Source organism: Weeksella sp. HMSC059D05 (assembly GCF_001809725.1).
GTDB classification, from domain to species: Bacteria; Bacteroidota; Bacteroidia; order Flavobacteriales; family Weeksellaceae; genus Weeksella; species Weeksella virosa.
The window spans coordinates 57,672-115,342 of record NZ_KV798514.1 but is presented as its reverse complement, the minus strand read 5'-3'; the positions used below and the strand labels follow the sequence as shown (position 1 = coordinate 115,342).

Genomic DNA, 57,671 nt, shown 5'->3' with positions numbered 1-57,671 from the left:
TCTTTTTGTGTAAGAAAACTAAAAATTTGATTTTGGTTTTTCCCTTTCACATCACTTTTACTCATCATTGGGAAAGTTACACCATAGTTGAGTTGACAGAATTCGGCAATTTTTTTATTATCATCGTATTCTTGATTCAAGAAATTATCCGAAGGAAAACCAACGATTACAAAGTTTTGATCTTTGTATTGTTTATAAATTTTTTCGAGCGTTTCGAATTGCGATGTAAATCCACATTTGGACGCGGTATTGATTATTAATATTTTTTTTCCTTTGAGGTCGGCAAAATTGAAAGTTTCTCCGTTGATATCCTCGAAACTGTATTGATAAATTGTTGGCCGTGTCATTTGATTTTCTATTTTTTTTGGTGATGAAATTTCTTTGTTTTGTGCGTTACAAGCTAAAAAAGAGAAACTCAATAAACCGATTATTCCGTACTTTAACATTGGTGTATTTTATTTTTTTTAATTTTAGTAAGGTACAAAAAAAGCACCAAAGTGGTGCTTTTTATGATGATAGTTTTATTTCTTTTTTTTGTGGTATTTATTATAGGTTATTTTAGAGACAATACTCAAAATCAACATTCCGATAGCAGCTAAATACACCCATAATGGAACCGGAATTGGGTCACCTGCTGCATATGAATGCAATCCTGATAAGTAATAATTTACTCCAAAATAGGTCATAATAACCGACCAAATAGACCACATTGCAGCAATATTATACGCCCATAAACCTCGTAAGCCTGGCACTAAACGCATATGCAGAACTATTGCATAGACAATTACTGTAATAAATGCCCATGTTTCTTTCGGGTCCCAAGACCAATACCTACCCCAAGATTCGTTGGCCCACATCCCTCCAAGGAATGTCCCAACGGTGAGAAGAAATAAACCAATAGTCAGCGATATTTCGTTGACATATGCCATTTCTTTTAAGGATATTTTTATTTTCTTATTCGGTCTGAACAACATGATGATCAAAGAGAATAAAGATAAAACAGCACTTAGACCAAAAAAACCATAACTAGACACGATGATAGCAACATGAATTATTAACCAGTATGATTTTAACACGGGAACTAGGGGGGTAATTTGTGGATCTAGCATCGATCCTCCGTGTGCAAACCCCATCATAATTACCGCTACCATTGCTCCGGTTGCAGGGATAAAAGCGTTTCTATTTTTATGTAGTAATAAGCCAGACAGCACTCCAACCCAAGATATAAATACAATAGCTTCATACCCATTCGACCAAGGAGCGTGTCCTGTGAGATACCAACGTACCCCAAGACCTATAGCTTGCAGAATAAAAACAATAACGGTAAGCCCAATAAAGAAGTTTGTAATATACCGTAATAGTTTCGATTCTCTAAAGAGCTGAATAAATGCTAAAATAACCAAGGCGGAACCAACAATTGTATAAGCAATCATTATCCAAAAGAAAATATTGGCTTTGTTATATAGAACCTCTATTTCTACTTTTTTTGAGGGTGGGACTACATTTTTACCCCATTTGTGTTGGTACTCATCAATGTAATGTATTGCATTATCTGCTGCTCGCCAATCGCCCGTTTCGATCCCTTTCGAAACCATGTTGAAGTAAACACTTATCATTCCTAAAGCCATGGTATCGATTTCGACAGGGTTCTCTTTTCCTTGATAAACCCAAGACGTCCAGCGCTCTGAAGGATCATTTTGTACCGGAATAATTTTCAATTGGTATCCTTTTGCTGTATTATCCAAAATATTAAAACGTTCGGTAACATTAATTACCTCGTCATCAAACTTTGAGCGTTCGGCTGGTTTTTTAGAGAAGGATTTGTTATAGTGCTCATCCAACACAAAACGAGTTGTTTTCGGGTCGATAAGATTCATTAATGAGGTATAACCATCATCGTTGGCTTTTGTTAAATTTTTTAGTTTAACACCTCCTTTTTTGTCTACCTTAATCAATGGTGCATTGGCCCAAAAAGCAGGATCGAGTTGTACGGCGATAAACCACTGGTTAGCCGATAGCCCATAATATTTATCTTTTTTATAGATTTTCCGAAGAATATCCAATGCTTGTGTATCGATTGGTTTGATTCGTCCTTCGATATCTTGAATGAGTAAATGTCCAAACTTTTCACTATGCTCTTTTGGAATTTTTACCTTGCTTACCAAATCATTAGGATTATCCATTTCTTTCTGGAAAGCTTTCATGTGTTCGGCCGTATGCACTTCTTGTTGTGCTTTTGGTTCTTGTGCACTTCTACCATCGGTTGTGCTTGGTAGTTGTCCGAGACCATAAAAACTTAATAAGAAAAATGGTAGGAGAATCATTTTCTTCTGATGCAATGCTTTCAGTAGCGAATTCAATTGCCAAAAACGCGTTCCTTTCCAAAATAAAGTAACAAACATACTGGTAAACAATAGAAAATATCCTACATAAGTAACATTCGTCCCCCACCAATCTTGGTTAACAGAAAGGATGGTTCCTTGTTCGTCTGGGAAATAGCTAGCCTGGAAAAAACGATAGCCTTTATAATCCATCACGTTATTCATATAAATATGCTGTGGAGTTTCTTTACCTTCATCGATTACGGTTATCATACTTTCGAAAGATGATGGATTAATAGATCCTGGATAACGATCGAGTATAAAGTCGTCTAATCGTATGCTAAAAGGTGTTTTTACAATTTTAGATCCATAACCAATCGATATGTTCAATCCTGCTAAATTGGCATCTGCGGTATAGTTTGTTTGTCCTCTTCCACCTACAATAACCACAGTGTCGCGCTCATTTCCTACCGAAACTTCTGCATAGATAGCCCCAGGTAATTCGGCTTCATTCGGATTGAGTTTCGAACCATGTCGGTACTGAACTTCTCCCGTAAAAGGTGGAACAGGTACCACAAATTGTGCATTCATGATCGAATATAACGAACGGTATTTTAACGGCTCTTCTACATTGAAGGCTAATTTACCTGCGCCCTCTCTTAGTTTTTCTTCATCGGTAATTTGCCCGATTGCCTGTCCTTGCATCTGAACATATTCTCCCTCGAAAGGTGACTTTATAAGAATCTGCCCATCAACTTCTCTCAATTGAATGGTACCATCCATTGGTCGATTAAAAGTTACTAAAGCACCATTTATGCTTTTAATTTCTCCACTTCTGATGAAAACCGAACGGCGTCCGCCCTCACCTACTGTAACCAATTCTAGAATACGTTCTCCTTTATCGGTTCGCACAATCGTATCAAGTGCATGAGGGATATAATCAAACGTTTTTAGTTTAATGACTTTATCTTTGAACTGATATTTTCCTTCGAAGTGTCGACGAAACAAAAACGAAGTGCTGTCTTTTCTATCGAAATAAGTCATCGCATATTCGTGATTATCGTAAGCCATTCGCTGTTCACCGTCGTCAATTATCATCTTGAAATATGATTTATCTGATATGATTTCGTTGGTTGTTTCACCTTCTGCAATTGGCATTTGCCCTTCAAAAGAAATATAGCGTGTAATTGCACCACCTAAGAAAATAAACAAAAATGCTAAATGAAACACCAAAACCGGAAGTTTCTTAAACGACCACAAACTATAACGTTTGATATTAGCAATAAAAAGAGCCATTAACCAAACCATTAGAATCTCGAACCAGGTAGCATCGTAAATCAATTTTTTTGCGGTAAGAGTATCATAATCGTTTTCCACAAAAGTGGCAATCGCCATAGCAGCAGCGTAAATAAATAAAAGAACTGCCATGGTCCTGGTAGAAAATAGAATTTTTTGCAGCTTATCCATTTTATTGTTTTGTCGTACAAAAATAAGCGAGTTCAGCCGATTAAACACTACATAGTCAATGATTTTTGTTATCTAACCTGGTTTTAAATAGTTAAACTTTTATTAAAAAAGAGAATAAAAAATATTTACTGTTGTTTTTTATTTTTCTCATTGTCCGAAAAAGCAATATATTAGTACAAATTTCGAAGTAATAGGGTGATAAACCCAAAGTAAAAAACCCCAAACAATGAACAAACGAATAGCAATCTTAACCGAAGAAGGATTTGAGGAGGTGGAATTGAGTTCGCCAAAAAAAGTTTTGGAAGACGCTGGTTTTGAAGTAGATATTATTTCTACTACTTTAGAACCGATCAAATCTTGGGATCACACCGATTGGGGAAAAACCTACGAGGTAAATCGCAATGTCGATCAAGAAAAAATAAATATTTCTTGTTATGATGCTTTGATTCTCCCGGGTGGAGTTCTGAATCCCGACAAATTACGCCTCAATGAGAATGCTCTACAACTTATCCGTGACTTTAACGATGCAGGGAAGCCAGTTGCAGCTATTTGCCATGCACCACAAGTCTTGATTGATGCTGGAGTTGTAAAAGGTAAGAAATTAACCTCTTATCTTTCTGTGAGAAAAGATTTAGAAAACGCAGGTGCATTATGGCTAGATCAGTCTGTGGTAATTGATGGCAATTTAATCACCTCAAGGACTCCCAATGATTTATCGAATTTTAATCGAGCTATTTTAGAAGCTCTAAAAAAATAATCCTGAAAATATCCTTTATTTATTATTAACTTTTTGGATATAAAAAATTCCGCTCGATAGCGGAATTTTTTATATCTATATTTCTACTGGTTTTTCTATTCGTTATCAGCCGTTGGCTCGAACTTTTGTATAACCTCTGCAGAAACTCCTGTATTGCTATATCCACCGTCATGGAAAAGATTTTGCATCGTAACCATTTTAGTAAGGTCAGAGAACATTGCTACACAGTAATTTGCACAGTCTTGTGCAGTTGCGTTTCCAAGAGGAGAAACTTTCTCAGCATATGTTATGAAACCATCAAAGCCTTGCACTCCTTGTCCGGCTGTTGTTGGGGTTGGCGATTGAGATATCGTATTCACACGTACACCTTTTTCTTTACCCCAGAAATATCCAAAGCTACGAGCAATAGATTCTAAGTAAGCTTTGTTATCAGCCATATCGTTGTAGTTGGGGAATGTGCGCTGGGCGGCTATATAGGTTAAAGCTAAAATACTTCCGCCGCGGTTCATGATGTCCCTATCCCATGCAGTTTTCATGATTCGGTGAAAAGATACAGCAGAAATATCCCAACCTTTTGTTAACCAATCATAGTTAAGGTCGATGTATTCTTTTCCTTTGCGTACATTAACACTCATCCCAATAGAATGTAAGATGAAATCGATTTTCCCGAATTTCTCCGCTGCAGCATCAAACAATTTCCCTAAATCTTCCATAGAAGTGGCATCGGCCGGAATAACGTCTGAATTTGTTTTTTCTGCCAAAGCATTCAATTGTCCCATTCGTAGAGCAACCGGCGCATTGGTTAAAATAAATTCTGCTCCTTCAGCATGGCATTGCTCTGCAACCTTCCAGGCGATAGAATTGCTATCCAAAGCTCCAAATATGATCCCTTTTTTTCCTTTTAATAATCCGTATGACATGGTTTTATGTTTTCTTGATTCAAATGTACTTAAAAAAATTTAACAAATATTAAAAGTCCTATCGTAATTCACTGTTTTCAGTAAAAGCATGCGAAACAACTTCTAATTTATCGTGCTCGAAAAGATTATAACTTTCTACATTAATTGGCGTAATAAATCCCTGACGTAAATCGACCAATTCGGCTTGTTGCGTTTCTTCATTTATTTGTACCAAACCTCTTCTTTCTACAAAAGACTCACTCAAATAGTATAGTACAATATCCCCTTCGTATATTCGTCGATGTTTTTTGTCTTTCAATCCAATATCTCTATCCACTGTATCAAAATCCATTTGCTTCTCCGACCACTGGAAATCGTTATAAGCTTTGTAATAGACTACAGAAGAAATGCTCTCTTTTGCATAGCCCATCACCCGATTTTTTTTTCTTAGTCTATAATACTTCATTACACAAAAATACTTAAAACGAAACAATTCTTTACGATATTTTTCTTTACGCCAGGAGTTTTGGTAGGACAATATCCTTGTCCAATCAACCCAAATATTAAGCAACAAAAGGATAGAGTTTTACCTATAGCAACATAGGATCTTACCTTCTAAAAAAAATCTATCGATAAAAGGAAAAATCATTATAAAATATTTTCGACAAAAATGCCCAAATCTATTCGAGCGTAGTATCTTTACGTTCTATTCACCGCTTATCTAAAACTTGATTGATGTACAAAATATATCCAGAAAAAAGATACAACGAAACCTTGAAATTATTAACCAAATTTGCCCCAAAAGGCACAAAAATTCTTGATATAGGGGTAGAAAATCCTTTTTCTTTTGTGATGAAAGAAAATGGTTTTCTGGTAGAAAACACCCAAGGTGAAGATCTCGATTACCATCCTGAGGTGTTAGAAAATTACGACGTAGAATTTGTTACGGCTCTAGAAATCCTAGAGCATTTGGTCAACCCGATGGGTGTTCTCACGCATTTACCTGCCAACAAGCTTTTGGCTTCTGTTCCTCTGAAATTATGGTTCTCGCCTGCTTACCGTAATAAAAACGACGAACGAGATGTGCATTATCATGAGTTCGAATCATGGCAATTTGACTTCCTTTTAGAAAAATCTGGGTGGGAAATCAAACATCGCCATCAATGGACACATCCCACAAAAAAAATTGGTATTCGCCCGATTCTTCGGTATTTCTATCCACGGTATTATGCAGTTTATGCAGAACGTAAAAACCCAATCTAAGTGAATTATTCGGTTATTATTCCTGCACATAACGAAGAAGCTTTTATCGGGATTACTTTACAATCGCTGATCAAGCAAAGTGTTTTACCATCAGAAATTATTGTGGTCAACGATCATTCGAGTGATAAAACACCAACCATTGTCGAGCAATTTTCACATAACCACCCTTGGATTCGGTTGATTAATCGAACCTCGAAAGCCGAGCATCAACCTGGCAGTAAAGTGGTTTTGGCTTTTTTGGCTGGTTTGCCTCATCTCACCAAACCGTACGATATTTTGGTAAAACTGGATGCTGATCTAGATTTGCCTCTCAATTATTTCGAACAGATTATAAACGAGTTTTCGCACAACCCGAAAGTAGGTATTTTGGGCGGACATGCCTATATCGAAAAAAATAATCAGTGGCGATTAGAGCAATTAACCGATCCGGATCATGTGCGTGGCGCTTTTAAATCCTACCGAAAAGAAGTATATGAAGCTATTGGAGGTTTGCGTCCACAAATGGGTTGGGATACTGTTGACGAATTATTGGCCAAATACCACAATTGGGAAGTCTATACACTAACCAACCTGAAAGTAAAACATCTGAAACCAACGGGCGCAAATTATCAACCCGAAGCTCTCCTGAAACAAGGTGGCGCTTATTACACACTGGGCTATGGTTTTTGGATTACAACCATTGCCGCATTGAAATTGGCTATCAACAAACGAAAACCCTTTTATTTTGTTGGATATTTACAAGGTTATTTCGACGCGAAAAACGCTCAACTTCCTAAAATGGTCAATCGTGAAGAGGAACGGTTTATCCGCCAATATCGTTGGCATAAAATCTTAGAAAAACTTGGAATCCGAAAATCACAATAACATTAACAAATCGATTTTAATCGAAGATTGTTCTTACTTTCGAGTAAACACATGCGAATGAAAACATTTTACTTTTTTCTTTCTTTATTATTTACTGGTTTGTTTGTCGGGAAAGCACAATTTGCGCAAATGAAAACAATCAACGGTAAAATTGTCATCGATGACGAAGAAGACCACTCGGTAGAAGGCATCAATATCTTCAATCTTCGTTCTAAAACCTCGAGCAAAACCGACGAAAAAGGTCAATTTTCTATTTATACTAAAATTGGCGACACGATACAATTCGATAGACTTGGTTTGGTGAGTCGTCAGATTATTGTGCACCCTGATTTGTATGCGAGAGCGTATGCAGAAGTGCATATGAATATCGAAGTTATCGAACTCAACACAGCCATGGTAAATCCTCTTCGGATGGATCGTTTTTCCGATGAATCGGATATGACCTATCTGTATCGAAGTTTAGGAATCCGAAAAAAATCGTACAAAGAAGCTCTACCAAAAGTGGTCAGAGATAAAAAAGATTTGTATAAATTTCAGGTAGGACAGATTCTGAAACCAGTTGAACTCATCGGGCACTTGAATGGTTATTATCGAAAAAAAAGGAACTTAGATTTTTATGAAAATGAAGCTTATTTTGCAACCAAAATAAAAGATTATTTCCCGAATGATTATTTTACCGATGAACTGAAAATTCCGGCAGAGAAAATAGAAAACTTCATTAATTACACCATTCAGAGAACGAACATCAAAGATATGGTGAACCCAGAACGGTATTTTGATATTGGTTTGATTCTTGAAGAATACGCTCCGAAATATCTCAACGAATTGCAGCAAACAAATGAATAGAATCCTAATATTTTCATAATTTTAAGAATCATAGCTTGCATTGCAAAAAATCTGAATATTTTAGTTGTTTCATTCTTACATTTACCTATGTTGTATAGATACCTTTGGTTAATTTTTTTCATGCTTTTCGGGAGTGGTTTATTTGGTCAGCAAGCCGAGAAATGGGTACATGGCAATATTATCCTCGATCCGGATGGTGAAATGGCAGAAGGCGTATATGTAACTAATCTGCGGACAAAAGAAATTGCGATCAGTAATTTTGCAGGAAACTTTTCTATCCGTGCAAAAGAAGGGGATGTTTTGGATTTAAAATCAGATTATTACGAAAACAGAAAAATAAAACTCTCACACGAGTTATTTGCCAAAAATCTAGTTGTTATCCACCTAAATATCAACGTAATAGAATTACAAACCGCTTTGATTACTGCCCATCTTACGGGAATTCTTACCAAAGATGTGAAAGCCGGAAAACGTACAGATAAAGTTACCAAGCTCTACAAGCAATTGGGCGTGAATCCAGACATCAATCCTATTCGGGATACTTCGGCACTGAAGGCAGGGTTCTTCAACGGAGATATTTCGCTTACTCGATTAGATATTGGTCGGATTTACGATGTGCTTTCGGGCGATATGCGCAAAAGAAAAGCAACCTTGGAATTCGAAGCCAAAGCTGATAGACGCTTAAGTATCCGAAAATATTTCGGTGATGATTATTTTATCAACGACCTGAAAATACCGTCGTACAAAATCAATGATTTTATCGAGTATACGTATGCTAATTCGGGCATGAGTCGAGATGTCGAGAATGGGAATTATTTAAGCATCATGGAAAAATTGATTCGCTTCTCGACGATTTACAGACGATTGGTGTTGGAGAAAATTCCCGAATCGACGACAGAGAATCATCCTACCGAAACCCCTCCTACCGAAAAAGAAAATTAAACGCGATTAACGGAAATCTGGGTTCAGTGGATTGCTTAGATCCAAACCTAAACTGAATAAAAATCCATTTTTACGACCGTCAACTTGAAAGTCAGACAAGCCAATATCATACGACATTCCGGCTTTTAGCGAACCTACTTTCACCTTTACGATGGGCGAAACAAATAAAGGATCTTTGTAATCTTTAGAAATGCCTTGCTTGTACGATATCCCAACATCGAGGCCTTGCTCACGATCCCCAAAACCGAAATGTGCAATGAGATTCGCATCTAGACCACTATATCGATTCGCATTGGTGTTGTATACAATAGAAGGTTGTAGGTTGATGCCTTCTGTAAGGTACCATTCGTATCCTAAATTGAGATAATAGGTTGTCGGGAGCGGCTCGAAATTATTCACATAATAAAGATTGTTATCAATCGGAATATCAAGTACAGATACTCCTCCAAAGAAATTGGCATATCGAAAAGAAATTCCTAAGTTCATCATAAACGTATTGTAACGATCATTATTGAGCAAAGGATCGTTAGGATCATTGACCACAACATCTGACAAATCGAACGATTGATTGAAATACGAAGCCCCAAGTCCGAAAGATACCACATCTTGTAACTCATTGTGCCCACGAGAATCTTGAACCGGAATATGATAAGCAGCCGTCATATTGAAACCGCTCATTTTGGTAGCTCCATTTCGGTCGTTGAAGAAATACGTCCCTATTGCTAAACGATCGATGACCGTTGCATGCGCACTAATGGTTTGGGTTCTTGGGCTATTTGGCAAATCGTCCCATTGATTTCTGTTGCTTGCATTAATGCTGATATACTCGGGGTTTTGACCAGCATACGAGGGATTAATCAACATTTTATCGGTCACCAAATAGTGATTATAATACGGTAAAGATTGTTGTGCTTCTGCTTGCTGCAACAGAGAACCAAAACCGATCACAAGGGTTGTTAGAATTTTCTTCATAAGACAAATAATCGCTGTAAAATTACTATTTATTTTTTACTGTAATGTTACCAGAATACTTAATATTGATTTGTACACTTTGGTTGTTAACATTCGGATAATCGATGATATACCAATAATCCCCTGACGGAATTGGTGTACCATTTCTTTTTCCATCCCAATTTAATATTTCGGCGTTTCCTTCTTTTCTTACAAGTGTTTGTCCGTAACGATCGAAAATCTGCAAACGCATAATATGAGGACTATCAAATGTGGTCAAAGGTTTCCACACATCATTTTTACCATCTCCATTGGGTGAAATAAAATTAGGCAAATCGAACACATAAATTCCAGAAACCGAAACGCCTCCACATTCGTTTTCTCTTACCCAAACTGTAATGTTTTTTCCACCTTCGATCGACTCGAATTTTTTACTACTTTGCCATTGGGTAGGAAGCGCTCCATCGTACGAGATACCATACTCCAATCTTCCTCCATTTCCTTTGGCTTCTACTGTCAATGTTCCGTTTTCGATTGTGATCGATTTTATCGTCGGATCGGGTAAGGTTTCGATGGTAAAAGTATATACATCAGAGGTACAAGCATTTTCTGATTCAGCCGTAATCGTATAACTACTTCCTACTGGCAATTGATAAGTAGTGTCATTTATGGGGTAAATCTCAACGCCCGCATCATTCATTATCGTATAGGTAAGATTCTCGTCATAATTGCCAAGAGTAGTAATATCAAAATCAAAAACTCCTTGCGAACAAAGTGCAGGAAATACTGGCAATTCGATGGTTGGTTGCGTATATTTTTGATAGGAAATAAACAAATCCTTGCTACTACATTCGTCATGTCTTCTAACTGTAACCTTCACTTTTCCGGCAGGAGAAGTCATAGCTTGTACAAGGTCTAATGCATTTTGATCAAATACAACTCCAGGATGATTTTCTTGTATTTTAGCCAACAAGTCTTTCACTTGATCAATTGCCGTATCCGAATCATTTTCGCAAAAGCTAACTTGGTTCTCATCAAAGTATGCTTGCGTCACACTCAAATCATCAGAAAATTCTTTGGCTTTATTGATAGTGATGGTAGAAGCAATTGTACAAGTCTGAACGGTTTTATTTCTAATTTCTATAGAAATCGTCTTTGTCGATTCTGTACCGAAAGCTATTGTTATAGAATTATTTTCGTCGTGTAATTTTCCGTTGATATAGATCGGGTAATCCAAAACATCCTTACCAATATTCATCCTCAACCAGTCGTTGGTTATTTTTATTGAGTCGTCGCAATCAGCGGTCAATTCAGGTAAATTCGACAAATCAAAATCGGGTTGATTGATGGCTTTTACTTCTACCTGCAAGGTTTCGGTATTACATGTTTCACCGTTTTTCTTGATCGTGAAATCGACCATTTGCATTTGATTGGCCTCGATATTTATAGGAAAGCTGATCGAACCAAACTCATACGTTACGTTGCTCAATCCCAAAGTAGAACTCAAATAAGTTTCTAATTCTGTTTGAGAAACCACAAACTTTTCATTTTCTGACAAACAAGATGATAGCAATGGCTGAATTGGTTGTGTAACAGAAATAGAGCTTTTTGTTAATTCATACGTCCATTTTACTTCAGTTTCACAATGTCCATTTAATTCTCCTTTCACGGTAATTACTCCGTTATTTTTATCCGTGATATAGCTCAACAAAACATCTTCTTCAATCTCTAAACCATCTTCGTAATAACGCAAAGTAGCTGATGTTCCGTTTCTTATAAATGCAATTGCATCATCAATATCTTTTTGTTCCAAATCGACTGCACACGTTTTCAAAGCATAAGTTTCTAAATCAATTGGTTCTGTTTTGTTCACGGTAAAATTCGCTACAACGCTTACACAAGAATTGTCGGCATTATCCATCAGTTGTACTTGAAAAACAAATGAATTATTTCCCGAGAAAGTGATGGGCGTTCCTGGCGCATAGCCCGTAACAACTAAAGTATGATTGGTTGCAACCTTCAATAAGGTTCGTAATTCTTCCCTACTCAAAGAAGAACCTTCACACAGATCTTTGTTAAAAACAGCTCCTGCATCGAAGGTAGGATTTGCATTCGAAAACTTTAAGGTAATCCAATCAGAAGTTGCAGAACAAAATTGTGTTCCTTTGTATTCAACTTTTATTTTGATGGTCTGATCATTCGGAAAACTTCCCGTTATCGGATTTCCGACTTGATCTATTTTTTCGACAATAGCGAAATCAGCAGCATTGGGTACATTGAGAATAGCATTTATCAATTGTTGATCCGTCATTTGTATCGTTGTAGCACAACTCTCAATTTGTCTTTCTGCTTCGGGTCGAATAGCCGTTGAAAAATCGTACACCGGTTTGAAAACCAAGTCTACTTTATACACATATTTTAGGTCATCTGAAGCATCTAAAACTTCCGCATAAATCGTTTGATTATTCGTGATTTCAGTTGCCCCAAAAGGAATTGACATTTGCTCATCTTGGTAAAAAGAAACTTGTGAAGTCGGTACTTCAGCATCCGTAGCAACCTCTGTTCGCAAGGCATCAACCAAATATTTCCCGCCTTCGCATTCGGTGTTTTTGACCAATGTTTTTTGTTCTACCGTATGCACAATAATATCGAACTTTGCATTTACTTCCCCATAAACACCGATAATTATTTTTTCACCAGTCTTTAATTGATCATTACCTCTAAAATCTTTTAAATATCCAGAATAAACGTGTGAAGGGCTTAAGTTATAAATTTCACATTTTAGAGTTGAGCTTTCTTTTAACCCTTTTGATTCTCCCTTGACACCTTTCTCAATCGATCGAATGTACTCAATCGTTTTTCTTGAAGATTCTCCATCTTTAGGTTTGAAAATATGTGCATTGTCATCACTTTTTTTCAATTTCCATACAATAAAATAAAGCCCATTGTTAGCAGAATGTAAATCAAATGAAAAGTCGGTATTATAAGATGATTCATATATGAAATACTTAAATCCATCTCCTTTTGCTACAGTATTGTCTCTACAATTAATCTCAACTTCATTCTTAGCCAAATCCCAATTATGGTTTATTTCAGTTAACATTAAATTTTCATTCAATCCATTTTTCAACTCATGAAATTCTGGTATTTGTCCAAAAACCGTATAACTGCATATCAATGCCCACAACAATAAAAGTCTTTTCATTTTCTTCCTTTTCTTTCGCTCCAATTATGTATAACGCTAAAAATAAAATATTATTCTATTCTTGGGGCGAATCTAAAGAATTTATTAAGAATCTGTTATCTTTGCACTCTGAATTTTTTTTTAGAATCGAACCATGGCAACTTTAGAACAAGAAATAAAAAAACGTAAAACCTTCGGAATCATTGCTCACCCCGATGCGGGAAAAACTACCCTTACCGAAAAACTTCTTCTTTTCGGAGGTGCAATTCAGGAAGCGGGTGCCGTAAAAAGCAATAAAATAAAAAAAGGAGCGACATCCGATTTTATGGAAATCGAACGTCAACGTGGAATTTCGGTTGCTACTTCGGTTTTGGCTTTTGAGTACAAAGGCAAAAAAATCAACATCCTCGATACGCCCGGACACAAGGATTTTGCCGAAGATACCTTCCGTACCCTTACGGCTGTTGACTCGGTAATTGTGGTGATCGACGTTGCAAAAGGGGTCGAAGAGCAAACCATCAAACTCGTAGAAGTTTGTCGAATGCGCAATATCCCGATGTTGGTTTTCATCAATAAAATGGACCGCGAAGGAAAAGATGCCTTTGATTTGATGGACGAAGTGGAACAAAATTTAGGATTAAAAGTAACTCCCCTTTCTTGGCCAATTGGTATCGGGGCGACCTTCAAAGGAATTTATAATATTTGGGAAAAAAACATCAATCTTTTTTCTGCCGACAACAAACAAAAAATATCAGAAACAACCAAAATAGACGACCTCAACTCACCAAAATTGGTAGACATTGTAGGAGAAAGCTATGCCGAAAATCTACGTAGCGAAATCGACCTTATCGAAGGGGTTTATCCAGAATTCGATCATCAAGCATATTTAGAGGGAAAATTACAACCGGTATTTTTTGGCTCTGCCTTGAATAATTTTGGAGTACGAGAGTTACTCGATGCGTTTGTCGATATTGCTCCCATGCCACAACCCAAAGCGACAGACGAGCGAATTGTAGATCCGTTCGAAGATAAATTCTCGGGCTTTGTATTCAAAATTCACGCGAATATGGATCCGAAACACCGCGACCGTTTGGCTTTTGTGAAAATAGTTTCAGGAAAATTCGAGCGAAATAAAAACTATCTACACGTACGCCAAGGGAAGTCGATGAAATTCCCTTCGCCAAATGCATTTTTTGCCGACAAAAAAGAAATCGTCGATCTATCGTTTGCCGGTGATATCGTTGGTTTACACGACACCGGAAACTTCAGGATTGGCGATACACTTACCGAAGGCGAGAACTTCCATTTCAAGGGAATTCCGTCTTTCTCACCAGAGCATTTCCGCTATATCAACAATGCCGACCCGATGAAGGCAAAACAATTAGAAAAGGGAATCAAACAATTGATGGACGAAGGGGTTGCGCAATTGTTTACTTTAGAAATAAACAACCGAAAAGTAATTGGTACGGTGGGTGCCCTTCAGTATGAGGTTATTCAGTACCGTTTAGAACATGAGTACAATGCCAAGGTTACGTACGAACCATTTTCTGTGCACAAAGCTTGTTGGGTAGAAGTAGACAATGAAAAATCGGAAGAATTTTTAGATTTTAAACGCGTAAAACAACGGTATTTGGCACGCGATAAATTTGATCAGTTGGTGTTTTTGGCCGACTCTGCTTTCACAATTCAGATGACGCAAGAAAAATATCCATCAATAAAATTACACTTTGTTAGCGAATTCTAAATCTTGTTTTCGATGGATATTCTTTTCAGATTTTGGTAGGATGTTCATCAAGACGAAACCCAAAAGTCATAACAAAATCTTTTTAATTTAGAGAATTATCTATTGGATAGACACCCGCACAAATTGATAAATAAAGAATAGTAATGTTCCAACAACAAAAAAAGGTTACGAGCAGATGCTCGTAACCTTTTTTATTAAGTTTATTTTCTTACCGAAAAAACTGTTCTGTTGCTCATCCTACCGAAAATTATCTTAGGGTGAAGATTAGTTTTTTATTCACAAACTCTTCTATTCCAGCTTTTGATAATTCTCGCCCATAACCCGAACGTTTTGTTCCGCCAAACGGCAATTCTTCACTCGAAGAAACTTGCTTGTTGATATAGACCATTCCCGAATCTATTTTACGCGCCAATTGTTGTGCATATTCTATATTTTCTGAGTAGATCGATGCGCCCAATCCATAAATAGTGTCGTTTGCCAAGGTTATCGCTTCCTCTTCGGTATCGAAAGGGAAAAGACAGACCACAGGTCCAAAAATTTCCTCGTCGTATGCAGGCGTTCCTTTGGTAATATTCTCGAGAACGGTTGGAGCCAAAAAGAAACCTTTCTCGTGCATGCGTTCTCCGCCCAACGTAACCTGAACTCCTTTGGCTCTAGAGTCGTTTATTTGCTGTAGAAGTTTTTCCAATGCACCTTTAGTACATACTGGTCCCATGAGTGTATCTTCTTCCATTGGGTTGCCTACTTTCATGTTTTTCATGTAGGTCAATAATTGTTCTTTATAAGTATCGTACAACGAGCGGTGCACAATGATTCTTTTGGATGAAGTACAGGCTTGCCCAGCATTTCTCAAACGACCGTTGATAGTACCTTTCATTACTTTTTCCAGGTCAGCATCGGCCAAAACAATCATTGGATCAGAACCGCCCAACTCCAACACAGAGCGTTTTATGTTGCGTCCGGCAATTTCTCCTACCGAAGCACCCGCTACATCTGATCCGGTGAGCGACACTCCTTTGATGATTGGGTTATCGATCAATTGCCCGACTTTGCCACCTGAAATCAATAGATTTTTATACAATCCCTTTGGGGCCTGTACAGCGGCAAAAATTTCGTCATATGCCATGCCACATTGCGGAATATTGGAGGCTGTTTTCAGGACAATCGTATTCCCTGCCATAAGGTTTGGCGCTACGAAACGAGCGATTTGTGAGAATGGAAAATTCCATGGCATCACACCCAAAAGGACACCGATTGGTTCGGATACTACATAAGCTTCACCTTTTTCGGTTTGTACGGGATATGTTGCCAAAAACTGCTCGGCATTCTTAGCGAAATACTCGAAAATATTGGCCGAATAATCCACCTCGATCAATGATTCTCTATAGGGTTTCCCCATTTCTTTGGTAATGAGTTCGGCATATTTTTGTTTGTTCTTTCGCATTTCTTCGGCTACACCTTGTACAATTTCTGCACGATGGGCGAAAGTTTCCCATCGCCAAGTGGAAAAACATCTTTGTGCATCTGACAAAAACGTCTCGATTTGATCTTGGGTATGGGGTTCGAATATTTTTTCTATCTCTTCGGTAAATGGGTTTAGGGTTTTTATTGTAGGTATTGACATAATCTTGTTTTAAGTCTTACAAATTTCGTAAATTATAAGCAAAAATGAGAACTTTAAATGAAAATTAGAGGAATATTATATTATAGTTATCAATTAATTTTCTTGTAAAAAGGCTACAAAATAGAATTAATTTTGTAAACAAATAACTAAACAGTTAATCTATAATGAAACATTTTTATTTTATGAATTGGATGATTGTCCTGATGGGACTGATCTCCTCAACCGCCTTAGGGCAGAATGTGGCTTATGAAGCCCACTTTAATAATCAGCAAGGAGCTGGTGGTACGTATAGAACAGACCTAGTAATTGAACTAGAGAATAGAAATTGGTTTGCATCTGCAGCTTATTATGGAAATGATGAATTTAGATTGGGGCACAATAAACAATCTAATATCCCAAGTAAATTCAATTTATCTGGTCAAGGTTCATCAATTGAAATGCAATGGGATATTGAAAATGTATCAGACTTTAAAATTGAGACAGGGAAAACATATGGAACTGTAAGCAATTGGTACATTTATGAATCTGTTGACGAAGGAAACTCTTGGTATTCTGTAGCTACAGGAAGTAATATTGGACAAATCCAATATTCTACTGCGACCCCTAAGACTGCAAGATATGCTCTTGTTATTACAGGAAGCAAGAATCCTCGATTAGTTTTGTCTAATGTTACTATCCTCAATCAGATTGGCACCCCAACCAACGAGCCACCGGTAATCACTACTGAACAAACTACAATCGAAGGTGTTTTTGGGGGTAGTTTATCTTTTGCGGTAACGGCGAACAACAATCCTACTTCTTGGACTGCCACAAATTTACCTCAAGGAATAACTTTTGATAACGGAGTTTTCTCGGGTACTTTTGAGAAAGCAGGAACTTTTATTACAACCGTAACCGCTACAAATAAATACGGATCAGACCAAAAAGATTTCACTTTCAAGATTGCTGATGAGCCTGTCTTGACTGATTGCTTCGAAGAAAAATTCGATGGGCTTGAAGGAAATAACACTGGTACAACAGGCTCAAATTCTACTTGGAAAGGAAACGAAAACTTCCCGACAGTATCTTCTGCTTACCAAGCTGGTGATGCTGTAAAATTAGGTGCATCTAAAAGAGCAGGAAGCATCACCTCTAAGGTATTGGACAATATCCAAGGAGATGTTAGCGTAACTTTCGATGTAAAAGGATGGACAAACGTAGAAGGTGACATCTTAGTAACCTTAGGGTCGCAAACACAAACAGCTATCTATACAGCAAAAATGGCTGATAATTTCGAAACCGTAACTTTACATTTTTCTGATGTAGAAGCAAATTCTACCATTACATTTGCAACCTCTGAAAAACGTGCATTCTTGGATAACATTTCTGTATGCAACGCAGGCGGAGCAGAACCTGCTAACCAAACTACATGGGACGGAACAGCATGGTCTAATGGTTTACCAACAGCACAAAAGAATGTTGTAGTTTCGGGGGCTTTAGAGATTGCCCAAGACATAGAAGCAAAATCTTTCACAATCGAAACAGAAGGTTCGGTTACCGTGAAGACAGGATATAACCTTTCTGTACAAGGTGTTATAGAAAACAAAGCGAATGCGGCAGCTTTCGTTGTAGAAAACAATGCTAATATTCTACAATCACAAGATGTTACCAATATTGGAGAGATTACAATCTTACGTAACAGTACTCCTATGGTAAGAAATGATATGACGTTGTGGTCTGCACCAGTAACAGGACAAGGTGTAAGAGCTTTCTCACCAGAAACATTATTCAACCGTTTTTGGACGTTTGATGAAGCAAACCATACTTATAAAAACATATTCAATACAGAAGATGCTGCAGACGTGAACTTCGCAACTGGAAATGGTTATGCAATTCGTGTGAAAAACACTTTAGCAAGCGGAACAGAAGCGGTACACGAAGGTAAATTCATCGGTAAATTGAATAACGGTACGTATACAGTAAATGTTAGCAAAACTGGTCAAGGATTCAATTTGATAGGAAACCCTTATGCTTCTTCTATCGATGGAATTGGATTCTTACTCAATAATATAGATATTGTAAACTCTGTACATTTCTGGACGCATGCACATGCAGTAGGTTCTGCGGAATTCGCCAACAATTATCTTACCTACAATAGAGCAGGTGGTACTGATTTAGACGATTTAGAGAACATTGCATCAGGACAAGGTTTCTTCGTAGAAGCTACCCATGCAGGGTCTATTGTTTTCAATAACGAAATGCGTACGAAAGATGCTGCTATTTTCCATAAAAACAACATCGAAAGAAACCGCATTTGGTTGAGTTTGAGTAGCGATAATAAGATCATCAACAACACTTTATTAGCCTATATGACAGGTGCTACTCATGGTATCGACAAACAATTGGATGCAAAATCAATCACTTCTGATATGACTTCATTATACCAAGTAATCGACAATGAAGCTTACAGCATTCAATCGCGTAGTTTACCATTCGACCGAGAAGATAAAGTTGCTTTAGGTTTCAATGCGCTTACTGCGGGTACCTACACAATCTCGATTGCAAAAACAGATGGTTTATTTGCAGAAGGTCAAGCTATATTCTTGGTAGATAATCAAACCGAAACTGTACACAATTTAGCTACACCGTATACTTTCCAAGCGACAGAAGGTGTAAACAACGATCGTTTTGTAGTAGTATACGAAAACCGTACAATGGGAACCAATAATTTCTTCAACCAAGCGCAAATAGCTGTTTACAACCAAAATAACCAAGTTGTTGTTGAGGCAAAAAACAATCTATCTTCGGTAGAAGTAATGGATGTACAAGGACGTGTAGTATACGCTAAAAACAACATTAATGAAGCTAAGCACATCATCTCTACCTCTGCTAAAGGTGTAATGATTGTGAAAGCAACGACAAAAGATGGACAAACACTTACCCAAAAAGTAATTATCAAATAAGAATACTAATCTAGAAGAGTATTTTCGGATACTCTTCTTTTAAACCTTGTTAATATGAACATCAATAAACTAAAACTTACAGTACTTTTCGTTGCAGGATTATTCTTCACAGCGAATGCACAATTCTTCAAGAGTGATAACCAAGAAGAAGGACATAGCTTTTTCAATAATGCAGAAAGAGGTCTTCCTGGCACTCCTGGTACAGATGGTGGTATAGACGAAGAAGATCCAGAACCAGGTCTACCAATCAACGATTACATCCCTTATTTGCTAGCAGCAGGGTTAATGGTAGCGTTTGCAAATCGTAAGAAACTAGCCAAACTCAATAAATAAGAAATATTGTAATTACTTACAAAAAAAGTCCACCAAGCGGTGGACTTTTTATTTATTGAAGATTATAGAAATGTAAAAATTATTTCACAAGTATTTTAGAAGTTGTGGTTTTCCCCGAAACACCATTGAATTGTAAATAATAAATACCTTTGGCAAAACCAGCTAAACTCAGGTTCGATTTTCCAGCTTTCAGTTCTACTGTTTTAAGCAACTGACCAGTTGCGGAAAGGATGTTAGTTTTTGCATCTTCTTTGAGATGAACGGTAGTGAAATCTTTGGCTACAGTTGGTGCCACTTCTGCTATAGAAATAGAAGAACTCACATCACTAACCCCCATGTTTTTCTCGTAACGATACGTTAGGTAAAAAGACGTATTGGGTAGTTCTTGTCCGTTTGCATCCAATTGTAAGAAACGGAATTTATATTCTACAACATCACTTCCACCTTCGAAGTTTGCAAAGTAATCATACATACTTTGTACTTCTCCAGGAGCAATATGTGCACCGCCATTAGGGTAGAAATAATTTTTTACTACAGGGTAATAACAATCTCCTCCGAAACAGAATTGTGCCATTTCACCATCTGCATTGGTCATCTCGATTACTTCTCCTGCTGCGATTATTGTTTCGTTACCAACATTTTTCAGAACATAGTACAGTTTAATATCGTCCGTAACATCTTGCGTCATGTCGCCAAATACATTAAAAACATGTACCGAGTTATTTTCATATTCTACGCCATCTAAATTAGAAACCGTAAATTTTTGGTTTTGAGCTTGGCTAAATCCTATTAAAGATAGGAATGAGGTGAGTACTAAAATTTTTTTCATAATATTAAAGTGTTAATAAACCAAGTGGTCGAGTATTACTCTACCACTTGATAAAAAGTTTATGTTATTTAATGATGACTTTTCTGGTCGAAATAGATGTGCCATCGTTGATTTTCACTACATAGGTTCCTTTTCCGAAACCACTCAAATCTAGTGTCGCTTTGCCCGAGTTGTGGTCTTTGGTGTATAGTTTACGTCCTGCCATATCCATCACTTCTATTTGCGATTTCGTTTTCAGCTCAACATGTACTATTCCGGTCGATGGATTTGGATAAACCTCTAAACCATTTTTGCCAAATTCTGTCGTAGACATTGTCCCGTCTGTAGAGAAATTTACCGTTGCTCCTTTCCCGTAATTACCAATTGTTTGATATAAAACTACGCCGTTATGGTCGACTAATTTCACTGATTTCCCTCCATCTCCGTACGAATCTATTAATTGAAACTGGAAACAATCTACACCTTCTAACTCAATCGGAATAGTATAAGTTTGATTATTACCATAGTTTTTTCCTTCGTACACAACCGTACCAGCAGAATTTAGAATCTTCCAAGACGTTTCTATCCCGTATTGATCTGTACTCAAAGTTAAAGTTAATGAATTAGATGACTCTTTCGCTTTTAAGAAGCTTGTACTGATCGTGTTGTTCGAGTTGTCTTCATCGTCTGGTAAAATAATTTCAACTGAATTATTATCGATAACCGTAAAAGGTGTTTCAGGCAATTCTATTGTCGTACGATTCAATGCTTTTAATTCACCTGTCCATGTATACGTATGGGTTTCTCCATTGATTTTGTACGTAATAAGCAATGATGTCAAGGTATTTTGTCCGTTGTTTTTAATTCCGATAACTGGATTTATTTTTCCTAGACAATTTGGTAAAATAGTTTCGATAGAGTTTACCTCAATTTCATTTGCTTTAGCGATTCCTGTGAAATCTGGTATTGTTCCTGCACCAGTCATAATCTCTTGATTTCCTTCTGCTATAAACGCAACCAACTCGATATCATCTGGCACAATAGGAACATTATTATGTGCTTCTGGTAAAGTTACTGTAAAGGTTCTATCGACAAAAGAGCCTGCCTTGGTAGTAGTGATTTCCTCTCCCCATTGTCCTGTAATCAAATCAATTAAACGATGCATGTGTATGTAATTACTGCCTTGTCCTCCACCTGCTTGTGGTCCTTTGGTATTATTTTGCAAAACTGCAATGTTCAGTTTATTCGTCGACACAGGACTATCTCCGGTATAATAAGCTTCTACATGCACCACCAGTTCACGTGTACTTACATTCAATGAGGCTTCCATACCCAAATTCACATAAGAAGGTTGAGACAGGATCTGATTCGAAGCAGAAGTCCATCCACCTCTACTTAGTGCTGTGCCACCTGCGGTCATCGGAGCTGGATTCGTAAATACATGACGATTAACTGTCCCCGAAGGATATCCATTTAATCCACTTTGGTTTGCTATCGCATTTCCGTACGGTGTTCTAAAATCGGGCGTAGCATTCGCATAACCTCCCTGGTGTATATTGATCAAAAATACTTTTCCTGGATTCGCTTCTTGTATAGCTTTTGCAATTGCATGCCCATCGGGACAATACCCACACTTAACACCTGTGAATTCTTCTAAGACAACTTTCTTATTTTCGGCTGTGGTACTAACAATCGTTTGCCCAAAAGCTGCCACAGGTAACAAAAATGCTACCAAGTAGTTTGTAAATTTTTTTTTCATATTGTTGTGTTTTAATAAATAGTTTTTCTTTAGGAAAACAAACCGCCGATTAGAATGATTGATATAACGAAACGGTAAGTCCTGTATTTTCTGGTACGAAACGACAAACACCTCCTACACAAATCAATCCTCCACGTTGACGTCCGTAATTTAAGGAAACACGAGTTGATTCTTTCGAGTAACTTCCTCCTACACTGTAATAATGAAAGCGTTTGTCTTTGTCGTCATTCCCATAATTATAGGTGTCAGACAGATAAAAATTCCAATTATAATTAAAATTATATTCTACCAAAGCTGCCGCCCAGTTTTTTCGATCGCGTTTGGTCTGAAGGTGTTGCAACTCGAATCGAACCGAATTTTTCGGATTGAGTTTGTACAAGAAATCTCCGACCACTACATTCGATAGAATAGATGAATAATTTCCACCTTCTACAATTCCTTTGTTGTAATAGATATTGGCATACGTGAAAATCATCGAAAATTTATCTGTCCATTTTTTATTGATTTCGAAATTGACATCGTGAAAGAATTTTTTTCCAAAATCAAAATATTTTGTACCGTAATAATCGCCATCAAAATTTGCATTCAACCCATTCCAGTATGATGCATTGACGGCTAATTTTGTTCCGTACTTTCCACCAAGTGCACTTCCTTTCTTAAAGTTGTAATACAAATCGAGTTGCCCACCGATTTCACCAGCTTCTTCTTTCTCGAAATTGATATTCGGTTGTGCTTGATAGACATAAATGTTGGTCAACAAATAGTCGTGTTGTCTGGTAAGTGCCGGAATATAATTCACGATTCCTTCGTTGTACACATTCGCAGAGGGTTCACTCAAAGCACGCTCAGCGTACATTCCCATATTCTCCATACGTCGGAAGGTTGCATTTACACCAAAACCACGAGTAGAGTATCCTGTATTTATCAATAAAGCATTTCCGTCGTAATATTTTTCAGAGGGTACACCAGCTGATAAAACCGGCTGTTCTCCTTTGTGAATGTATTCTACATTACCGTAAAAACCACTGCTTCCTGAGTAACCTAAACGGGTAGAAAAGTTACTGGCGTTTTGCGGGAAATCTTCTATAGCTCCTGTATACGATTCATGTTGTCCGACGTAGCTTAATCCTAAGTTCAGAGTGCTGTTTGATTCTGAGTTGAACATACGTAAAAGATTCGTCTCCAAATCCAATCCACCAATTGTTCCGGCAGAGGTTTCGAAACCAATGCGTTGATTACCGACAATACCCTTCAAGGTTGTGAAATCATTTGGTGTATACGCCACGCGAACTCCTCGCATGCTGTTATTGATCCCAATTTGTCGATCTTCCCAACTACGGTAGACTAAACCACTACCGAATTGATCGTAGAAATTACCTGCTGTTACGTCTACTTTATCGCCTTTGTACCGGAAATAATACGTGGCTATTTTATTATCATTTAATTTTTCTGAATAACCCAACAAAGCAGAAGGTAAATAAGCCTCATATTGCATACCTGCCGAAAATTTACCTAAAGTATAGTCGAATTTAATATAATTATTAGACCGAAAAGGATCGTCGGGCTGCTCGAAATTAAGATCTTTATCGTCTTGATACCATTGTCCTGTAGACTCTATGCTCCCGGTCAGCGAACCTGGTCCAAGATCTACTTGCGCCAATAGAGATAACGTTGGGAAAACCAGCGATAATAAAATTAGAGATTTTTTCATGTGTTAATTTGTAAGGTAATAATGTATTGTTTATTTAGAAAAATCTTTGATTTGTTCGTACAATTCAACTTCAGAACCTGGCTGATAGCCTACATGTCGATAAACAATTTCCTTGTTTTTTACGATTACAACGTAAGGTGGTGAAGAAATATTTAGCAAACGTTTCAGGTCGTTGTTGGTGTCCAATAAGATATTAAAATCCCAACCTTTACCGTTTACCATTGGATTTACGCGGCCTACTGTTTTAGAATCGTCCAAAGAAACTGCATAGAAATCAAAAGGAGTTTCACTTTGCCAATCATCCATTTGATCATTAATAGCATTTAATTCTTGGATACACGGTCCACACCAAGTTGCCCAAAAAGCGATTACCATTGGTTTGTCATCGGTAGAAAGTTCTCGTAAATCTACTGTTTTACCTTTTAGATCTTTTAAGGGTGCTGTTGGGAACTCAGCTTTCTGTGCAAAAGCTGTGAATACAAAAAGAGAAAAAACCAAACAAAATAATTTTTTTTTCATTAGTTTTATATTTTTATTTTTGATGATTCTAACACTTTCGAGTTGTGGAACTGAAGAACCAATCCCTGAGGAAACACTCTCGCTTAGCATTCATCCGAAAACTATTCAAGTCGGTGACGAAGTATCTTTCACCGCTCAGTCTAACTTAGGTGGCGACGTTAGCGATAAAGCCATTTACTATGTTAATGAGCAATCGATAGAAGGCAGAACCTTCCAACCATCTGAAGCTGGAGAATATAATGTACATGCCATCTTTAACGGAATCAAATCTAAAAAAGAAAAATTTACTGCAACCGAAAAGCCTATTTCATCTTTTACAACAAAGGTTTTGGTAGAAGATTACACCGGTACTTGGTGTGGGTATTGCCCAAGAATGGTTACTATTTTACGTTATCTTACCGAATATAGCGACCGTATTATCCCGATTGCCATCCATAGTGACGGAATTCCGGCAGATCCTTGGCGATACGAGTTTAGCAAACAAATGCAATCTCCAGATAATTATAACGCAAACGGTTTACCAAAGGGTAAGATTAACCGAATTTATGATCTGAATCAATTCACCCAAACAGCTAATTGCCCGAATGATCCTCTACTCTATCGTCCACAAATGGATGAATATCTCAATAAAACGAGCAATTTAGGATTGGCAATTAATTCTACATTGAATGGTCAGCAGTTAGATATCACTGTAAAAGTTGGTTTCGCAACGAATAGTGTTCCAGATGCACGTTTGGTTGTGACTCTAATAGAGGATGGTTTGAAACATAATCAAACCAATTATTTTGCAGGGTCGAATGCGGTTTGTGATCCAGCGAGCAACTATGCAGAGATGCCTAGATTGATTCCAGATTTCCCACAAGAACACGTTTTACTAAAAGCGTATACCGACATTTTTGGGGATATTATTCCACAAGAAGAAATTAAAGAAGGGAGTGTTTATACCCGAAAATTTTCGGTTCCTTTACCAGCCAACGTTACCAATGCCAACAATCTTAGTTTAGTTGCCTTTGTTTTAGGGAATGGTAAAGAAGTAAAAAATCGTGCTGTAATCAATGTTCAAAGAGCGAAAGTTGGTGAAGATCAACCTTTTGATTAAGCTAGATTTTTCTATCCTACATTTATTAGAAAACTAATTTTTACACTAAACAAAAACGGGCAATTCAATAAGAATTGCCCCTTTTTATGTTATATCATTATAATCACTTCTATCTATGCTTTATCTTGCCGAAATTATTATTAGTTTTCATCGTTTGAGTACTGCTCGGTAAGTATCGTTAATTTCATCCAAACTCATCAGCTCTAGCTTATCACCTTGCACAAAACATTCTTGGATAAAGGCAAATGCTTTGTCTTTATCGAGCGACGAATCTATATGAACTCCTGCAAAACGAATATTTTTCATGTACACATAAAATTCATAATCGAAACTTTGTTCACCAAAATGGGTATTGGCTACTTTGCCTTTCCATTTGATGTCGTAGACACCTAGATCATCGTTGTCGAATGGTTTGAGGAAAGTTATTTCATGATCTGCACAAGTATCTTTTCCTAGCATAGAAATACCAAAAGCTAAATTTTCGGGAGATTGAAAATCTATTGGTAGTGGATCAACATGAAAGAGTTGATTATGCAAGTTATCGAGGTCTAATTTTTCTTGTATGGTAGTAAGATCGACACCTTTATTGTTCCAATAAAAACTAGAAAGAATACATTGGTTGAAGTTGATCCATAAAGATTTATCGCTATATTCTTCTGAGGTGTCTTCGATTAGATCGGCATCATCTTGGTATTCTTCTTCTTCGTCGTAATTGTCTGATTCTAAATGCAAATCCATCCAAAGTTTTAGATGTTCATCTAAATGCATTCTCCAGGTAAATTCTACTATTTTATGCCCATTCTTGAAAGGGCTGTTGGTAAAATAAATTCGGTTATTTTCTCTACTCATATTGCAGTTTTTATGATTTCTGAAAGGGTGAAAGCTTTTACAATCAACACCTCTCAAATTTAAAAGAAAAAACTTACCAATGGTAAGTCTTTTCTTTATAAATATTCTTTAGTTCATGGTTTCTTTCAACCATTTGAAAAATTCTTTGTGCCAAATCAATGAGTTTTGAGGTTTTAACACCCAATGATTTTCTTCGGGTAAATAAATCAAACGACTTTTTATCCCTTTTAGTTGTAACACCTGAAATGCTTCTTGTCCTTGCCCCATCGGTACACGGTAATCTTTTCCTCCAATATAGATCAACATGGGTGTATCCCATTTGTTAACCATTTCTTTCGCACTAGGATCAAAATTTTTATAGGTTTTCTCAGCGGCTGCATTATCTGTTTCCCACCAAGCACCACCAGCATCCCAATTGGTGAAAAATAATTCTTCGGTTGTACCGTACATAGATTTTAGATTAAAAACTCCATTGTGCGAAATAAAGGTTTTGAATCGCCCATTATGAATTCCGGCCAAATAAAAGACCGAGTAGCCACCATAGGATGCTCCTACAGCTCCTAATTTTTTATCATCAACATAGCTTTCTTTGGCAATATCATCGATTGCAGAAAGATAATCATCCATCACTTGTCCACCCCAATCTTTGGAGATTTGCTCATTCCACTCTACTCCATGCCCGGGCATTCCTCTTCGGTTGGGTGCTACGACAATATAACCATTTGCTGCCATTAGCTGAAAATTCCAACGGGTAGAATAAAACTGAGAAAGAGCTGATTGTGGACCTCCCTGACAATATAATAAGGTAGGATATTTCTTGTTAGGATCGAAATTGGGCGGATAGATAACCCAAACAACCATGTCTTTTCCGTCGGTTGTTTTGACGATTCTTTTCTTTACTTCACTTTTCTCAATAGAATTGAACAAAATTTCATTTTCACGTGTTAGAGCAAAAAGTTGACCTGATTTTAGGTCAACCGTGTATATTTCTGCCGCATGATTGAAATCGGTTCTACTTACAATTGCTTTGTTGCCGACTACTTCATGCAGATTTGCAATATCGAATTGCCCATCGGTTATCTGGGTTATTTTAGGTAAGTTTTTGGTGTCGAAATTCACATCAACCGAAAACAACTGTACGGTTCCTCCTACCGGTGCATTGAAATAGATTTTCTTACCATCTCCGCTCCACTTATATCCGAAAACGGTTCCGTCCCAATGTTTGGTCAAATTAACTTCTAAATTTCCACGACGAACAATCAAATCATTTTTATCAGCCTCATAGCCATCGTGTTCCATCGATAAAAAAGCAAAATCATTTTGTGATGAAAAACTTGGTGCCGTATCGTACCCCATTTTTCCTTCGGTAAGATTTTCGGTTTTCCCTGTAGCCAAGTCATACGCATAAATATCGGTATTGGTGCTGAGTGCATAATCGGTGCCGAATTTCTTTTTTGCTACATACAAAACCTTATCGGCATTTGGTGACCATATATATTCGGTAGCTGAAAATGGTTCATCGGCCAAGATGTCTTTTTTGATGCCTTTATTTTGAACAAAAACATGCGTAAATTCTCCATTGTTCCAAGTATCCCAATGACGATAATTGAGCTCGTTATAGATTTGTAAATTCGATTCTGGATATTGCGGATAATAATCTTTTCCATACACACGTTGCAGTTTTACCTCTTCGGTACTGAGCGTTTTAGTTCCGTCTTTGGATTTATTTTTATCAATTACTAATTTTTTATAATCTTGTACCTCCACTGCTTTACCACCTTGCAAAGAAACCTGAAAATAAGCAACTTTATCTTCTTGTGTTTCTATGTCGGGGGTTGCCACTTTGTACACCAATTTTTTCTGATCGTGGGTTAATCCTACTGGACTTACCTTTTTCACTTGCCACAATTTTTCGGGCGTCATATAGTTTTGAGCCATACTAATAGTAGTTATGCAAATACTGCACACGAGGAGTGTCTGCTTCAACATATAGTTTTTTTTGTAAGCTAAAATAGGATTTATTCTTGATTTTTTAATTGAAAACTGGAATTATTGCACCGAATACAATGTTTTGTTGAGAATACCAGATCGATTGTTTCGCCTTGTCGCTTTTATCGGCTGTGGTGCGAATATCATTCATGCGAATATACCCTCCTTTTATTTCGGTCTGTATAAAGAAGTAGTCCCAAAATGTAAAATTGATTCCAACCATCAAGCCAGTCCCAAATCCAGCCAAATGAAATTCATCATACCGCTCTTGTCCCATCAATTGAGTATTGGTTTTAGGGTATAAAATTCCTGCTCCAATTCCTTCGGTGAGGTTGACATCGATTCCTTTTTTGTTTTTCAAGATTGGGAAATATACTAGATTGTCGAAACGTCTAAGTTCGATATTCGCATAGTTCAACCCGTCGGTATGCTCAAATGTCAAAAAATCTTTGGTTAATTTTTTACTGACATGGTGATAATCGCCATCAAAAGCAGATCCGTTATGGATATTCCCATTCATGTTCACGATTTGATCTTGATCCATCACATACTTCATGTGGTCGATCCCAAAAGAAACATTCCAATTATCATGATAGAAGTATCCTAATCGGAAATTGTATTGTGGAATTGTCATTTTACCTGGATTGAAATATTTCAGACTAAATGTAGTCTGACGGTCGTGTGCCGCAACGCGATCCAAAGTAAAGTCATAGTCTTTGCCTACAAATCGAATGTCTGATTTGCCAAATTGTGCATGGTTCCACCCCCAATAAACAAAAAACTTCCCTTTATTTTCTTTCCCTTGCCCAAGCGCGACTCCTACTCCCACGAGAAAAGTAATAAAGCTATAATATAAAATTTTCAATATTGTTTGATTTTTGTAGGTCGCAAAATTACGAATATAGTCAGCGAACCATTGGCTTTTAATACATGATTTTTGTCTTTGTTGGCAGCATTTCTTATGATAATAATCATAAAAAAAAGCCGAAGATATTCTTCGACTTTTTACTCTTTGTTTTCGTTGTATAACTCTATTCTAAGCGGGTGAATGTTTTTTTATTATATTCAATCTTCCATAAAGCACGGTAATCATTTAATCGGTAGCCTATTGCTTGATCACTTGGATAATGACTTTTAATTTTCTGATAGGTATTATTATCGATATCCTCGCCAACATTCCCATGGCATTTGATACATGTAGGCATGGCTAGATTGATACGTTTGTAATAGACATAGCCTTGTTCTTGTTGCAAAAGAGAGTCTTGTAAATCTTTGTTAATACTAAAGTTTTCGAATACTTTTTTATCGGTTGTTGTTTGTAGACCGTTATCAGGATTTCGTGGTTTGTTGGTTATTCTTTTCAGTGTGATATGATATTTATCGGCCAAAGAATTTGTTAAGAAAGCTGCATTTGTATTACAAAATTCCACAGCATATTCAGTTCCACCTTTACTGATTGCGTTACTAACATTTTTCATCAGTAGGATTTGTGCTTTTGTTGCTATAGAATCTGCGCTGTCTCGTAGTGCTGAAAGCTCCTCTTTTTCGATTTGTTTTTTTTCTTGCTTTTGATCACAAGAGAAGAGCAAAAGATAAGAAAAAATTAAACAAGCAATTATTCGTTTCATTAGTAGACAATTTAGGTTAAATATCGTGTTATTTATGATATTTTTCACTTTTTTTCTTCAGAAAACCATTTTTTATCGACTAGTTTTCTTTTGGGTTTCGGGCAAACTACATGCTTTTTCTCTACAGCAACCAATGTGTTTTCCCACGCAGTATAACTGAGCAGTAAGCCGAAAAAGATAAAAATCCAAGTTTTAGTAAAAAAGGCTTGTAGAAGGATGAGCACCCCTAACACTAAACGAAGAATTCTCATAAAATTCCAACCAAAAATATGTGTTCTCATGGTTTATGATTTTTGGTTTATGGATTGTTTCGCACGCTGTACGTGTTGCCATTTTCCTCCGTTGACAACAGCCAAAATTCCTTTTTGCTGAAGAACTTTTTTGGCCATTCCACTGCGGAAACCACTTCTACAAAACACAACAATACACGAATGTTTACGCAATGTTTCTAGTTGTGTTGTTATTTTATCGAGCGGAATATTCACAGCACCTTCTACACTTCCGTTGGCAAACTCAGCCTCTGATCGTACATCGACCAAATACGGATTTGCCATCAAAGCGTTTTCTAATTCTCTATTTTTCTTACCCAATAAGCGGTTCATCCAACCAAACATATTTTCTTTTTTTATATGATTATAAAATTAACTCTTTAACTAAAATGTAAACTCCCATCACGAGAACGAAATATCCAAAGGCCGTTTTTAGTTTATCTCCCGCAATTTTTTTCGATAAGAAAATTCCGATAAAAATTCCCACAACCGCTAATACTGTAAAGATAGACAAGAGTTGCCAATCGATTATTTCGCCGTTGTTTATATCTCCCAAAAATCCTAACAAAGATTTGATTGCGATGATGAATAACGAGGTGCCGACAGCTAATTTCATGGGCATTCTCGCCAACAAAACCAAAGCGGGAATAATTAAAAAACCACCTCCTGCACCGACCAAACCGGTTAAAACTCCGACCAAGCCGCCCTCTAACAAAATCATCGGATAGTTGTATTGTATTTCGTCTTTGTTTTGATCTTGGCAATAAGGACAAGGGCGAATCATAGAGACAGAAGCCAAAATCATCACAACAGCAAACAAAATCATTAAACCGATCGACTTGGTCAACTCCAAATCACCTATCCGCAAAAGCACATCGGGCAACAACGGGATGAGGTAAGCGCGGGTGAGATAAACAGCAGCAATGGAAGGAATCCCGAAAATAAAAACCGTTTTGAAATCTACTTTCTTTTGCATTGCATTTTGCACTCCCCCAACCAAAGAGGTTGTCCCGACCACAAAAAGTGAATAGGCCGTTGCCAAAACTGGATTTACTCCCATGACGTAGACCAATATAGGCACTGTTAAAATAGAACCTCCACTCCCGATTAATCCCAGAGACACTCCTACCAAAACAGCCAAAATATATCCTATAGTTTCTACTCCTATCATCTTTGTATACTTGTTATCGTTACAAAACTAATCCCAAAACCCGTTTTAGGCAGTAACAATTGTTACAGAACAAAAGGTATGAGAAAGCAGAAATCTCGCTAAAAAACAAAAGGATTTTCAGGTTACTATTCAACCCGAAAATCCTTTTTTGTAAAGTATAAATTGAATCAATTTAGCGTTTGAATAATCAACCAAACGCTTGATAAAAAATTATTTTTCTTGTACCAATTCGTTCTTTTTTTCTACCCAATCGTTGATCCCACCCGAATAATTAATAATATTCTCAAAACCATTTTTTCGAAGGATAGAATACGCCATTGCTGCACGAACACCGCTCTGACAATGAAGAACTACGGGTTTATTTTTATCTATTTTGGATAAGTCCTGCTCGATAGTATTCAACGGAATATTTTGCAATCCTTGGATATGTCCAGCTTTGTATTCTCCTACTGTTCGTACGTCTATCAACTGAACATCTGAGCGATTCAAGTATTTTTTAAATCCATCAATATCAACAATTTTTGAGCTCAACAATGGTAAGCTTTGTTGATGCACATCCGACACAAAACCATAAATATTATCCATCCCGATACGCATCAATTTTCTCGTAATATCGTCGCGCTCTTCTTCCTTCGCCACGATCAATAGTTGTTGTTGATAATCGATCAACGAACCCATGAAAGTCGATAACATTTTTCCGTTTTCGAAATGCACACTTCCTGGAATAAATCCTTTTTGTACATTTTCTTTTTTACGAGTATCTACAATCAATACGTTATTTTGTCGAGCGCGATCCACTTCTTCTTTGGTAAGAAAAGGATGTTTTGGCACTTGGATCAGCAATGGACGTTGAATTTTATTTAGCTGTTTCATCACTGCAAAATACGCTGGGGGTTCTGGTTGACCTTCTAAAATATACCGAACAAAAGATGCTTCTTCTTTTATCTTCAAGGCTTCATTTGTTTGTTTTTCTTCGGCCAAAGTCGATTGCGGAATGTTACTCAAACTTTTTCCACAAAAGGAACCTGCACCATGTCCTGGCCAAATTTCTGTATTATCGGGCAGTTGAGAGAAACGCTTGATTGAGGCAAACAATTGTTTGGCTGCTTCTTCTTGCCTACCTTGTTGTCCAGCCGCTTTCTCTAACAAATCTGGTCGACCAACATCCCCTACAAAAATAAAATCACCAGTTATGGCACGAATGGGTTGCAGCTTTCCACCTTTCAAAAGGAAAGTTAAACTTTCGGGCGTATGTCCTGGCGTATGCATCACCTCTAGCGTATATCGCCCTACTTTTATCACATCACCATCTTTCAGAGGTTCATGAGCAAATTCGTATTGCCAATCTTTTCCACCTTCGTTCGAGAGCAATAATTTTGCTTTTGTAGCTGCTTGCAACTCTCGCGATCCGCTAAGAAAATCGGCATGAATATGCGTTTCGGTAATTTTGGTAATTTTCAGGTTGTTTTTTTGGGCGATCGTCAAGTACGTATCAACATCTCTTTTGGGATCTATGACAATTGCTTCTTTTGTATCGGGATCAGCTATCACATAGCTGGCTTGTGAAAGAGTTTCATCGTATACTCGCTCGAAAAAAGGAACTTGTGAAAATATGCATTGCATATGAAAAATCATTATCAATAACCAAAATGATTTATTTTTCAGCAATTTTGTTGTACTATTCATCTTAACTTGTTTTTTCTTTATTTTGGCAAAACATAATTCCAATTTACCTTAGCTTTTATACAAAAATACTATTTGCGTTTATCATAGACTGTATCAAAGGTTACATAATCTATTTTCTGGTAGAAAGATATACAAAAGTAATCAGGGCCATAGAAAAGCTACAATTTCATTTCATGTTTTGATAAATTCTTCAAAGAAATGTTGCAGATTTAATGAACATATTGCTACTTTTAGCACGAAAATTAACAAATTGATAAATTACGCTTCTATATGTATACCGAATTTTATAAAAAATTATTAGACAATAACAGAAAATGGGTAGAAGAAAAGCTATCGCACGATCAAGAATTCTTCACTCGTTTGGCCAATGGTCAAGAACCGCCAGTTTTATGGATTGGTTGTGCAGATAGTCGTGTTCCTGCAAATGAAATTATTGGTGCGCAACCAGGAGAAGTTTTTGTGCATAGAAATATCGCTAATCTGGTGGTTCATTCGGATATGAATATGCTTTCTGTTTTGGATTATGCGGTGAATATTCTAAAGGTTCGCCATATTATTGTTTGTGGACATTATGGATGCGGGGGCGTTAAAGCAGCGATGGAAAACACTTCTGTAGGCTTAATAGATAATTGGATACGTCATATAAAAGATGTGTATCGACTAAATAAACGCGAACTGAATGCTATAGAAGATGTTAACAAACGTTTTGATCGTTTTATCGAAATTAACGTCGAAGAGCAGGTATATAATTTAGCCAAAACCTCTATTGTGCAAAATGCCTGGAGGAATAATCAAGCTCTTAGCATTCATGGTTGGGTATATGCAGTGAGCAATGGTCTTGTAAAAGATTTAGAAGTAAATATGCAAAATAACCAAGATTTATTTTCGGTCTATCAATATATTTTGGGTTAGAGAGAAAAAAACAGCTAGTTCCTAGCTTAGAAAAATGAAAAAAGCGTTATATTATAAAATTTATAACGCTTTTTTTTCTTAAATAAAATACTTTCTAGTATTTTTCTTCTGATGCTATTTTAGCACTCAAGAATTCTCGGTTCATGCGAGCAATATTACTCAATGAAATTCCTTTAGGACATTCTACTTCACAAGCTCCTGTATTAGAACAATTCCCAAAACCTTCGGCATCCATTTGTGCAACCATTTTTTGTACACGTTTAGATGCTTCTACCCTTCCTTGTGGCAACAAAGCAAACTGTGATACTTTCGCCCCTACAAATAGCATTGCAGAGCCGTTTTTACAAGCTGCTACACACGCACCACAACCGATACAAGTAGCTGCATCGAATGCGTCATCTGCATTTTGTTTTGGTACTGGAATAGTGTTAGCATCAACCGTTCTACCCGATGTATTGATAGAAACATACCCCCCTGCTTGCTGAATTCTATCAAAAGAAGAACGATCAACAATAAGGTCTTTTATAACCGGAAAAGCTTTCGAACGCCATGGTTCGATGTAAATAGTATCCCCATCTTTGAAAGAGCGCATATGCAACTGACAAGTTGTCGTTCCGTAATCTGGACCATGTGGGCGACCATTTATATACAAAGAACACATACCACAAATTCCCTCGCGACAGTCGTGATCAAATGCGATAGGCTCTTTTCCTTCTTCGATTAAATTCTCGTTTAACATATCGAGCATTTCTAAGAATGAACTATCTGTAGAAACGTCGTTTAGTGTATATGTTTCTAATTTCCCTTTGGCTTTAGCATTTTGTTGTCGCCAAATTTTCAGGGTGATATTAATATTTTTTAATGTTGCCATTTTCTTAATTATTTTGACTTTTGGTAGAATAAGTTGAATATCCTACCAAAAGATTTTATTTATAACTACGTGTTTTCAGTTCGATAAATTCGAAATGCAAGTCTTCTTTATGCAATACTTCTTGATTAATGTCATCCCCTTTGTATTCCCATGCAGCAACATAAGCGAAGTTTTCATCATCTCTCAATGCTTCACCTTCTTCTGTTTGATATTCTTCACGGAAATGCCCTCCACAAGATTCATTACGGTGTAGTGCATCTATTGCCATCAATTGTCCTAACTCTAAAAAGTCTGCCACACGACAAGCTTTCTCTAGTTCCGGATTCAATTCATCAACTCTACCTGGCACACGAACGTCTTTCCAGAATTCTTTTCGCAAAGCTTCTATCTCTACAATTGCTTCTTGTAGACCTTTTGCATTTCTAGCCATTCCGACTTTGTTCCACATAATTAGACCTAGACGTTTGTGGAAATGATCTACCGATTTGGTTCCTTTGTTATTTACAAAGAAATCTAACCGCTCTTTAACAGCTTTTTCAGCTTCCTCGAACTCTGGTGTATTGGTAGATATTTTTCCTGTTCGGATATCATCAGCTAAATAATCGGCAACTGTATATGGTAGAACAAAATATCCGTCTGCCAAACCTTGCATCAAAGCCGAAGCACCTAAACGGTTAGCTCCGTGGTCTGAGAAGTTTGCTTCACCAGCTACATAACATCCTGGTATTGTCGACATCAAATTGTAGTCTACCCAAATACCTCCCATAGTATAATGGATGGCTGGATAAATATGCATTGGATTTTCGTATGGATTAACATCTGTAATTTTCTGGTACATCTGAAAAAGGTTCCCATACTTTTCCTCTAACCATTTTTTACCCAATTGGTCGATTTCAGCATCTGATGGATTGGTATTACCATTAGCAAACGCTACCTCTCGTCCACGTTTTATAATTTCGGTTGAGAAATCCAAGAAAACTCCTTCTCCTGTTTCGTTTGCTTCGATTCCATAACCTGCATCACATCTTTCTTTTGCAGCACGGGAAGCAACATCTCGTGGAACTAAATTTCCAAAGGCTGGATAACGTCTCTCTAAGTAATAGTCACGATCTTCTTCTTTTATATCAACCGCTTTTTTCTTACCAGCACGAATCGCTTCAGAGTCTTCTTTCTTCTTTGGTACCCAAATACGACCAGAGTTACGTAATGACTCTGACATCAATGTTAGCTTTGATTGGTTGGTCCCGTGAATCGGAATACATGTAGGGTGAATTTGCACATAACATGGGTTTGCAAAATAGGCGCCTTTTTTATGAATTTTCCAGGCTGCCGTTACGTTAGACCCCATTGCATTCGATGATAAGAAATATACATTTCCATATCCTCCGGTTGCAATGATTACAGCATGAGCAGAATGCCTTTCTATCTCACCAGTAATCATATTTCTAGCAATTATACCACGGGCTTTACCATCTACCAAAACAATATCGAGCATTTCATGACGATTATACATATCGATATGCCCTAAATGAATTTGATGGTTCATGGCAGAGTATGCCCCTAATAAAAGCTGTTGACCAGTTTGTCCTTTAGCATAGAAGGTACGAGAAACTTGCACCCCACCAAAAGAACGGTTATCTAAATATCCGCCATAATCGCGCGCAAAAGGCACACCTTGTGCAACGCATTGATCGATAATATTACCTGAAACTTCTGCTAAACGATGAACATTTGATTCTCGTGCACGATAATCTCCTCCTTTTATGGTATCATAAAATAAACGGAATATAGAGTCGTTATCTCCTTTGTAATTCTTCGCAGCATTAACCCCACCTTGCGCTGCAATAGAGTGTGCACGACGAGGTGAGTCTTGATAACAAAATGCTTTTACTTTGTAGCCCAATTCGGCAAATGTTGCAGCCGCAGAACCTCCTGCTAAACCTGTTCCTACAACAATTATCTCTAATCGGTCGCGGTTATTAGGTGCGACAAGTCTTAGATTGGCTTTATGTCTTTCCCAACGTGTTGCGATATCGCCTGTTGGGGTTTTTGAATTTAATAATGTACTCATTTCTTTTTTAACAATTATAAGTTATTAACAAAATGGTAAATAGCGATTAAGATAAAACCTGCCGGAATTAAAATAGAATACCATTTTCCGAAAGCTATAATAAATGGCGTATAACGTTTGTGTCTAGCGCCAATCGACTGAAATGCTGACGCAAAACCATGTTGTAAGTGTAATGACAAAAACACAAATGCAACAAGATAGAGCACTAACGTTACTGCGCTTGTAAACACATGATTTAGGTGATCCATAAAGTAGTTCCCTTCTCCAAATCCTGTTTCTGACGAGAAGTAATTTGCCTGAATGGTTGGTACCCAAAATTGCCATAGATGAACCAATAAGAAAGCTAAAATTACACCTCCTGAAACAATCATGTTACGCGAAGCCCACGATGAATTTGCACTACCTTTGGTGTAGGCATATTTTACTGGTCTTGCTTTTTGATTCTGCATTTCTAATACAAACCCCATAACAAAATGATACACAACACCGATCAATAGTATAGGTTGCATTACAAATTGAACAATTGGATTACTGCTCATATAAGCAGAAACCTCATTAAAACCGTTTGGGTTAATCACCGACAATGCATTAATCAGAAAGTGCTGTAATAGAAATATCAGCAAAAACAATGCTGACAACGCCATTGCAAATTTTCTTCCGATCGAAGAATTAAATAATGATTTTGATGCCATAAAGCAATACGTTTAATATTTTTTAGATTTTACTCACAAATTTACTAAAGTGTTACTGCTTATCACAATGAATTTTGTCATTTCATTAACATTTAACCATAGTTTAGAATCATTCTGATTAAAGCACCTTGTAATACTTTTGCTATCTGAGTGAATTGTAAAACATTAGCTCAGAAAAAATGATTGTACATGATAAGTAATTATAATTACCACTCTATTTAATGAGAATTATTTTTTACCAGAACATTACGATTTTATTTTATTTTTTTTATTTGTTCTAAAAAAACAGATTATATTTGCCGTGGATTAAGCAATAGCTTTTTCATAGGTTTAAGTTGGTTAGGGAGTCCCTTTGTGTAAAAGCAAAGGGATTCGCTTTTTTTGTAACATTTCTTCTAATCATACGACTCATAGACCAAAAGCCAAAACAAATTTGAAAAACAAAGAGAAAGTTTTTTCCGAGCTAATTACTAATAATCAGCGGATTATTCACAAAGTATGCAGCATCTATACCAACGATCAGGAATCCCATAATGACCTGTTTCAGGAGATTGTGTTGCAACTTTGGCGTTCTTTCGAGTCTTTCAAAGGCAATGCTAAGTTTTCTACTTGGATGTATCGTGTAGGGCTAAACACTGCAATAACCCATGTAAGAAAAAAAAATAAATCTGCAGTTACACTCTCTCTAGAAGAGCATCATTATCTACACTTGAGCAATGATCATGATGAAAATAAACAAGAACAACTCGACCTTCTGTACCAGAGTTTAAAATTCTTAAATGATATCGAAAGAGCATTGGTACTTCTGTATCTAGAGGATCTTAGCTACAAAGAGATTTCTGAAACCCTTGGAATAACCGAAGGTAATGCTCGAGTGAAAATGAATCGAGTAAAAAATAAACTTAAAGAGATAATCGCTAATCTATCAAACTAAGCATATGGATTTAGATGATATTAAAAAAAGCTGGCAACAGACACAAATAAAAGACACCCATTCTTCTGATCGTATTTTTTCTATCCTAAAAAAGAATTCGACATCGGTTGCACGATTATTGTTTTTTTACACAGTTTTCGAGTTCTTATTAATTCTTATTTTTTTCATTTATTCTACCCTACTGGGTAATCATCTTTTCGATACAGAAACTTCGCAATACATCAGTAAAGAGACATTTAGATTTTTCAATATCATTACGGTAATTGCTGTTTTTATTACTTTGATATTCATGTTATTTACATATCGTTACTACCAAAGAATTCATTACAACCAAAATACAACTTCGCTTATATCAAGCATTATAAGTTTTAGAAATGTTATCAATTATTTTGTATTATTTTCTATCATCTTAACGACTATTGCTAGCACACCGATATATTATGAAATTGGTAAAGGAATCTACTACACTAAACACCTCAACGAAGTTCTTGTCGATGACAACGCAAAACAATTCGGAATATTGACAGTCGGAATTTCGATTTTATTTATTCTCCTATTGGCTTCAATATATTATCTGTTTCTCTACTTTGTATTCTTAAAAAAATTAAAGAAAAACCTTATTGAATTGAAAACAGTTGATTAACTTTGCACCGTGAAACAATATCTAAAAACTGCAATTAGTGTTTTCCTTGTGCAATTATCAATCATGATTGCATTGGGGCAGTCTATACATATTGTTCAGCACGCTTATACTCCATCAACAGTAAGCGACCATCATGATACACAACAATTACCAAAATGTAATTTGTGTATAACTCACTTCGAACAAGTAATTACAGATAATCCTTTATCGCTACCAGAAACGCCTATAAGCTCGACTGCAAATTACAGAAGTACCGTTCCGTATGGTGTACTAAGTTCGATTACTGCAAAACCACACAACTATCTTCGTGCACCACCTTACTGCGCATAAACCTTATTTTTTTATTCAGAGTAATTCTTCTTTTTTATATATAAAATAATTAAAGCTTTTTTCATGAAATTGAAAAAAATTGCTTTTACCGTTGCCTGCATCACGATTGGACAAATGGTAATTGCACAATCAGAGTTTGGTGGACAAGTGGTCGATGAACACAACAATCCTGTGAAAAACATCTCAATTATCATCAACCAACATAATCTACAAACCGACGAAAATGGTTATTTTACAGCACCACACAGCACCAATCATCAATATGAAATTATTATTGATGAATATGGCTACGAATTGTATACCAAACGGATTAATAGTTCGCACGAGTCGAATTTCAAAATCGTTCTCAAAAATCAACTATACGAATTGGAAACAGTAGAAATCAATGCGCATTTACATGATTTTTCGACGGCGAATATTACCCGGGTTAATCAAAATTACATCACCGAAAATTATGCAGGTTCCTTGGCAAAATCCCTCGAGAATCTACCCGGCGTTTCGGCTATGGGAATCGGTTCGGGGAGCTCGAAACCAATCATCCGTGGATTAGGTTTCAACCGATTGATTGTGGCTGAGAATGGCGTAAAACAAGAAGGACAACAATGGGGTGCAGATCATGGTCTAGAAATAGACCCACTCAATGTAGAACAAGTAGAAGTTATCAAAGGTGCGGGTGCTTTGCAGTACGGGAATGAAGCAATCGCAGGTGTTATTGTACTGAAAAACAACAAAATACCTACAAAAAACACCACTCATACACAGATCAATACCTTATACCAAAGCGTTAACGATAATTATTTGGGAGGAGTTTCACATTTCAAACGTTGGGATTATTTTTTCTACAAAGTGAAAGCTTCTTATAGTGATTATGCAGATTACAGAACAACAACCGATCATTTTAAATATTTAGATAGAATCTTCAAAATAGAAAACAATCGTATAAAAAATACAGCAGGACAAGACTTTAATACCGCTGTACAAGCTGGTTATACCGACCAACGCTTCACCTCTATTCTCAATGTGAGTAATTACTATCAAAAAGCTGGATTTTTTGCTGGCGCTCATGGGATTCCCTTGGCATCTAATTTATTGAGTGATGGGAATGACAGAAATATCGATTTTCCGTATCAAAAGGTAAATCACCTCAAAATAATTTCAGAAAACGAATACAAGTTTGGCACAAATAAGATTCTAAAACTCAAATCATCCTACCAAAATAATGTACGGCAAGAATGGAGTGTTTTCCACACACATTATCCCGATCAGCCAATTCCAGAAACCAACCCCAATCTAGAGCTCGAATTCGACTTATCAACCTACGACACACAGTTAAGTTTTGATTGGAAACATAGCCCTAAATTCAAAACAATTATTGGCGTACAATCCCAATATCAGAACAACACAATTGATGGGTATAATTTTTTGTTACCAAAATATAAACGCACCATCTATAGTGCATATATGATAGAAGAGGTAAATGCACATCAAAACCTAAAGCTTTCTGCAGGTATCCGATACGATTTTGGTAAAATGAAAACCGAAAGTTTCTACGATCCTTATCTTTATCAATTTTTGATAAAAGACGGCTATGATCACGAAACTGCCAATCAATACGCCCTACGTGGAGAAAAAATCAATCGAAATTTCCAGACATTAAACGGAGTACTAGGAGCGAGCTATCATGCGGGGAAATCTTGGGATTTCAGCCTAAATATAGGGACCAATTATCGATTACCTACGGCTATAGAATTGGGGGCAAACGGTATTCATCATGGTTCTTTTCGTCATGAACAAGGAAATGTAGATTTGGATTCGGAACGTGGTTTTTCTGCTGATTTAAAAATCGATTATCATCCACAAACATGGAACATTAGCTTCAGTCCATATATTTATTATTTTTCGAATTATATTTTCTTGCAACCCTCTGGTCACTTTTCTATTCTACCGCATGCAGGACAAATCTATCAATATACCCAATCAGAAGCATTAATTGGTGGTTTCGAGGTCGCTGCAGAAAAAACAATTGCCGATAAACTGCAAATTTCGGCTGTGTACGAATACGTATTCAACAAACAATTGGGTATCGACAAAAGCAAACGCTATCCGCTACCTTTTACACCAGCCAATAATGTGTTTGGAGAAATTAAATACCAATTAACCAATGAAGAAAACATAATAGAGAATTGGCATATTTTCTTGAATGCAAAATATACTTTTGAACAAGATAGAATTGCACAAAACGAAGAAAAGACTGGTGCTTATTTTCTTTTAGGGGCAGGAACCAAAACCAATCTTCATTTCAGAAATTTCGAGGCGATCATTGGGATACAAGCGAATAATATCCTCAATAAAAAATATTTTAACCATACTAGTTTTTATAGAACTATAGAATTACCAGAACAAGGTAGAAATATACAAGTTTCGGTTAGTATACCGTTCTAATTTTTTATACCTACATGCAACAAAAAAACAAAACATATAGTTTATTGGTTTTCATCGGACTGCTCCTCTCAGTGCCAATGAATAATTATTTGCATGTACTTCAGCATCAGCAAGATCTTCATAAAGTCTTTCCTCATCAGTGTTCAGATTATATACATTTCGGGATTTATGTAGAGCCCGATAACACCGAAACACAACCATCGCCTTGGATGATTTTTGCAGAAAAACCGTATGAGGATATGTACACATTCGGTATGGTGCTGCGCAAAGTACTGCACAAAAGTTATGTTCGTGGTCCGCCAATTTATCCTACCAATAAGAACCAACCTTACTTAATTTAATTTTTAATTTTTTAATTTTTTTTAAAAAACATACAACAATGACAACCAATTTTTTAAAATACAGTTTAGTTAGTTTATTCGCAATAAGTGCATTTTCATGTTCTAATGATGATGATGCAATCGACCAAACAAAACCTTCGATTACAATCAATTCTCCTAAAAACGAGCAACATCTACATGTTGGTGAAACTATAAACGTTGATGCAGTAATCACAGATGACAGAGCTATATCTTCTTATAAAATAGATATCCATTATGCAGGTGACGGACACACCCACGAACACCGTACTGCAGCTGAACCTTGGAATTATAAATTTGATGAAAAAGTTAGCGGAAATGTTTCTCGATATGCTGTAAAACGTTCAATCGAAATTCCTCACAACATACAAGACGGGCATTATCATTTTGGGATTATTGCAATCGATAAGTCAGGAAACGAAAGAAAAACTTATATCGAAATAGAAATTGCAGATCATGGTCATGAACATAAAAAATAAATACCATTGATTATAAAAAAGCCGGTAAATTACCGGCTTTTTTTCTATTACATTCTAAAGAGAAACGAGAACATAATAAATTTTTTATACTTTTATGTTATCATTAATTTAGCAAACAAATCAGAACTAAATAAATCATCTTATGATTATTATCGCGGATTGTGGCTCTACAAAAACCGACTGGGTAGCATTAAATAATAACAAAAAAGAGTTATTTAGAACAACAACCATTGGTTTTAATCCTTATTATGTAGATTCTAAATTCATTACAAGTGTTTTAGCTGGCAACGAAGACTTGGTTACCAGCAAAGATCAAGTAGAGGCTGTTTTTTTTTATGGTGCAGGTGTATCTAATAAAAAAAACATACAAATTGTTTACAATGGGTTAGGTGAATTTTTCCCAGAGAACACAAAAATTACCGTAAATCACGACTTACTAGGGGCGTGTTATGCAGCCTATAAAGGGAAACCCGTAATCGTTTGTATACTAGGAACTGGTTCTAATTCTTGTTATTTTGACGGGAAAAATATACGAGAGGAAACAAAATCCTTGGGTTTTATCCTAGGAGACGAAGGAAGTGGAAATCATCTAGGCAAAAAAATAGTTCGTGCGTATTTTAATAAGAAAATGCCCGAGCAACTGGCAAAAGCTTTTGAAAAAAAATACAATAACCTAACGGTTGAAGTGTTGAATGAAAATGTTTATAGTAATAATTTTGCCAATACTTATTTAGCTTCCTTTAGCGAGTTTGCCTACGAAAATAAACACGACCCATACATTCAACGATTAATATATGATTCGATGAAAACCTTCATAGAAGTTCAGATTTCACCGTATAAAGAAGCAAGAGAATGTGAAATGTGTTTTATTGGCTCTATTGCTCATTATTACGAAGATATTATCAGAGCAGCAGCTGCAGAAATGCATTTAACGGTTGGTCATATTATTAGAAAACCAATCGACGATTTGGTCGAATATCATACTCAATATATACTATCAGACAATGCTTAACTCAACCATTGCGGTAATCTCATACAACACACCGCACCGCAAAACACAAGATGTTCTGTTTCATCTAAAGGCAAAAAATTACACCCATGTGCATGTTTTCGCTTTGCCTTTTATTCATAGAGAAAATCCTTTTGTACCTATTTTTCAACATCGACCAAGTAGAGCAATTGATCTTTCACCAGAAGTATTTTGTTCTCATTTGGGCTATCAATTCTCTACCACAACTAGCGATACACTAAATGATCAGTTGCATAACCTGAAAGCAGATTTTATACTGATAGCGGGCGCTGGACTTCTCCCTAATCAATTGGTAGAGCAACATAAAATCATCAATGCACACCCAGGATACTTACCTTTTACAAGAGGTTTAGATTCCCTGAAATGGGCAATCATGAAAAATGAAAGAATTGGCGTTACAACGCATTTTATCGACACAGAAGCCGATGCTGGATTTTTAATTGATCAGAAATATGTACCGGTGTATTCGAATGACACTTTTCATGCGGTAGCATACAGACAATATGAAATGGAGATTGAAATGCTGGTCGAGGCCATCGAACTTATCCCGAACAAGACAGATTTTCCTTCTCTATCAACAACACAATACGAGGCTACTCGTCGAATGCCAAAAGCGATAGAGGAAAATTTAATCAAAGGATTCGAAATGTATAAAGCAAAGTTCCTCAAGTAAGACTCATCCTACCATAACAAATGATAGAAGTCTTTTTCTAACGTAAAAAAATAGCCGACAAAAAAAAACGTCTCAAAATAACTTTGAGACGTTTTTTGTATATAAACGAGCTTATGTTTTAATTTAACCTAAAGTTCTAAAGCACGCTTTGGATCTCCTCCCATCAGTACGTTAACAGGGTCTTCGATAGCTTCTTTTACAGCTACAACAAATCCTACCGATTCACGCCCATCGATGATTCTGTGATCATAAGACATAGCAATATACATCATCGGTGCGATTACGATTCCACCGTTTTTCACGATTGGTCGTTCGACAATATTGTGCATTCCCAAAATAGCTGATTGTGGTGGGTTGATAATTGGCGTAGACATCATCGACCCAAAAACACCTCCATTGGTAATAGTAAATGTGCCTCCAGTCATTTCGTCTGGCATTATTTTGTTATTACGAACTTTGATAGCCAATTCTTTAATCCCTTGCTCTACACCACGGAAAGTTAATAGCTCTGCGTTTCGCAATACGGGAACCATTAATCCTTTCGGACCAGAAACTGCAATAGATACGTCACAGAAATCGTACGATACGAGATTTTCTCCATCGATCATTGAGTTTACTTCCGGATATAATTCTAAAGCACGAGTTACAGCTTTGGTAAAGAAAGACATGAATCCAAGACTTACTCCATGTTTGGCTTTGAAAGCTTCTTTATAATCTTCGCGTAAGCGGAAAATTTCGGTCATGTCTACTTCGTTAAAAGTAGTCAACATTGCTGTTTCATTCTTAACAGCCACCAAACGCTGAGAAATTTTTCTACGTAAAGATGACATACGTTTTGATGTAGAAGCTCTAGAACCGTATCCGTTGCTTGTGCCCATAGATGGTTTAGCTTCTACGGCATCTTCTTTTGTGATACGTCCGTCGCGTCCAGAACCTGCAACTTGAGCTGCATCCATTCCTTTCTCGTCTAATATTTTCTTAGCCGCTGGTGAAGGTGTCCCCGTAGCGTAGGTTGCTGCAGCTTGTGGTGCAGCTTTCGGAGCTTCTGCTTTTGGTGCCTCTGCTGGTTTTTCTTCTGCTGGTTTTTCTTCTGCTTTTGGTGCTTCTGTTCCTCCGGCAGGTTTTGCAGCAGCTGTATCTATATGAGCAACAACTTGCCCAACTTCTACAACATCTCCTTCTTCTGCTTTCAAATAGATGATACCACTTTCTTCTGCTGGTAATTCTAAGGTTGCTTTATCTGAATCAACCTCTGCAATCGGCTGATCTTTTTCTACATAATCACCGTCCTGTACTAACCAAGTAGCGATTTCTACTTCGGTGATGGATTCTCCCGGTGATGGGACTTTCATTTCTAACATATCTATTAGCTTTATTATCTTTATTTAAAAACTCGTTCTATTGTATCTTGTTGTATGATGGCGGATGTTTTGCTTGAGCCTGGCGCTGGTGAACCACTCTCTGCAGGACAAACAACATCGAAAGGTAATTTTCTAAACTTGCGTAAGATATACCCCCAAGCACCCATATTTTCTGGTTCTTCTTGTGCCCAGATTAATTGTTTTTGATTCTTGTATTTTTTGATGATAGCCTCCAACTTCTCTTCGTCGATAGGATACAGTTGCTCGATACGAACTAGAGCAGTTTTATCATCTCCTATCTCTTCTCTGTAGCTCTTCAATTCGTAATAAATCTTACCTGTACAGAAAACCAATTTAGTTACTTTTTTCGGATCTGCTGTTGCATCATCAATAATTTCTTGGAACTCACCGTTTGCAATCTCATCCATCGTTGAAACTACTTCTGGATGTCGTAACAGTGATTTTGGCGAGAAGACAACCAATGGTTTACGATAATTGGTAACTACCTGTCTTCTCAATGCATGGAAAAAGTTTGCAGGTGTCGTAATGTCTACAATAAACATATTGTTTTCTGCTGCCAGTTGTAAGAAACGCTCCATACGAGCAGATGAATGCTCTGCTCCTTGACCTTCGTACCCATGAGGCAATAACATTACCAAACCATTTTGCATTTTCCATTTGTCTTCAGCAGCTGAGATGTATTGGTCGATAATAATTTGGGCACCGTTAGCAAAGTCACCAAACTGTGCTTCCCAAAGAGTTAACCCTTTCGGGTAAGCCATTGCATACCCATAATCAAAACCAAGAACACCGTATTCTGATAGCAACGAATTGTATACACGGAAAACTCCTTGTTCTTTTCTTATTTCATTAAGAAGTATAATTTCTTCTTCTGTGTCTTCTGTTTTGATGACTGCATGGCGATGAGAGAAAGTACCTCGCTCTACGTCTTCACCCGACAAGCGAACATCATTTCCTTCGAGCAACACACTTCCATACGCCATCAACTCAGCAGTCCCCCAATCGATCTTGTCTTCGGCAACTCCTTTGGCTCGAGCCTCTATCAAACGAGAAACTTTACGTATAAGCTTTTTACCTTCTGGTACAACTGCAATCGTATCGACAATTTCTTTCAATTTCTCTTTCGGGAAAGTTGTATCGGCTTTCGCCATTACTTCTGCTCCTGTAGCAATACGGTAATCTTTCCATACCTCTGGCATAAAAGCATCTAAGGTATTTTTCTCGATTGTTTTCGATTCGTTGAATTTTTCTTCCAGCAAATCTTTGTATTCTTTTTCTTTTTCTGCTACGATATTTTCTCCGATTGTTCCTTCTTTCAACAATTTGTCTTTATATATTTCACGAACATTCGGATGTTTAGCAATAATAGAATATAATTTTGGCTGAGTGAATTTAGGCTCATCTCCTTCGTTATGCCCATATTTTCTATATCCTAACAAATCGATAAAAACATCTTGCTGGAAACGGGCTCGGTAATCGGCTGCAAATCGCATTGCACGTACTACAGCCTCTGCATCATCGGCATTAACATGCATTACAGGAGAAAGGGTAACCTTTGCTATATCGGTACAATATATTGACGAACGCCCATCTAAATAATTCGTTGTAAAGCCAATTTGGTTATTGACTACAACATGAACAGTTCCTCCTGTTTTGTAGCCATCCAGATTCATCATTTGAACTACTTCGTATACAATTCCTTGTGCCGCAATTGCAGCATCACCATGTATATTGATTGGCAATACTTTCGAGTAATCTTCTTGATAATCTTGCTCTATTTTAGCCCGTGCTATCCCTAACACAATTGCATCAACAGTTTCTAGATGTGAAGGATTCGGTGCTAAATTTATTTTGATTTTTTTACCACCCACTGTTTCTACACTTGTAGAAGATCCCATGTGGTATTTCACATCCCCAGCAACCAAATCATCGTCGAAAGGTTTTCCCTCGAATTCACTAAAAATGTGCGAATAAGGTTTTCTAAATATATTTGCTAAAGTATTAAGACGTCCACGGTGAGCCATCCCAATTATTACCTCTTCTACTCCATGCTTGTCTGCTGAAGTATTAATTAATTCATCCAAACCTGGAATCAACGATTCGTTTCCTTCTACCGAAAAACGTTTTTGTCCTACAAACTTGGTGTTTAAGAAGTTTTCGAATACGGTCGCTTCGTTTAGTTTTGATAAAATACGTTCTTTTTCTTCCTTGGTAAACTGAACATGATTGAGATTATTATTCAACCATTCTTGTATCCAGCGAATTTTCTCTGGGTCTCGGATATACATATATTCTACCCCGATAGAGTCGCAATACAAGCCTTCTAGGTGCTGAATAATCTCACGCAACGTTCGTGGCCCACCAATTCCCATAACGCTTCCTGCATTGAAGGTTTCGTCCAAATCAGCATCGGTAAGCCCAAAATGAGCTATATCAAGGTCAGGTGACCATTTTCTGCGTTCCCTAACCGGATTTGTTTTGGTAAAAAGGTGTCCTCGTGTGCGGTAAGCATCGATCAGATTAAGAATGTTAAATTCTTTCTGAACTTTTTCTGGCACAAGATCAGTGTTGCCAGAAGTTTCGCTTGATAGGGGTTCACCATTATAGGTCTGATTAGCAAAATCATAACCCTGAAAAAATACTCTCCAACCAGCATCAACACTATCAGGATACTGGAGATATTGGTCATATAAGTCGCTTATATAATTAATATGAGCGGCGTTTAAAAATGAAAAACGATCCATAAAAATTACTCTCTGTGAGATTGAGTTACAAAAATAGGGTTTATTCAACATTTAAAAAAATTACATTTATCATTTTTATCGTTTGTTATGAAAACAAACATTAAAATAATTCGTTTATTTTTGAAGAAATATTTAGTTATTTCAACTTTTAATGAAGAAATTCTTTCAAAATACTCCTATTAATCGTTGGTTGTTTTTTCTTTTCATCTGCTTTTTCTTTGGCGGCACGCTCTACGTAAGTACTCGTTTTGTAAACAAACTAAAGCTAGAAGAAAAACAAAAGGTAGAATCCTATGCTAAAGCTCTAGAAATCTTGAGCGGTACTGACTTTGTTGATTCTCATGTGCAAGAATTTCTTTTCAAGATTGTCGAGAATAATACTTCGATTCCGGTTATTTTGGTGGATCAGAATTTCGAGATTTTAGAAACCAAAAATGTTCCTTCGCAAATTAGTGATAACGATAAAAAAATTGCCAAATACCTCAAAAACTTGCGTAAATCGCATGAAGCCATCGAAATTATTCTACCAACTGGGAAAAATTATATTTATTACGAAAACTCAGATTTGCTCAATCAATTACGATATTATCCGTTGATTCTTATTTGCTTGATTAGCTTGTTTATTTTCTTCAGTTATTGGTATTTCAAGACGTTGAGAGAAACCGAAAAAAGTTATTTATGGGCCGGAATGGCAAAGGAAACAGCACACCAGATTGGCACACCCCTTTCTTCTTTGATGGGCTGGATAGAGTTATTGAAACTCGAAGAGATCGACCAAACCTCTGTGAAGGAAATAGAAAAAGATGTATATCGATTGAATCAGATTGCCGAACGTTTCTCGAAAATTGGGTCATCAACCGAACTAAAACCTAGCAACGTTGTCGATGTCTCTAGAAGAACAATGGAGTATTTACGCAACCGATTATCCCGTAATATCGAATTTAAATTTCATGCTACCGATGACGAAATTCTGCTCAACCTCAGCGAACCACTTTTTAGCTGGGTACTCGAAAACTTAATGAAGAATGCCGCCGATGCCATGGAAAACAAAGGCTTGATTGGTTTGTATCTTACCGATTACGAAGATACGGTGGTAATTAGTTTGCAAGATACTGGGCCGGGTATTCCGAAAAAACTGCAAAAGAAAATTTTCGAACCTGGATTCACCACTAAAAAAAGAGGTTGGGGACTTGGCTTATCGCTTGCCAAACGAATCATAGAAGATTACCATAAAGGGAAAATCTACATCGAACATTCGTCTAAAGAGAAAGGCACTGAATTTACCATTGTCCTAAAAAAATAATTTTTTTTATTAAAAACTAATCTTTAACCAAATCTAAAGGACTTGGGTGTTGAAAATATTTTTTTCAAACATAAAAAAGCCTACAACATTGTAGACTTCTTTCTAGCGATATCTTATTTTTTTTTATACTGAGTAATGCCTAAAAGCCAAGAATCATTTTTGCAATCATAAAATAGATAAACACCCCTAATATATCGTTACTTGTCGTAATGAATGGCCCTGTAGAGACAGCCGGATCCATTCCACGCTTATGTAATAATGTTGGGATAAATGTCCCGATAATAGCAGCATTAATAATTACAGTAATAAGAGCCAAACAAATGGTTAGAGAGATTTTATAACTCGTCCCAAACACAAAATGACTAATTGATAAAACGACTATTGCAATGATGAGTCCGTTGAGCAATCCGAGTAAAAACTCTTTACCTAACAACTTCAGTACACTGCTATTTTTCAACGATCCATTTGCCAAACTCTGCACTATAATCGCAGAAGATTGTATCCCTACATTCCCGGCTGTGGATTGTATCAGAGGTACAAAAGTTAGGAGAATGGTATATTGGGCTAGTTCTTCACTCAGACCATTCATGATTCCGGCGGCTCCTATCCCACCAAACATACCGATCAATAGCCATGGAATTCTTGCACGTGTCAAGCGCCAAATCGAGTCATCGGTATCTACATTTTGTGTAATACCGGCTGCTAATTGGTAATTTTCTTCGGCTTCTTCACGGATGACATCTATTACATCATCTACTGTAATTACCCCAACAAGACGCTTCAATTCATCGACTACCGGAATTTCGTATAAGTCGTATTTGGTAATCACATTGGCTACTTCTACATCGGTCGTAAAGGTGTTTACATATTGTATCTTATCATTGAAAACATCTTCTATTTTGGTGTTTGATGAGGTCGTTAAAAGTTTTTTCAAACTCAAAATCCCTAACAATCGTTCATCTTTATCTACAACATAAATGGAGAATACCTCTTCCATTTCTTCTGCTTGCCTGCGCATTTGCTTTACTGCGGTAATGATCGACCAATCTTTGTAAACCTTGATATATTCTTTTCCCATCAAACCACCTGCGGTGTCTTCGTCGTACTTTAGTAGTTCGACAATTTCTTTGGCATGTTCGGGGTCTTCTATCTGAGAAATAACTTCTACTTTCTTACGATCGGATAATTCGCTAATTACATCGGCCGCGTCATCGGTATCCATTTCGTTGATTACTTCTTCTGCAATTTCTTTTGCCGAGAAAGTTTTTAGGATTTTTTTCCGATCCTCTTCTTCAAGCTCTAAGAGTACATTTGCCGAGACTTCATTATCCAACAAATCAATAACAAAAGATTGTTCTTCTACAGATAATTCGCTCATCACTTCGGCAATATCTGCCGGGTGCAAATCTCCTATTAGCGATTTTACCGCTCGTCCGTTGCGGTCTTTTATATCGGCTATTAGATCAGTGATGTGCTCTTTTGTAATTTCTTCGTTCATAGGTTTACTTCATTCTTTTTGTTAGTTCTAGAAAATCCTCTACACTTAGCTGTTCTGCTCGTAAATTTAACAATTCATTTTCTTTCATCGTATCGGGAATACCCAAAGATTTAAGTGCATTGCGTAATGTTTTTCGCCGTTGATTGAAAGCGGTTTTTACCACAGTAAAGAAAAGTTTCTCATCTACTTCGGGTAAAGTTGATCGGTAACGTTTCATCCGGATAACGCCCGATTTTACTTTTGGTGGAGGCGTAAAAACGTTTTCACTTACTGTAAACAGATAATCTACTTGATAGAAAGCCTGTGCTAACACAGAAAGTATGCCATAAACCTTACTACCCTTTGGGGCTGCAATACGTTCGGCAACTTCTTTCTGGAACATACCTACCACTTCGGGCACTTTATTTTTTTCTTCTAGTATCTTGAAAATAATCTGCGAAGAAATATTGTATGGGAAATTCCCTAAAACAGCCAAATCATCTGTGAAACGACTAAAATCCATCTTCAGAAAATCTTCTTCATAAATAATCAAATCGGGATAAAAAGGCACATAATTCTCCTCTAGATACGCAACCGATTCGGTATCGATTTCTACAACCGATATTTTTTTATTGGCCTGTAATATATATTTGGTTAACACCCCCATCCCAGGACCAATCTCTAAGACTTGTTGATAATTGTCCCAAGTAAGTCCCTCGGCGATTTTTTGTGCCACTTGCTCATCATTAAGGAAATGTTGACCTAAATGTTTTTTTGCTCTTACTTTCAAGTTTTCTGTAATTTTATGATATGTTTAACCAACTTATTGGTTGTATCTTTTCTTTGCAATCAAGTTTTTTTTATCTTAGCCCCAAAAATAACCCAAATGTCAAAAACGAGCGAGAAATTCGAAAAAAGAAGACTTCGATCTTCCAACTTTACTGTAGTAATTAGTATCTCTTTGGTCTTATTTCTTTTAGGTATTTTTGGTTTAATTATTATCAATGCTCAAAGTTATGCTGAATATATTAAAAGAGAACTAAAATTAGAAGCCTTTTTTAGAAATGAATACGACGCCAAGCAACAAGACAAAGAAATAGAAAACCAAGCCAACTATATCGATTCGCTAAAAACTCAGCATGTTTTTATAGAATCCACTAAATATATCAGCAAAGAAGATGCATCAAAAATTGCCAAACAAGAGTTAGGCATCGACGATACTTCTTTGTTCGAAGAAAATATCTATCCAGCTTCGGTCCAAATCACCCTCAAACCCGACTATGTTGATCCATCGAAAATCGATAGCATCAAATCTATCATCCAGCGTAATCCTATCATAGACGAAGTCGTGAACGATGATCAACTCATGGTGCAGGTTTACAACAGTATCGATAAAATAACCTTTTGGTTGATGGCCTTTGCAGGTGTTTTCTTGTTCATTGTTATTATTCTCATCAACAACTCGTTACGTCTGAAAATTTACGCCAAACGCTTCAGTATCAAAACCATGCAATTGGTAGGAGCGCGTAGACGATTCATTATCGCCCCTTTCTTGTTAGAAAGTGCTGTTTTGGGCCTGATTGGTGCAACAATTGCAATTCTTATTTTGGGTGGATTGTGGTATTATTTCGCTAATACGGTCAACTACACATTATGGAACGATAAATATACTTTCTTGATTATTCTCTTGATTGCCCTAGGGATGATTATCGCCGTCTTGAGTACGCTTTTCGCTTCTTGGAGATATTTACGTCTAAAAACAGATCAATTATATTAAGACATTATACAGGACTTATGGGCTCTAAAAACACAAGCATTTATCAGTCGGAAAAAAAGCAAAACGTACCATTTTTGTTCGGTAAAAGAAATTACCTTTTCATGGGAATCGGTATAGCATGCATCATTCTCGGTTTTTTTCTTATGACCGGACATGATGCCAATACACAACCCGATGGCACCTATGACCCAACGTATTGGAACGAAGATATCTATTCTTTTACCCGAATAAGACTAGCCCCAATCCTTATTATTATTGGTTTTGTACTCGAAGTCTATGCTATTTTAACCTCATCAAAAGAAACCGAATAATACCACTCTATGAATACATTAGAAGCCATCATTATTGCAATAATAGAAGGTCTTACCGAATATTTACCTATTTCTTCTACCGCTCATATGGGATTCACCGCTGCTTTGCTGGGTTTAGAAGAAAGTGAATTCCTGAAAATGTTTCAAGTTTCGATTCAATTTGGAGCCATCCTTTCTATTGTAGTTTTGTATTGGAAAAAATTTTTCGATTTCTCGAACTTCAATTTCTATCTAAAATTAATCATCGCTGTAATCCCTGCACTTTTTTTGGGGTATCTATTTGATGATAAAATAGAAGCTGTCTTGGGTAACCAAATTGCCATTTCAACGGTTTTAGTCATCGGTGGAGTGATTCTAATTTTTTGTGACAAATGGTTTAAAAACCCAAAAATACTCGACGAAAAAGAAATCTCTTACAAAAAAGCATTTATCATTGGCTTTTGGCAATGCCTAGCAATGATGCCTGGCACAAGCCGCTCTGCCGCCTCTATCATCGGGGGAATGACCCAAGGCTTGAGTAGAAAAGCTGCTGCAGAATTTTCCTTCTTCTTGGCTGTACCAACCATGTTGGCCGTTACGGTTTATTCGATCTTCGTGAAAACATGGGGTAAAGGAACACCCAACGAAATGAAAGGCTACGAAATGATTCTACAAGACAATCATCATATTATGCTTTTTGCCTTAGGCAATATAATCGCTTTTGTCGTGGCTCTAATTGCCGTTAAAACATTTATCGCTTTCCTTACCAAATATGGTTTCAAAGTATGGGGGTGGTATCGTATCATTATCGGAGTTGTTTTGTTGATTTACTTCTGGAATCAACCCCAAAAAGAGAACGTAACCGAAATACCCCAAGCCGATATCACTTTTAATCCTACCAAAGAATGACCGTTGAAGATATACAAAACGGACAAGTTTTCTTGATCGACAAACCATTGGATTGGACGTCCTTTGATGTAGTGAATAAAATCCGTTGGAATCTTAGGAAAACCTATCAATTGAAAAAAATAAAGGTAGGACATGCAGGTACTTTAGACCCTAAAGCTACTGGGCTGTTAATTGTTTGTTGTGGGAAAATGACCAAACAAATCGATCAGATTCAATCACAACATAAAACATACACTGGTACAATCAAACTAGATGCCACTACACCGACTTATGATTTAGAGTCTGAGGAGGATTGCCAATTCTCGACTGCACATCTTACCGAAGAGAAAATCCATGAGACCACAAAACAATTTATAGGGAAGATTGATCAGGTTCCGCCTCTACATTCGGCCATAAAAAAAGACGGAAAACGTTTGTATGAAATCGCTCGAGCAGGAGAAACAATCGAAATAGAACCGAGAAAAATAGAAATTTTATCCTTCAAAATCACTCGTATCGAGTTACCTTTTGTCGATTTCGAAGTCGTTTGTAGCAAAGGAACTTACATACGGTCTTTGGCTTTTGATTTTGGTAGAAGTCTTCAGGTCGGAGGATATTTAACTGCACTTTGCCGTACTAAAATCGGAGATTATGCACTGAAAGATGCCGACAACTCTGTACTGAATCTCATCGCCGACACAGAAAACTAACCCAAATAATCATCCAAAACCCTATTGATTACAGCACTTACTCTTTTAGGTTTTTGCCGAACCATTATATGCGTACCACCATCGATTACAATCGGATTTTTGATATATTGAATAGGAAAAACAATATCTTTATTACCGTGAATATGGGTGACATTATTTTCTCTATACTGTTGCGAATGTTTCCAATGGACTATTTTGTGAATCGACCATCGTAAATATGCTTTGTTTCTATACTGAAAAATATCGTCTATAGAATCTCTTTTTTTGGTATAATATAACTTTCGCATTACCGTGTAAGAGAAAAAAGAATTAGAACTTATAAATCCTAAAGGCATCAATCGATGTGCATTGATATGTGAAGACCAGCGCATATAAGGAGGTAATTCTTCTCGATTTTTCACAGTCGAAATAAGGAAATTGTGTTCCGGCTTCACAAAACGGTTCATCTCTTGCACAATGATTCCGCCAAATGACAATCCCATCAACATAAATTTCTCATTCAGGTTGATAGGTGACAACATTCTTTCTGCATAATGTGCAAGAGATTCGTCGTCGGATTCGGGCAATAACCAAGGCAAGTCTACCAACTCGAAACCAGAACGAAGCTGAAGACTCGAGAAAGCTTTTTCGTTCGCACCCAATCCACTTACATGATAAATTTTCATACTTACAAGATATCCTTTTTCTTCGAATAATCGGTTGGTCTAACGCCAACTACCTTCTGAAACGTATTGCTGAAAGTTGGTAAACTACTATACCCCACCATGTTAGCAACTTCACTAATCGAGTTTTTCTCTTCGATTAATAACTCTAAAGCTCTCAACATCCGTAAAATAGTGAAGTATTGAACAAATGTAAGCTTCACATCTTTCTGAAATAGTCTAGACAAGGAACGTTCACTAAACCCAAATTCATCTGAAATTTTTTTCATCGTAATCGAACTATCCATCTTATCCTTCAAATACATTATTACTTTTTGCAAACGCTCGTCTGTCGGGTAAGGCAACGATAATTTTAGACTATTTTTATTGAGTTTCGGCAATAATTCTTTAAATGCATTGGCAATCGTAAACGAAGAAGAATCTTTGGCTGTTATATCGCCTCTCCATTGTTTAGAAAAAAGAATAAACTCCATCAAAAAATTACAAGTTGGATAAATCCCTACTTTATGAAAAAAACTTTCAGAATCAGTCTCTTTCACCGGGAAATATAAATTTCGCATAAAGATCTGTGGAGAACTTGGGTGAATACTGTGCACAAAATTGGGCGGAATCCAAATAAAATGACGCGCTGGCAAATAATACGTCTCCTTGCCTATTGTCACATATACAATACCACCTTCGCAATACAAAAACTGTCCTTTATCATGCTGATGCTCGACAACTTCTGGCTCATTAATCTCGTTATGATAACAAAAAATAGAGCTAGGATCTTTGTCTATTTCGGTAAGATAGTAACGGGTACTTAGAAGTTCTTTCTGTTTGCCAGACATACTTTTTAATTTTATAATGAGATTCCTAAGATAAGAATATATTTGGGTTTATTGTACGAAGAACACATAGGAAATGTCTAGAAAAGATAAATAAATGGCATTTTATGATTTTATATTGAAACAATTTTGTACGAAATTTGTAATCACTTCAATATTTAGCAGAAAAACACGGTGAAAAAATTTACAAACAACATGATAGAGAGAATCCCCAACAACGAACTGCGCTCGAAGGTGATGACAGCCCAAGAAGCTGCACAAATCTTCAAGGATCAGATGATTGTCGGATCTAGTGGTTTTACCCGTGGTGGCGACTCGAAGGTAGTCTTGAAAGCACTTGCTGAAAGAAACCAGATAGAAAATATAAAAATTACACTGATAACTGGGGCATCATTGGGGCACGACACAGACGGAGCTCTTGCTCATAATCATGCGCTACACAAACGTTTACCCTTTCAGGTAGATAGAACATTGCGCAAAGAGATAAACAACGGGAATGTTTTATTTGTCGATCAACATCTAAGCAAAACTTCTGATTTAATCTCGAACG

At 36.8% G+C, this 57,671-nt stretch carries 52 protein-coding genes (2 of these 52 cut by a window edge); 24 read left to right on the top strand and 28 right to left on the bottom strand.

Annotation, left to right across the window (positions count from 1 at the left end; translation table 11 throughout):
* Together HMPREF2660_RS00525 and ccsA are read right to left on the bottom strand one after the other, a co-directional pair.
* Positions 1 to 347: the 5' portion of a glutathione peroxidase gene (locus HMPREF2660_RS00525; RefSeq protein ID WP_317039353.1), read on the bottom strand. Its footprint begins 142 nt before the window's first position; only the first 347 of its 489 coding nucleotides appear in the window; it begins with the start codon at positions 345 to 347; its stop codon lies beyond the left edge, outside the window.
* Positions 348 to 521: 174 nt separating this feature from the next.
* Positions 522 to 3,749, bottom strand: a complete 3,228-nt coding sequence (gene ccsA, locus HMPREF2660_RS00520) for a cytochrome c biogenesis protein CcsA (RefSeq protein WP_317039352.1) — start codon at positions 3,747 to 3,749, stop codon at positions 522 to 524.
* Positions 3,750 to 4,014: 265 nt separating this feature from the next.
* On the opposite strand from ccsA, the gene HMPREF2660_RS00515 reads away from it, so the two are divergent.
* Positions 4,015 to 4,545: a type 1 glutamine amidotransferase domain-containing protein gene (locus HMPREF2660_RS00515; RefSeq protein WP_013597552.1), complete on the top strand. Its 531-nt coding sequence runs from the start codon at positions 4,015 to 4,017 to the stop codon at positions 4,543 to 4,545.
* A gap of 95 nt (positions 4,546 to 4,640) precedes the next feature.
* Here HMPREF2660_RS00515 and HMPREF2660_RS00510 read toward each other — a convergent pair whose 3' ends face one another.
* Together HMPREF2660_RS00510 and HMPREF2660_RS00505 are read right to left on the bottom strand one after the other, a co-directional pair.
* Positions 4,641 to 5,465, bottom strand: coding sequence for an enoyl-ACP reductase FabI (locus HMPREF2660_RS00510; protein WP_070485167.1), 825 nt, complete (start codon positions 5,463 to 5,465; stop codon positions 4,641 to 4,643).
* A gap of 58 nt (positions 5,466 to 5,523) precedes the next feature.
* Positions 5,524 to 5,910 (bottom strand): YopX family protein, encoded by a 387-nt coding sequence (locus HMPREF2660_RS00505; RefSeq protein WP_041942038.1) that lies wholly within the window; start codon positions 5,908 to 5,910, stop codon positions 5,524 to 5,526.
* A 269-nt stretch (positions 5,911 to 6,179) separates the two neighbouring features.
* Between HMPREF2660_RS00505 and HMPREF2660_RS00500 the strand changes: the two genes are divergently transcribed.
* From HMPREF2660_RS00500 to HMPREF2660_RS00485, 4 genes are all read left to right on the top strand, one after another.
* Positions 6,180 to 6,707 (top strand): class I SAM-dependent methyltransferase, encoded by a 528-nt coding sequence (locus HMPREF2660_RS00500; RefSeq protein WP_070485165.1) that lies wholly within the window; start codon positions 6,180 to 6,182, stop codon positions 6,705 to 6,707.
* On the top strand, positions 6,708 to 7,571 hold the full coding sequence (locus HMPREF2660_RS00495) for a glycosyltransferase family 2 protein (protein WP_070485164.1): 864 nt from the start codon (positions 6,708 to 6,710) through the stop codon (positions 7,569 to 7,571).
* Positions 7,572 to 7,628: 57 nt separating this feature from the next.
* Positions 7,629 to 8,417 carry a hypothetical protein gene (locus HMPREF2660_RS00490; protein ID WP_141743524.1) on the top strand — a complete coding sequence of 263 codons (789 nt, stop codon included), beginning with the start codon at positions 7,629 to 7,631 and terminating at the stop codon, positions 8,415 to 8,417.
* An 87-nt stretch (positions 8,418 to 8,504) separates the two neighbouring features.
* Positions 8,505 to 9,359, top strand: coding sequence for a hypothetical protein (locus HMPREF2660_RS00485; protein WP_255356385.1), 855 nt, complete (start codon positions 8,505 to 8,507; stop codon positions 9,357 to 9,359).
* A 6-nt stretch (positions 9,360 to 9,365) separates the two neighbouring features.
* Here HMPREF2660_RS00485 and HMPREF2660_RS00480 read toward each other — a convergent pair whose 3' ends face one another.
* Positions 9,366 to 10,331 (bottom strand): PorP/SprF family type IX secretion system membrane protein, encoded by a 966-nt coding sequence (locus HMPREF2660_RS00480; RefSeq protein ID WP_070485157.1) that lies wholly within the window; start codon positions 10,329 to 10,331, stop codon positions 9,366 to 9,368.
* Positions 10,332 to 10,356: 25 nt separating this feature from the next.
* Complete coding sequence (locus tag HMPREF2660_RS00475) at positions 10,357 to 13,515, bottom strand: T9SS type B sorting domain-containing protein (RefSeq protein WP_070485155.1); 3,159 nt, start codon at positions 13,513 to 13,515, stop codon at positions 10,357 to 10,359.
* A 133-nt stretch (positions 13,516 to 13,648) separates the two neighbouring features.
* On the opposite strand from HMPREF2660_RS00475, the gene HMPREF2660_RS00470 reads away from it, so the two are divergent.
* The gene (locus HMPREF2660_RS00470; protein WP_013597561.1) at positions 13,649 to 15,238 is read left to right on the top strand and encodes a peptide chain release factor 3; all 1,590 of its coding nucleotides are present in this window, start codon (positions 13,649 to 13,651) and stop codon (positions 15,236 to 15,238) included.
* A 247-nt stretch (positions 15,239 to 15,485) separates the two neighbouring features.
* On the opposite strand, the gene HMPREF2660_RS00465 is transcribed toward HMPREF2660_RS00470, so the two are convergent.
* Positions 15,486 to 16,862: an NAD-dependent succinate-semialdehyde dehydrogenase gene (locus HMPREF2660_RS00465; RefSeq protein WP_070485153.1), complete on the bottom strand. Its 1,377-nt coding sequence runs from the start codon at positions 16,860 to 16,862 to the stop codon at positions 15,486 to 15,488.
* A gap of 164 nt (positions 16,863 to 17,026) precedes the next feature.
* On the opposite strand from HMPREF2660_RS00465, the gene HMPREF2660_RS00460 reads away from it, so the two are divergent.
* Together HMPREF2660_RS00460 and HMPREF2660_RS00455 are read left to right on the top strand one after the other, a co-directional pair.
* On the top strand, positions 17,027 to 19,804 hold the full coding sequence (locus HMPREF2660_RS00460) for a T9SS type A sorting domain-containing protein (RefSeq protein ID WP_070485151.1): 2,778 nt from the start codon (positions 17,027 to 17,029) through the stop codon (positions 19,802 to 19,804).
* A 54-nt stretch (positions 19,805 to 19,858) separates the two neighbouring features.
* Positions 19,859 to 20,137 carry a hypothetical protein gene (locus HMPREF2660_RS00455; protein WP_013597564.1) on the top strand — a complete coding sequence of 93 codons (279 nt, stop codon included), beginning with the start codon at positions 19,859 to 19,861 and terminating at the stop codon, positions 20,135 to 20,137.
* Between the two features lie 79 nt (positions 20,138 to 20,216).
* Here the strand turns inward: HMPREF2660_RS00455 and HMPREF2660_RS00450 are convergent, their stop codons facing one another.
* From HMPREF2660_RS00450 to HMPREF2660_RS00435, 4 genes are all read right to left on the bottom strand, one after another.
* A complete protein-coding gene (locus HMPREF2660_RS00450; RefSeq protein ID WP_013597565.1) occupies positions 20,217 to 20,966 on the bottom strand; it encodes a T9SS type A sorting domain-containing protein in 750 nt (249 codons plus the stop codon).
* Positions 20,967 to 21,030: 64 nt separating this feature from the next.
* Positions 21,031 to 22,704, bottom strand: a complete 1,674-nt coding sequence (locus tag HMPREF2660_RS00445) for a T9SS type A sorting domain-containing protein (protein ID WP_070485149.1) — start codon at positions 22,702 to 22,704, stop codon at positions 21,031 to 21,033.
* A gap of 49 nt (positions 22,705 to 22,753) precedes the next feature.
* Positions 22,754 to 24,415 (bottom strand): DUF6029 family protein, encoded by a 1,662-nt coding sequence (locus HMPREF2660_RS00440; RefSeq protein ID WP_013597567.1) that lies wholly within the window; start codon positions 24,413 to 24,415, stop codon positions 22,754 to 22,756.
* Between the two features lie 30 nt (positions 24,416 to 24,445).
* A complete protein-coding gene (locus HMPREF2660_RS00435) occupies positions 24,446 to 24,934 on the bottom strand; it encodes a TlpA family protein disulfide reductase (RefSeq protein ID WP_070485147.1) in 489 nt (162 codons plus the stop codon).
* A 22-nt stretch (positions 24,935 to 24,956) separates the two neighbouring features.
* Between HMPREF2660_RS00435 and HMPREF2660_RS00430 the strand changes: the two genes are divergently transcribed.
* The gene (locus HMPREF2660_RS00430) at positions 24,957 to 26,033 is read left to right on the top strand and encodes an Omp28-related outer membrane protein (protein ID WP_041942040.1); all 1,077 of its coding nucleotides are present in this window, start codon (positions 24,957 to 24,959) and stop codon (positions 26,031 to 26,033) included.
* Between the two features lie 147 nt (positions 26,034 to 26,180).
* Here the strand turns inward: HMPREF2660_RS00430 and HMPREF2660_RS00425 are convergent, their stop codons facing one another.
* From HMPREF2660_RS00425 to HMPREF2660_RS00390, 8 genes are all read right to left on the bottom strand, one after another.
* A complete protein-coding gene (locus tag HMPREF2660_RS00425) occupies positions 26,181 to 26,882 on the bottom strand; it encodes a hypothetical protein (protein WP_013597570.1) in 702 nt (233 codons plus the stop codon).
* A gap of 108 nt (positions 26,883 to 26,990) precedes the next feature.
* The gene (locus HMPREF2660_RS00420; RefSeq protein WP_255356384.1) at positions 26,991 to 28,820 is read right to left on the bottom strand and encodes a S9 family peptidase; all 1,830 of its coding nucleotides are present in this window, start codon (positions 28,818 to 28,820) and stop codon (positions 26,991 to 26,993) included.
* Positions 28,821 to 28,914: 94 nt separating this feature from the next.
* On the bottom strand, positions 28,915 to 29,736 hold the full coding sequence (locus tag HMPREF2660_RS00415) for a hypothetical protein (RefSeq protein WP_013597572.1): 822 nt from the start codon (positions 29,734 to 29,736) through the stop codon (positions 28,915 to 28,917).
* Positions 29,737 to 29,902: 166 nt separating this feature from the next.
* Entirely contained in the window at positions 29,903 to 30,499 is a 597-nt protein-coding gene (locus tag HMPREF2660_RS00410) for a Tll0287-like domain-containing protein (protein WP_013597573.1), read from the bottom strand.
* A 44-nt stretch (positions 30,500 to 30,543) separates the two neighbouring features.
* Positions 30,544 to 30,780 carry a hypothetical protein gene (locus tag HMPREF2660_RS00405; RefSeq protein WP_013597574.1) on the bottom strand — a complete coding sequence of 79 codons (237 nt, stop codon included), beginning with the start codon at positions 30,778 to 30,780 and terminating at the stop codon, positions 30,544 to 30,546.
* Positions 30,781 to 30,783: 3 nt separating this feature from the next.
* On the bottom strand, positions 30,784 to 31,101 hold the full coding sequence (locus tag HMPREF2660_RS00400) for a rhodanese-like domain-containing protein (protein ID WP_255356383.1): 318 nt from the start codon (positions 31,099 to 31,101) through the stop codon (positions 30,784 to 30,786).
* A gap of 31 nt (positions 31,102 to 31,132) precedes the next feature.
* Positions 31,133 to 31,939 (bottom strand): sulfite exporter TauE/SafE family protein, encoded by an 807-nt coding sequence (locus tag HMPREF2660_RS00395; RefSeq protein WP_070485141.1) that lies wholly within the window; start codon positions 31,937 to 31,939, stop codon positions 31,133 to 31,135.
* A gap of 210 nt (positions 31,940 to 32,149) precedes the next feature.
* Positions 32,150 to 33,625: an MBL fold metallo-hydrolase gene (locus tag HMPREF2660_RS00390; protein WP_083299034.1), complete on the bottom strand. Its 1,476-nt coding sequence runs from the start codon at positions 33,623 to 33,625 to the stop codon at positions 32,150 to 32,152.
* 270 nt (positions 33,626 to 33,895) lie between these two features.
* Between HMPREF2660_RS00390 and can the strand changes: the two genes are divergently transcribed.
* Entirely contained in the window at positions 33,896 to 34,537 is a 642-nt protein-coding gene (can, locus tag HMPREF2660_RS00385; RefSeq protein WP_013597579.1) for a carbonate dehydratase, read from the top strand.
* A gap of 94 nt (positions 34,538 to 34,631) precedes the next feature.
* On the opposite strand, the gene HMPREF2660_RS00380 is transcribed toward can, so the two are convergent.
* From HMPREF2660_RS00380 to HMPREF2660_RS00370, 3 genes are read right to left on the bottom strand one after another with little or no spacing between them, the layout of a single operon-like run.
* Positions 34,632 to 35,408, bottom strand: coding sequence for a succinate dehydrogenase/fumarate reductase iron-sulfur subunit (locus HMPREF2660_RS00380; RefSeq protein ID WP_013597580.1), 777 nt, complete (start codon positions 35,406 to 35,408; stop codon positions 34,632 to 34,634).
* Positions 35,409 to 35,463: 55 nt separating this feature from the next.
* The gene (locus HMPREF2660_RS00375) at positions 35,464 to 37,479 is read right to left on the bottom strand and encodes a fumarate reductase/succinate dehydrogenase flavoprotein subunit (protein ID WP_013597581.1); all 2,016 of its coding nucleotides are present in this window, start codon (positions 37,477 to 37,479) and stop codon (positions 35,464 to 35,466) included.
* 14 nt (positions 37,480 to 37,493) lie between these two features.
* A complete protein-coding gene (locus HMPREF2660_RS00370; RefSeq protein WP_013597582.1) occupies positions 37,494 to 38,171 on the bottom strand; it encodes a succinate dehydrogenase cytochrome b subunit in 678 nt (225 codons plus the stop codon).
* A 433-nt stretch (positions 38,172 to 38,604) separates the two neighbouring features.
* On the opposite strand from HMPREF2660_RS00370, the gene HMPREF2660_RS00365 reads away from it, so the two are divergent.
* The 8 genes from HMPREF2660_RS00365 (at position 38,605) to HMPREF2660_RS00330 (ending at position 45,061) form a co-directional block, all read left to right on the top strand.
* Positions 38,605 to 39,105, top strand: a complete 501-nt coding sequence (locus tag HMPREF2660_RS00365) for an RNA polymerase sigma factor (RefSeq protein ID WP_013597583.1) — start codon at positions 38,605 to 38,607, stop codon at positions 39,103 to 39,105.
* A gap of 4 nt (positions 39,106 to 39,109) precedes the next feature.
* Positions 39,110 to 39,748 (top strand): hypothetical protein, encoded by a 639-nt coding sequence (locus tag HMPREF2660_RS00360; RefSeq protein WP_013597584.1) that lies wholly within the window; start codon positions 39,110 to 39,112, stop codon positions 39,746 to 39,748.
* A gap of 9 nt (positions 39,749 to 39,757) precedes the next feature.
* Positions 39,758 to 40,078 carry a hypothetical protein gene (locus HMPREF2660_RS00355; protein WP_013597585.1) on the top strand — a complete coding sequence of 107 codons (321 nt, stop codon included), beginning with the start codon at positions 39,758 to 39,760 and terminating at the stop codon, positions 40,076 to 40,078.
* A gap of 63 nt (positions 40,079 to 40,141) precedes the next feature.
* Positions 40,142 to 42,520, top strand: coding sequence for a TonB-dependent receptor (locus tag HMPREF2660_RS00350; RefSeq protein WP_070485139.1), 2,379 nt, complete (start codon positions 40,142 to 40,144; stop codon positions 42,518 to 42,520).
* 14 nt (positions 42,521 to 42,534) lie between these two features.
* The gene (locus tag HMPREF2660_RS00345) at positions 42,535 to 42,861 is read left to right on the top strand and encodes a hypothetical protein (RefSeq protein ID WP_013597587.1); all 327 of its coding nucleotides are present in this window, start codon (positions 42,535 to 42,537) and stop codon (positions 42,859 to 42,861) included.
* A 38-nt stretch (positions 42,862 to 42,899) separates the two neighbouring features.
* Positions 42,900 to 43,358 carry a DUF4625 domain-containing protein gene (locus tag HMPREF2660_RS00340; RefSeq protein ID WP_013597588.1) on the top strand — a complete coding sequence of 153 codons (459 nt, stop codon included), beginning with the start codon at positions 42,900 to 42,902 and terminating at the stop codon, positions 43,356 to 43,358.
* A 142-nt stretch (positions 43,359 to 43,500) separates the two neighbouring features.
* On the top strand, positions 43,501 to 44,370 hold the full coding sequence (locus HMPREF2660_RS00335) for a BadF/BadG/BcrA/BcrD ATPase family protein (RefSeq protein WP_013597589.1): 870 nt from the start codon (positions 43,501 to 43,503) through the stop codon (positions 44,368 to 44,370).
* A complete protein-coding gene (locus HMPREF2660_RS00330; protein ID WP_013597590.1) occupies positions 44,363 to 45,061 on the top strand; it encodes a formyltransferase family protein in 699 nt (232 codons plus the stop codon). The genes HMPREF2660_RS00335 and HMPREF2660_RS00330 overlap by 8 nt, the downstream gene beginning before the upstream one ends.
* A 128-nt stretch (positions 45,062 to 45,189) precedes the next feature.
* Here the strand turns inward: HMPREF2660_RS00330 and odhB are convergent, their stop codons facing one another.
* Positions 45,190 to 46,428, bottom strand: a complete 1,239-nt coding sequence (gene odhB / locus HMPREF2660_RS00325; protein WP_041942042.1) for a 2-oxoglutarate dehydrogenase complex dihydrolipoyllysine-residue succinyltransferase — start codon at positions 46,426 to 46,428, stop codon at positions 45,190 to 45,192.
* 14 nt (positions 46,429 to 46,442) lie between these two features.
* Positions 46,443 to 49,187 (bottom strand): 2-oxoglutarate dehydrogenase E1 component, encoded by a 2,745-nt coding sequence (locus tag HMPREF2660_RS00320; protein WP_070485137.1) that lies wholly within the window; start codon positions 49,185 to 49,187, stop codon positions 46,443 to 46,445.
* Between the two features lie 151 nt (positions 49,188 to 49,338).
* Between HMPREF2660_RS00320 and HMPREF2660_RS00315 the strand changes: the two genes are divergently transcribed.
* Positions 49,339 to 50,490: a sensor histidine kinase gene (locus HMPREF2660_RS00315; protein WP_013597593.1), complete on the top strand. Its 1,152-nt coding sequence runs from the start codon at positions 49,339 to 49,341 to the stop codon at positions 50,488 to 50,490.
* A 139-nt stretch (positions 50,491 to 50,629) separates the two neighbouring features.
* On the opposite strand, the gene mgtE is transcribed toward HMPREF2660_RS00315, so the two are convergent.
* On the bottom strand, positions 50,630 to 51,988 hold the full coding sequence (gene mgtE, locus HMPREF2660_RS00310) for a magnesium transporter (protein WP_013597594.1): 1,359 nt from the start codon (positions 51,986 to 51,988) through the stop codon (positions 50,630 to 50,632).
* 4 nt (positions 51,989 to 51,992) lie between these two features.
* The gene (rsmA, locus tag HMPREF2660_RS00305; protein ID WP_070485135.1) at positions 51,993 to 52,757 is read right to left on the bottom strand and encodes a 16S rRNA (adenine(1518)-N(6)/adenine(1519)-N(6))-dimethyltransferase RsmA; all 765 of its coding nucleotides are present in this window, start codon (positions 52,755 to 52,757) and stop codon (positions 51,993 to 51,995) included.
* A 96-nt stretch (positions 52,758 to 52,853) separates the two neighbouring features.
* Between rsmA and HMPREF2660_RS00300 the strand changes: the two genes are divergently transcribed.
* The 4 genes from HMPREF2660_RS00300 to truB are packed head-to-tail and all read left to right on the top strand — an operon-like array spanning position 52,854 to position 55,632.
* Complete coding sequence (locus HMPREF2660_RS00300) at positions 52,854 to 53,744, top strand: cell division protein FtsX (RefSeq protein WP_070485226.1); 891 nt, start codon at positions 52,854 to 52,856, stop codon at positions 53,742 to 53,744.
* A gap of 17 nt (positions 53,745 to 53,761) precedes the next feature.
* Positions 53,762 to 54,055 (top strand): DUF3098 domain-containing protein, encoded by a 294-nt coding sequence (locus HMPREF2660_RS00295; RefSeq protein ID WP_070485133.1) that lies wholly within the window; start codon positions 53,762 to 53,764, stop codon positions 54,053 to 54,055.
* Positions 54,056 to 54,064: 9 nt separating this feature from the next.
* Entirely contained in the window at positions 54,065 to 54,943 is an 879-nt protein-coding gene (locus HMPREF2660_RS00290) for an undecaprenyl-diphosphate phosphatase (RefSeq protein WP_013597598.1), read from the top strand.
* Positions 54,940 to 55,632, top strand: coding sequence for a tRNA pseudouridine(55) synthase TruB (gene truB / locus HMPREF2660_RS00285; RefSeq protein ID WP_070485131.1), 693 nt, complete (start codon positions 54,940 to 54,942; stop codon positions 55,630 to 55,632). Before HMPREF2660_RS00290 ends, truB begins: the two co-directional genes overlap by 4 nt.
* Here the strand turns inward: truB and HMPREF2660_RS00280 are convergent.
* Together HMPREF2660_RS00280 and HMPREF2660_RS00275 are read right to left on the bottom strand one after the other, a co-directional pair.
* Positions 55,629 to 56,297, bottom strand: coding sequence for a hypothetical protein (locus HMPREF2660_RS00280; RefSeq protein WP_013597600.1), 669 nt, complete (start codon positions 56,295 to 56,297; stop codon positions 55,629 to 55,631). The genes truB and HMPREF2660_RS00280 overlap by 4 nt on opposite strands.
* Positions 56,298 to 56,299: 2 nt before the next feature.
* On the bottom strand, positions 56,300 to 57,124 hold the full coding sequence (locus HMPREF2660_RS00275; RefSeq protein ID WP_070485130.1) for a helix-turn-helix domain-containing protein: 825 nt from the start codon (positions 57,122 to 57,124) through the stop codon (positions 56,300 to 56,302).
* Positions 57,125 to 57,316: 192 nt separating this feature from the next.
* On the opposite strand from HMPREF2660_RS00275, the gene HMPREF2660_RS00270 reads away from it, so the two are divergent.
* Positions 57,317 to 57,671: the 5' portion of a succinate CoA transferase gene (locus HMPREF2660_RS00270; protein WP_013597602.1), read on the top strand. It continues 1,133 nt past the right edge of the window; only the first 355 of its 1,488 coding nucleotides appear in the window; its start codon is at positions 57,317 to 57,319; its stop codon lies beyond the right edge, outside the window.

Bases quoted from the DNA above. Each gene is read 5' to 3' on its own strand.
- ccsA (WP_317039352.1), bottom strand. From the start codon at position 3,749: ATGGCAGTTCTTTTATTTATTTACGCTGCTGCTATGGCGATTGCCACT.
- HMPREF2660_RS00515 (WP_013597552.1), top strand. From the start codon at position 4,015: ATGAACAAACGAATAGCAATCTTAACCGAAGAAGGATTTGAGGAGGTG.
- HMPREF2660_RS00510 (WP_070485167.1), bottom strand. From the start codon at position 5,465: ATGTCATACGGATTATTAAAAGGAAAAAAAGGGATCATATTTGGAGCT.
- HMPREF2660_RS00505 (WP_041942038.1), bottom strand. From the start codon at position 5,910: ATGAAGTATTATAGACTAAGAAAAAAAAATCGGGTGATGGGCTATGCA.
- HMPREF2660_RS00500 (WP_070485165.1), top strand. From the start codon at position 6,180: ATGTACAAAATATATCCAGAAAAAAGATACAACGAAACCTTGAAATTA.
- HMPREF2660_RS00490 (WP_141743524.1), top strand. From the start codon at position 7,629: ATGAAAACATTTTACTTTTTTCTTTCTTTATTATTTACTGGTTTGTTT.
- HMPREF2660_RS00485 (WP_255356385.1), top strand. From the start codon at position 8,505: ATGTTGTATAGATACCTTTGGTTAATTTTTTTCATGCTTTTCGGGAGT.
- HMPREF2660_RS00480 (WP_070485157.1), bottom strand. From the start codon at position 10,331: ATGAAGAAAATTCTAACAACCCTTGTGATCGGTTTTGGTTCTCTGTTG.
- HMPREF2660_RS00475 (WP_070485155.1), bottom strand. From the start codon at position 13,515: ATGAAAAGACTTTTATTGTTGTGGGCATTGATATGCAGTTATACGGTT.
- HMPREF2660_RS00470 (WP_013597561.1), top strand. From the start codon at position 13,649: ATGGCAACTTTAGAACAAGAAATAAAAAAACGTAAAACCTTCGGAATC.
- HMPREF2660_RS00465 (WP_070485153.1), bottom strand. From the start codon at position 16,862: ATGTCAATACCTACAATAAAAACCCTAAACCCATTTACCGAAGAGATA.
- HMPREF2660_RS00460 (WP_070485151.1), top strand. From the start codon at position 17,027: ATGAAACATTTTTATTTTATGAATTGGATGATTGTCCTGATGGGACTG.
- HMPREF2660_RS00455 (WP_013597564.1), top strand. From the start codon at position 19,859: ATGAACATCAATAAACTAAAACTTACAGTACTTTTCGTTGCAGGATTA.
- HMPREF2660_RS00450 (WP_013597565.1), bottom strand. From the start codon at position 20,966: ATGAAAAAAATTTTAGTACTCACCTCATTCCTATCTTTAATAGGATTT.
- HMPREF2660_RS00445 (WP_070485149.1), bottom strand. From the start codon at position 22,704: ATGAAAAAAAAATTTACAAACTACTTGGTAGCATTTTTGTTACCTGTG.
- HMPREF2660_RS00440 (WP_013597567.1), bottom strand. From the start codon at position 24,415: ATGAAAAAATCTCTAATTTTATTATCGCTGGTTTTCCCAACGTTATCT.
- HMPREF2660_RS00435 (WP_070485147.1), bottom strand. From the start codon at position 24,934: ATGAAAAAAAAATTATTTTGTTTGGTTTTTTCTCTTTTTGTATTCACA.
- HMPREF2660_RS00430 (WP_041942040.1), top strand. From the start codon at position 24,957: ATGATTCTAACACTTTCGAGTTGTGGAACTGAAGAACCAATCCCTGAG.
- HMPREF2660_RS00425 (WP_013597570.1), bottom strand. From the start codon at position 26,882: ATGAGTAGAGAAAATAACCGAATTTATTTTACCAACAGCCCTTTCAAG.
- HMPREF2660_RS00420 (WP_255356384.1), bottom strand. From the start codon at position 28,820: ATGGCTCAAAACTATATGACGCCCGAAAAATTGTGGCAAGTGAAAAAG.
- HMPREF2660_RS00410 (WP_013597573.1), bottom strand. From the start codon at position 30,499: ATGAAACGAATAATTGCTTGTTTAATTTTTTCTTATCTTTTGCTCTTC.
- HMPREF2660_RS00405 (WP_013597574.1), bottom strand. From the start codon at position 30,780: ATGAGAACACATATTTTTGGTTGGAATTTTATGAGAATTCTTCGTTTA.
- HMPREF2660_RS00400 (WP_255356383.1), bottom strand. From the start codon at position 31,101: ATGAACCGCTTATTGGGTAAGAAAAATAGAGAATTAGAAAACGCTTTG.
- HMPREF2660_RS00395 (WP_070485141.1), bottom strand. From the start codon at position 31,939: ATGATAGGAGTAGAAACTATAGGATATATTTTGGCTGTTTTGGTAGGA.
- HMPREF2660_RS00390 (WP_083299034.1), bottom strand. From the start codon at position 33,625: ATGAATAGTACAACAAAATTGCTGAAAAATAAATCATTTTGGTTATTG.
- can (WP_013597579.1), top strand. From the start codon at position 33,896: ATGTATACCGAATTTTATAAAAAATTATTAGACAATAACAGAAAATGG.
- HMPREF2660_RS00380 (WP_013597580.1), bottom strand. From the start codon at position 35,408: ATGGCAACATTAAAAAATATTAATATCACCCTGAAAATTTGGCGACAA.
- HMPREF2660_RS00375 (WP_013597581.1), bottom strand. From the start codon at position 37,479: ATGAGTACATTATTAAATTCAAAAACCCCAACAGGCGATATCGCAACA.
- HMPREF2660_RS00370 (WP_013597582.1), bottom strand. From the start codon at position 38,171: ATGGCATCAAAATCATTATTTAATTCTTCGATCGGAAGAAAATTTGCA.
- HMPREF2660_RS00360 (WP_013597584.1), top strand. From the start codon at position 39,110: ATGGATTTAGATGATATTAAAAAAAGCTGGCAACAGACACAAATAAAA.
- HMPREF2660_RS00350 (WP_070485139.1), top strand. From the start codon at position 40,142: ATGAAATTGAAAAAAATTGCTTTTACCGTTGCCTGCATCACGATTGGA.
- HMPREF2660_RS00345 (WP_013597587.1), top strand. From the start codon at position 42,535: ATGCAACAAAAAAACAAAACATATAGTTTATTGGTTTTCATCGGACTG.
- HMPREF2660_RS00340 (WP_013597588.1), top strand. From the start codon at position 42,900: ATGACAACCAATTTTTTAAAATACAGTTTAGTTAGTTTATTCGCAATA.
- HMPREF2660_RS00335 (WP_013597589.1), top strand. From the start codon at position 43,501: ATGATTATTATCGCGGATTGTGGCTCTACAAAAACCGACTGGGTAGCA.
- HMPREF2660_RS00330 (WP_013597590.1), top strand. From the start codon at position 44,363: ATGCTTAACTCAACCATTGCGGTAATCTCATACAACACACCGCACCGC.
- HMPREF2660_RS00320 (WP_070485137.1), bottom strand. From the start codon at position 49,187: ATGGATCGTTTTTCATTTTTAAACGCCGCTCATATTAATTATATAAGC.
- HMPREF2660_RS00315 (WP_013597593.1), top strand. From the start codon at position 49,339: ATGAAGAAATTCTTTCAAAATACTCCTATTAATCGTTGGTTGTTTTTT.
- mgtE (WP_013597594.1), bottom strand. From the start codon at position 51,988: ATGAACGAAGAAATTACAAAAGAGCACATCACTGATCTAATAGCCGAT.
- HMPREF2660_RS00300 (WP_070485226.1), top strand. From the start codon at position 52,854: ATGTCAAAAACGAGCGAGAAATTCGAAAAAAGAAGACTTCGATCTTCC.
- HMPREF2660_RS00295 (WP_070485133.1), top strand. From the start codon at position 53,762: ATGGGCTCTAAAAACACAAGCATTTATCAGTCGGAAAAAAAGCAAAAC.
- HMPREF2660_RS00290 (WP_013597598.1), top strand. From the start codon at position 54,065: ATGAATACATTAGAAGCCATCATTATTGCAATAATAGAAGGTCTTACC.
- truB (WP_070485131.1), top strand. From the start codon at position 54,940: ATGACCGTTGAAGATATACAAAACGGACAAGTTTTCTTGATCGACAAA.
- HMPREF2660_RS00280 (WP_013597600.1), bottom strand. From the start codon at position 56,297: ATGAAAATTTATCATGTAAGTGGATTGGGTGCGAACGAAAAAGCTTTC.
- HMPREF2660_RS00275 (WP_070485130.1), bottom strand. From the start codon at position 57,124: ATGTCTGGCAAACAGAAAGAACTTCTAAGTACCCGTTACTATCTTACC.